Source organism: Serratia sp. LSHTC3, from assembly GCF_057197125.1.
On the sequence record NZ_JBXUNP010000007.1, the window covers coordinates 112,600 to 169,620 of the forward strand.

A 57,021-nucleotide genomic window follows, 5' to 3' on the forward strand; every position below is an offset into this window, starting at 1 on the left:
TGACCGCCACCACGCGGGCGCCCTGCAACACTTTGCTGCAGCGACGGATATGATCGCGGCCGATGGCGCCGGTGCCGATAACCCCAATGTTCAATGTCATTTTCGCTACCCTCGAGATTAATGTATGAAAACGAATCAGTAATCGCGCGCCTTATCGATGTTTTCCTGCAGCTTGCGCGCCACTGCGACGATTTTTTCGCTGTCGGCCACCTGAGCGCCGCCCACGCGCCACCAGCTGAGATACTTGTGCACCATGGTCTTCGGCAGCACCTTGATGTCCAGCAGCGTGGACACGGTTTGCCTGCGGGCGTCGGCCAGCGCGTCGAGCAACTGCTGCTCGGTGGTGACGCGATAGGTTTTGCACCCGTAAGCCGCCGCCAGCATGGCGAAATCGACCGGCACCAGTTTGCCGTCGAGCTTGCCGCCCTGTGGATTGCGGAAGCGGAATTCGGTGGTGTAGCTGTCCATGCCGTGTTCCATCTGCAGGTTGTTGATGCAGCCGTTGGTCATGTTGTCGAACAGCACCACGTTGATCTTGCAGCCTTCCTGAATCGAGGTGACCAGTTCGGAATGCAGCATCATGAAGGCGCCGTCGCCCACCATCGCGTACACCTCGCGCTGGGGCTCGGCCAGCTTGACCCCCAGCGCGGCGTTCACCTCGTACCCCATGCAGGAGTAGCCGTATTCCACGTGGTAACCGTGCTCGCCGCGGTTGTGCCACACCCGCTGCAGATCGCCCGGCAGGCTGCCGGCGGCGGCGACGATCACGCTGTCCGGCGGCAGCTCGCGGTTCAGCACCCCCAGCACCCGGCTTTGCGTCATCGCCGAGCCGGTCTGGGCGATAAATTCGTCGAACACCTGCTCGCGGTCGAGGTGATCGTCTATCTCCGGCACAAAGTCTGCGCCGCTGTATTCCACCGAGTAAACACGCTCGGTCTCTTCACGCTGGGCACCGCGCGCCGCGGCGATGGCGTCGCCCCAGCCGGCGCGATAATCGGCCTGCGCCAGCAGCGCGCCCAGTGCGTTCAGGGCCTCGCGGGCGTCCGCCAGCACCTGCACGCCGTCGAGCTTGCCGGCGTCGAAGGCGCTGACGTTGATATTGAGGAAGCTGACGTCCGGGTGTTGGAACAGCCATTTGGACGAGGTGGTGAAATCGGTGTAACGGGTGCCGACGCCAATCACCAGATCGGCCTGCCGGGCCAGCGTGTTGGCCGCCAGGCAGCCGGTTTCGCCGATGCCGCCGAGGTTGAATTCATGGTCACTCGATACCGTGCCTTTACCGGCCTGGGTCTCGGCGAACGGAATGCCGAAGCGCTCGGCGAATTCGCGCAGCGCTCGCCCGGCCTGCGAGTACTTCACGCCGCCGCCGCACACCAGCAGCGGTTTGCGTTTGGCCGTCAGCAGCGCTAAGGCGTCCGCCAACATGCCGTCGGTCGCCGGGCGGCGATCGAGCCGATGCACGCGCTTTTGGAAGAAATAGTCGGGGTAGTCGTAGGCTTCACCCTGCACGTCCTGCGGCAGACACAGCGTCACCGCGCCGGTTTCCGCCGGATCGGTCAACACGCGCATCGCATTGATGCAGGCGCTCATCAGCTGTTCCGGGCGCATGATGCGATCCCAGTATTTGCTCACCGCACGGAACGCGTCGTTGGTGCTGATGCTGAGATCGTAAGACTGTTCGATTTGCTGCAACACCGGGTCCGGCTGGCGGGAAGCGTAAACGTCGCCCGGCAGCAGCAATAAAGGAATGCGGTTAGCGGTGGCGGTGGCCGCGGCGGTGATCATATTGGCGGCGCCGGGGCCGACCGATGAGGTGCAGGCGTAAATTTGCCGGCGCAGCTTCTGTTTGGCGAAGCCGATCGCCGCATGGGCCATCCCCTGCTCGTTGCGGCCCTGGTGCACCCGCAGATCGCCGCTATCCTGTTCCAGCGCCTGCCCCAGCCCCAGCACATTGCCGTGGCCGAAAATCGCGAAAATGCCCGCGACGAATTTGGTTTCCACGCCGTCGGCCAGCAGATACTGGTTATCGAGAAATCTGACGAGCGCCTGCGCCATGGTTAACCTGATCTTGCCCATTTACCCACCCTTTAGATTAAGGGCCGCCCCGGAAAGCGCTCATGCCGAGCCGACAATCCCGTGTTTGTGTTACGCGGCGGCAGCTATTATCTTGAGCAGGCGATGCCCGCGCTGCTCACGAAGTCGACAACCTGAAACGTGAAGCGATTATAAACAAATATATTTTTCATAAAATCACATTACAGAAGAAACATTTCATTTTGCGATAAAGATCGCATATTGCATGAAAAGCCCGTTTCATCTCGTGGTTCAGCCTTCATGGGCTTCGTGCCGCGCACCGGCCGATAAAAGTCGTTGGCACATGGGCTGACAGCCTTTTCCTCTGCCCTCACCTCCCTTTTATGTTCCGCCCCGGCGGCCCTTGCGCAGCCGATTCATCGCCTTTTCCCACGCCTCTGTCGATGTTTTAAACGCATCACATTTTTGGGGTGTAAATTTCATTTCATATTGAAATTGAAATTTTCATTCCCCATACTGTCCCCATGCTTCCTGCAGGGCGCCACGCTCGGGCCGCCGCCGGAGTTTTGCTTAACAGAAGGAAACGGGTATGGCTACACAACAAAAACAGCTTGATGTCATTTGTCTCGGGCGCATCGCCGTCGATTTCTATGCTCAGCAGATCGGCGCGCGTCTGGAAGACGCCGGCACATTCGCCAAATACCTCGGCGGCTCTTCCGGCAACGTGGCCTACGGCACCGCCATTCAGGGGTTGAAATCCGGCATGCTGGCCCGCGTCGGCGATGAACACATGGGCCGCTTTCTGCGTGAAGAGCTGCAGCGCGTCGGAGCCGATACCCGCTGTCTGATCACCGACAAGCAACGATTAACCGGCCTGGTGATCCTCGGCATCAAGGATCAGGAAACCTTCCCGCTGATCTTCTACCGCGAAAACTGCGCGGACATGGCGCTGACGCCGGACGACATCGACGAGGCCTACATCGCCTCCTCCCGCGCGCTGGCCATCACCGGCACGCACCTGTCGCACCCGAACACCCGCGCCGCGGTGCTGAAGGCGCTGGAGTATGCGCGCCGCCACGGCCTGCGCACCGCGCTCGACATCGATTACCGCCCGGTACTGTGGGGGCTGACGTCGCTGGGCGACGGCGAAACCCGCTTTGTGGAATCAGACCAGGTGACCCGCGAACTGCAGGAGGTGCTGCACCATTTCGATCTGATCGTCGGCACCGAAGAGGAATTTCATATCGCCGGCGGCAGCACCGACACGCTGACGGCGCTGAAAAACGTGCGCCGGACTACCGCGGCCACGCTGGTGTGCAAGCGCGGCGCGCAGGGCTGCTCGGTGTTCGAAGGTGAAATCGCCGACGACTGGGCGCAGGTGAAGCTGCACGCCGGTGTGCGGGTTGAAGTGCTGAACGTGCTGGGGGCCGGCGACGCCTTTATGTCCGGGCTGCTGCGCGGCTACCTGAACGATGAGGGCTGGGAGCAGGCCTGCCGCTACGCCAACGCCTGCGGCGCATTGGTGGTTTCGCGCCACGGCTGCGCGCCGGCGATGCCGACCAAACGGGAACTGGACGACTACCTGCAGCGTGAACAGCAGGTCACGCGCCCGGACCGCGACGCACGCCTGAACCACCTGCACCGGGTCACCACCCGCAAGCAACAGTGGCCGGAACTGTGCGTGTTCGCCTTCGATCACCGCAAGCAGCTGGCGGACATGGCGCGCGAAGCCGGCGTCGGCGAGGAACGCATTCCGCGCCTGAAGACCCTGCTGCTCACCGCGGCGCAACAGGCTGCCGCGCAGGCCGGCCTCAACGGCAACAGCGGCATTCTGGCCGACACCACCTATGGGCAGGCGGCGCTGAACGAGATCACTGGCCAGGGATGGTGGATCGGCCGGCCGGTGGAGCTGCCCAGCTCGCGCCCGCTGCGCCTGGAGCACGGCAATATCGGTTCGCAATTGATCGACTGGCCGCAGGAGCACGTGGTGAAGTGCCTGGTGTTTTATCACCCGCACGATGCGGAGGAACTGCGCCGCGAACAGGATGAGCTGATCGCCGACGTCTACCGCGGCTGCTGTAAATCCGGCCACGAGCTGCTGCTGGAGGTGATCCTGCCGGACAGCAACGCCGACAAAGACGAACGTTATTACCTGGAGATGATTGAGCATTTCTACCAGTTGGGCATTCAGCCCGACTGGTGGAAACTGCCACCGCTGAGCGCAGAAAACTGGCGGCAGGTCGGTGCCCTGATCGACACCTACGATCCCTTCTGCCGCGGCGTGCTGATCCTGGGGCTCGACTCCCCGGAGGCGGTGCTGAAGGCGGGCTTCGCCGCCGCCGCGGATGCGCGCTGGGTGAAAGGTTTCGCCGTCGGCCGCACCATTTTCGGCCAACCTTCGCGCCGCTGGCTGCAGGGGGAAATCGACGACGCGGCCCTGATCGAGCAGGTGAAACAAAAATACCTGACGCTGATCGGTTTCTGGCGCCAGTACCGTCCGCAGGCGGGCGGCACGCACTGACAGCAACAGCAGGTTCACGTCCCCTTAAGGCCATTTCGCCGCTTTAAGGGGATTTTTTTGCCCCTTTTCTGTGAAGTCGCGCAATGTGCGATCGAATAAATCGCTTTTTGAGGAAATGAAATTTCCGCTCCGTCTGTTAAAATACCCTGTCAATATTTCAGGCATCAGGCCAATACGCCTTCACCCCACTGCGAGCCGAATGGATGAACAACCCAACTCAACTTTCGCTGTTACAGGACGAGATCCGCCACCGTTATGAAACGCTGAGCAAGCGTTTGAAGCAGGTGGCGCGCTATATTTTGGATAACAGTAACAGCATCGCTTTCGATACCGTTGCCTCCATCGCCGCACAGGCCAGCGTGCCGCCTTCCACCCTGATCCGTTTCGCCAACGCCTTCGGCTTCAGCGGCTTCAACGAAATGAAGCAGGTGTTCCGTCAGCATCTGATGGAAGAAACGGTGAACTATACCGAGCGCGCGCGCCTGTTCCGCCAAACCTCTACCGACGACAACGTCGCGCCGGAGAAGCCGGCGGAGATTCTCAACGTATTCACCATGGTCAATGCGCAGGCGCTGCAGCAGCTGGCGATGCAGATTGCCCCCGAGCAATTGGATCGCGCCGTCGAACTGCTCAACAACGCCGAAAACATCTACGTGATCGGCCTGCGCCGCTCGTTCAGCGTCGCCTCCTACCTCACCTATGCGCTGCGCCATCTGGAGCGCCGCGCATTTCTGATCGACGGCCTGGGCGGCATGTTCACCGAACAGCTGAGCATGGTGAAACCGAAAGACGTGGTGATCGCCATAAGCTATTCGCCGTACGCCCGCGAGGCGGTGGAACTGGTGGAATTGGGCGCCAAGCGCGGCGCGCAGCAGATCGCCATCACCGACAGCCAGGTCAGCCCGCTGGCCGCGTTCAGCGACGTCTGTTTCGTGGTGCGTGAAGCGCAGGTGGACGGGTTCCGTTCGCAGGTGGCCTCGATGTGCCTGGCGCAGACGCTGGCGGTCTCGCTGGCGCTGAATAACGCCCGGGACGAGTAAGGCTGGTGTGAACGCGCCCGACAGGCTCGGGCGCGGCGGGATTATTGCAGCAACAAATAGCGGTAGAGCGCGCTTTCCAGATCCTGCATCATGCTGATGAAAAGCAGAATCTCCACCGTTTGGCCGTCGTAGTCATAGATGACGCGGTATTCGCTGTCGGGATCCAATCGTTCGTGCAACCGCACTCCCATGCCCGCCAGCACGGCGTTGAAGCGATAGCGGACGGGATCGTCGGCGATTGCCGCGAGGGACGATAACAACAGATTGTCCACGAACATCCCGGCTGCGACGGCCCCTATCGTTCCGCTCTTATAAGACTCGATGTCTTTCAGGCTCCATTCCGCCGCCGGCGCGACGGTAAAACGTATTTCCTGGGGCATCCTGCACCTCGGGTCTATTTCCGCGCGTCACGCAGCCGCTGCAAGGTTTCTTCGGGCGACAGACCGCGCTGATTTTTAATCTCTTGCTTCGCCATCATAGTCAGTTTCAACAACGCGTTGGACTGGCGCTCGAGATTGCGTTCCCGTATTTCGGCCTCTCTCTCAGCCGCCGTTTGTACAAACAGCTCGGCAACACCATTTTTTGTGACGTAAACCCCGCCTTCAAACAGATCGGGCGAACCTAATCCTTCGCGCGCCGCTTTTTGAGACATGGTGGTTGTCATAGTTTTTCCTCCTGTGTACCGGCATTCTCACTGCATAACAGCGGTTCGTTAGATTCACTCAACCAGGGAGCAATCGCGTGCGGACAGGTTATCATTTGAGCAAGAGAGAGGGCAAATTTAGGTCAAATTTATACCCTGATAAAGAGAAAGCCCGGCAAGCCGGGCCTCAAGCGCCTATTGCGCGGCGGGGTAACCTTCGCCGTTAATCCAGGCGTGGTCTTTTTCCCAGGTGAACTTCCACTGCCGTACCGGCCCGGCCATCACGTTGAGATAATAGTTGTCATAACCCGCCAGGGTCGCCACCGGGTGATAACCGCGCGGCACTTTCACCACGTCGCGATTGTAGACCGGCATGCACTCGTCGAGCGTGCGATCGTCGGTATAGACGCGCTGCATGCAGAATCCCTGCTCCGGCTGAATGCGGTGATAGTACGTCTCTTCGAGATAGGTCTCGTCCGGCGAATCTTCTTGATCGTGCTTGTGGCTCGGGTAGGAGCTGGTATTGCCCTCGTCGGTGTAAACCTCCACCACCAGCAGACTGTCGGCCGGCTCGCTGTCCGGCAGAATGTTATGCACCAACCGCTGGTTGCGCCCCTTGCCGCGCCGCTCCACGCCGATTTCCGCCGGCGTGATCAGGCGTGAAGGCAGGTGGCCGCTGCCGGGCGCGCTGCACACCGCCAACTCCAGATCGGTTTCTGCCCGCACGTCGATGCGATCGTGGTGCGGCACGTACACCGCGTAAGGCGGCGTGCGCTCGAACGGGCTCATGCGTTTGCCGATATGCGGGTATTCGGCGCGCAGCGTGGCGACGGAGGCGATACCGGCCACCAGTACCAGACACAGTTCCTTGTCACCGCACTCCAGCTGCAGCGACTGCCCGGCGGCCAGGCGGTAAACGTCAAAGCCGACATAGCCCCAACCGGCATTTTCCGGCGTCACGTGCTGGATACGCCCCTCGGCGTTCGGCGCCTGACATTTGGCAAGCAGTGAAGACATTTCGATTCTCCTGTTAACTCCCCGTGCAAAGGCCGCTGCCCCCATGGAGCAACGGCCCGCTCATACTCTGCGATCGCTTAACCCAGCGTCGGCATGCTGAATTCAGACACCGTCTGCTGCCCGGCCGGCCAGCGCGCGGTGGCGGTCTTCATGCGCGTGTAGAAACGCACGCCGTCGGTGCCGTGCACGTTCAGCGCGCCGAACACCGAGCGCTTCCAGCCGCCGAAGCTGTGGAACGCCATCGGCACCGGCACCGGCACGTTGACGCCGACCATCCCGGCCTGCACTTCCTGCACGAACTGGCGCGCGTAGTGGCCGCTGCCGGTAAAGATGGCGCTGCCGTTGCCAAACTCGTGGCCGTTAACCGTGTCGATGGCGGTGCGATAGTCCGGCACCCGCACGATGCCCAGCACCGGCCCGAAGATCTCTTCGCGGTAGATGCGCATGTTCGGCTTCACATGGTCGAACAGCGTGCCGCCGACGTAGTAGCCTTCAGGGTAGCCCGGCACCTGATAATTGCGGCCGTCGGCCACCAGGGTGGCGCCTTCTTCCACGCCCAGATCGATGTAGCCCAGCACCTTTTTCTGGTGAGCGGACGATACCAGCGGCCCCATTTCATTCTCTTCGCCGCCCTGCTGCAAGCCCGGCCCGACGCGCAGCTGCGCGATCAGCGGCTTCAGTTTGGCGATCAGTTTATCGGCGGTGTCGTCACCAACCACCACGGCGATCGGCAACGCCATGCAGCGCTCGCCGGCAGAGCCGAACGCGCCGCCCATCAGCGCATTGACCGTGGCGTCCAGATCGGCGTCCGGCATGACGATCGCCTGGTTTTTCGCCGCGCCGAAGGCCTGTACCCGCTTGCCGTGCGCGCTGGCGGTGGTATAGATATGTTCCGCCACGGTGGAGGAGCCGACGAAGCTCACCGCCTGAATGCGCGGATCGGTGCACAGCTGCGCCGCATCTTCATTGGCGCAGTGCACCACGTTGAACACGCCGTCCGGCAGGCCGGCTTCTTTCAGCAGCTCCGCCAGGCGCACCGAGGCCGAAGGCACCAGCGCCGGCGGCTTGAGGATAAAGGTATTGCCGCAGGCCAACGCGATAGGGAACATCCACATCGGCACCATCGCCGGGAAGTTGAACGGGGTAATGCCCGCCACCACGCCCAGCGGCTGCATCAGCGAGAAGCTGTCGACGCCGCCGCCGACGTCCGGCGAGTATTCGCCCTTGATCAGATGCGGGATGCCGCAGGCAAATTCGACCACTTCCATGCCGCGCGTCAGTTCGCCCAGCGCATCCGAATACACTTTGCCGTGTTCGCTGACGATAAGCTCGGCCAGCTCGTCGCGGTGCTGTTCCAGCAGCGCCTTGAAATTGAACATGATGCGCGCGCGGCGCAGCGGCGTGGTGCGCGACCAGTCGGCAAACGCCCGGTGGGCCACGTCGATGGCCTGCTTGACTTCGGCGGCGGTGCTCTGCGTGACGCGCCGCTCAACCTGCCCGCTGGCCGGGTTGTGCACGTCGACGGTTTGATTGCTGCTGCTCAGGCACACCTGCCCGTCAATAAAGTTACCCACGGTTTTCATGTCACGCCCTCTTTTCAAGTCCGCTGTCGCCTGGCCACACCCAGGCGGCGCGGCGTTAATCGTCCCGCTCGCCAAACCCCGTCGGCAAGCCGGCTAAATCCTGACCGGATGCAGCAAACTCTATTTCATTGAAAAAAAAGTTTCAAATAAATTGTTTTGAAAAATTTGTTTTTAGTGCGTGAGGTCGCAATTTTGCGGTGTCGATCGGGTTGGCGCTTGCATTGCCGTGCCAGGGAAAGCGCAACTGCGGCGGAGAAAGTTGGGGTAATACACACTGACTTTGCTACAGAAAACCCGCACTGCGCCTGCCCTGCCGCCGTTACCGCACGCCCTCGAGCGCCCAAGGTGCCCGAATCGCTCGCGACGGTTTTTTTTGAACTGGATCTAAAAATCAATATTCCATTATTCACTAATTATGAAATAAATGTTCTTGTTTGTTCCAGCATTTATCGACGACATCGCCTTGATGACAGGCACGGTTCACACCCTTCCGCTCGCCCTCTTCCCGACAACCCAACCGTGCGGACGGAAGCCAGGATAAAAATCGGAGCAACACATGTCATATCAGCGTAAGCATAATACCGGCTACATATTGCGAATTTGCGGCATCGCCGCCCTGGGCGGCATTCTATTCGGCTACGATACCGCCGTGATCTCCGGCGCGATCGAAGCGTTGAAAGCCTATTTCGATCTCAGCCCGGCCGAAACCGGCTGGGCAGTCTCCAACGTGGTGATCGGCTGCGTGGTCGGCGCCTTCGCCGCCGGGCCGCTGGCGGCGCGCTGGGGCCGTAAAAAGGCGCTGATGCTGGCAGCGCTGCTGTTCACCGTGTCCGCCGTCGGCGCCGCATTGGCTCCGACCTTCACCTGGTTCGTCATCTACCGCATCATCGGCGGGCTGGCGGTCGGCATTGCCGCCACCGTGTCGCCGATGTACATGTCGGAGGTGTCGCCGAAAGACATGCGCGGGCGGGCGCTCAGCATGCAGCAATTCGCCATCGTCTTCGGCCAGATCGTGATTTTCTACGTCAACTTCAAAATCGCCAGCCTCGCCAGCGAAGCTTGGCTGGTGGAAATGGGCTGGCGCTGGATGTTCGCCTCGGGCGTGATCCCCTGCATTCTGTTCTGCATCCTGGTGTTCGTCATTCCTGAATCGCCGCGCTGGAACGTGATGATGGGCCGCGACGATCAGGCGCTGGCGATGTTGACCAAAGTCTCCAACGCCGCCCATGCGCAGAATCTGCTGAAAGAAATCAAAGACTCGCTGCAGCAGGATCAACAGCAGCAGCACCGGAAGCTGAACTACGGCGATGTACGGGTGCGGTTCATCCTGTTCGTCGGCTGTATGATCGCCATGCTGCAGCAGGTCACCGGCGTCAACGTGATGATGTATTACGCGCCGGTGGTGCTGAAAACCGTCACCGAAAACGCGCAGGAAGCGCTGTTCCAAACCATCTGGATCGGCGTGCTGCAGTTGGTCGGTTCGGTCATCGGCGCCATGCTGATGGATCGCATGGGCCGCATTCCGCTGATGCGTTACGGCACGCTGGGCGCCATCGCCGGCCTGCTGCTCACCTCGTACGCGCTCTACACGCAGGCCACCGGCTATTTCGCGCTGTTCGGCATGCTGTTCTTCATGGTGTTTTATGCGCTGTCCTGGGGCGTCGGCGCCTGGGTGCTGGTGTCGGAAATCTTCCCGAACCGCATGCGCGCGCAGGGGATGAGCATCGCCGTCGGCTGCATGTGGGTCGCCAACTTTGCGGTGTCGCAGTCGTTCCCGATGATCAACGACCACCCTTACCTGTTCTCGCATTTCCACGGCGCCTTCCCGATGTGGATCTTTGCCGCCTGCTGCCTGTTCAGCTACTGGTTTATCGGCCGCTATATTCCTGAAACCAAAGGCGTCTCGCTGGAAAAAATGGAACAGGTGGTGCTGGCCAAACGCCTCCGCCAATCCCTGCCCGACGGCAAGCCGCTGCCGCTGGAAAACGGCAAATCCTGATCTCTCAACCCTGACCGCTGGAGTCATGCCCCATGAACATTGCGCTGGACCGCTTCTGCATTAACCGCAAGATCGCGCCGAATCTCGATCTGGACAATTTTTTCCGCCTGGTGAAACGCTGCGGGCTCAGCAAAGTTGAGCTGCGCAACGACATGCCCAGCGGCAAGGTGACCGACGATCTGAGCGACGCGCAGCTCAACGCGCTCGCCGCGCAATACGGCATTGAAATCGTCACGATCAACGCCCTCGGCATGTTCAATCGGGTGGATGACCCGGCGGCGCTGCAGCAGCGCGCCGAAGCGTTGCTGGCGCAGGCGCAGGCCATCCACAGCCGGGCGCTGGTGCTGTGCCCGCACTGCAGCGCCGACGACACGCGCAGCGAGCAGCAAAAACGGGACGATACCCTCGCCGCGTTGCGTCTGCTGGCGCCGCTGTTTGTCCGCTATGGCGTACAGGGATACGTCGAGCCGCTGGGCTTCGGCATCAGCTCGCTGCGATCGTCGCTGTTGACCCAGGCGATCATCCGCGACTCGGGCGCGCCGTATCGCATCGTGCTCGATACGTTCCACCACTATTTGAGCGGTGTGGCGCAAGCCGACTTCGACGCGCAGATCCAGGTGGCGCAGATCGGCCTGGTGCATCTGTCCGGCGTGGAGGATGGGCGGGATAAAGGCGCGCTGAGCGATGAAGAGCGCATCATGCTGAGCACGGGCGATCGGCTGGAAAGCCGCCGCCAGGTACAGAACCTGGAACGCCTGGGCTACACCGGCGTCTATGCCTTCGAGCCCTTCTCTTCGCAGTTGGACGGCTGGAGCGAGGCGGATATCGAACGGGAAATCCGCCAGAGCATCGCCCTGCTGCAAGGGTAAAAAAAACGGCCTCCGCGGAGGCCGTTTTTCATGGCGTTACTTCAGGTTGCCGACCACCAACTGGTGGCGCGCATTGTAAAACTTACGGTAAGCCAGATAGCAGGCGATGATGGTCGACAGGCTGGCGGTGGAAAGCAGCATAAAGGTCACCATAATCTGGTATTTGATCGCTTTCACCGGGTCGATGCCGGCAAAGATCAGCCCGGACATCATGCCCGGCAGGCTGACCAGCCCAACGGTTTTCGCCGAGTCCACGGTCGGGATCAGCGAAGCGCGGATGCTGTCGCGGATCAGCGCCGCCGAGGCGAACTTGGGCGTCGCCCCCAGGCTGAGCATCTCCTGAATCTTCTGCTGCTCGCCTTTGAAACGCTGGCCGAGGTTGGTGTAGCACAGCCCCACCGCCACCATGGCGTTGCCGGCGATCATCCCGGAGATGGGGATCACCTGCATCGGCGTAAATTCGATGGAGCCGGTCAATACCAGCACCGCCAACGTCAGCACCGCGCCGGTGGTGATGGCGATAAACGACGTCACGAACGCGTGTTCGACGTACTTGCTGCGTTTCTTGGCGTTGTAAGCCGCGTTAAAGCAGATGAACAGCACCATCAACACGGTGAGAACGGCGTTATCCAGGTCGAAAATATACTTCAGCACGTAGCCGACGATGATCAACTGCACCACCGCGCGGCAGATGCTCCAGATAATGTCCTTTTCCAGCGCCAGCTTTTCCCGGTGGCTGATCAGGATGGCGACCACCACCAGCACCATCGACAAGCCCAAGGATTCGTTGGTGATGTTATGCTGATTCATGCTGTTGCTCCTGTTGCTCGGCGCCGTGCGCGCGCAGGGTGATCACTTCGTCCGCATGCGCTATCTCTTCGGTATCGTGCGTCACCCACAGCACCGCCAGCCGGTGTTCCGCCACCAGCTGATGCACTATCTCATTGACGTTGCGTTTGTTTTCCTCGTCCAGCGCGCTGGTGATCTCATCGAGCAACAGCACCCGGGGCATAAACTGCAGGTTGCGGATCAGGGACACCCGCTGCTTCTCCCCGCCGGACAGTTCATTGATGCTTTTGGTCAGCATCGCCTCCGGCAGCCCGAAACGCGCCAGATCGGCCTTCATTTTTCGCTCGGCCGGCGGTTCCTGGCGAATCTGGTAGGGCAGCGCCAGATTGTCGTAAACCGTACTGCCGAACAGTGACGGCGTCTGGAAGCAGTAAGAGACCTGCTTGCGATACGCCTCCGGCGACATCTCATCGATCGCCTGGCCGTCGAAATAGAGCTTTCCGCTGGTCGGATCCATTAAGGAAGAGATGATTTTCAGCAGGGTGCTTTTCCCGCAGCCGGAAGGTCCGGTGATCAGTTTGAACTCGCCTTCACCCAGCGTGAAAGAGACGGAATCCAGGATCACCTGGCTGTCTATTTGATAATGAATATCATCCAATCTCAGTATGTCTTTCTTTTCCTTCATTACGATGCCGGCTCCCTATACCTGTTCCCGTCTGAGCGATAAGTATATGGCCGCCAAAAACATCTTAGCAATGGCTGTGCGGATGGCAGCGAACGAAGGGGAAGGATTGACGGAGCGAAACGCCCCGCCAAATGATAAATTTAATTAATGATTAGCTGTAGGAATAGTCAAAAGCGACCGCCAGGGTCGAATCACTCTTTTTTTATCGCTGCCTGTTCGTCGCAGCTGTACCAGCGGAGAGAATTGTTGATGCTGCGGTGGGTGCAGTGAACCTTACCCTCCTTTTCCAGCGCCAGCAGCAGGGTGCGGGTGGTATAAATATTTTCGCCGCATTTATCCGCCAGCTCGCGCGTCTTCGGCCACTGCTCCGGCGGGGGATGATGGCCCCCAGATCCTTCCACACGCTCCCTGCACAATCCTTGCAACACATTCAGCATCAGCGATTTTCTGCTTTCAAACGTTTTCGGCGCCTTGGCCATAGCATTCCTCCTGAGTGGTTACTGCTGAGCACCCCGCTCACGGCTGCACGTCAGCGATGCGCAGGGTGTAAATCATGGTGGCATTCGGGGGGATCGCCGGCGGGTTACCCTGTTTGCCGTACGCCAGCGCCGGCGGCACCACCAGCGTGATCGCACCGTGTTGCTGCAGCTTCTCGATAGCCGCGCGAAACAGCGGCGGGTAGCGCGTCAACGGCTGCGAGATCACCGTCCCCGCCAGCTCCATGTCTTTGACTACCCGGCCGTCGGTCAGGCTTTCGCGCACCACGATATCCACCCGATCGTCGGCGCCGATCGCCCCGCTGCCGACATAGTCCACCCGGTAATAGAAACCGAGAGCATCCTGCTTGACCCCCTCCTGACGAACGAAATTGGCCAGGTAGGCGTTGTCATCCCGAGGCGGCGCCTGCGTCTGTTGCGCCTGCTGCAACCGCTGCTGCGCCGTGTGCAGCGCGCCGTCGATGGCGGCTTCATCGAGCCGCAACCGCCCGGCCAGGGTATCGGCGATGCCCGCCAGCAACAGCTGGGTATCCGCTTCCAGCCCCGCGCGCCGGTTCTCCTGCTGCAGATGCAGAATGTCGCGTCCGAGCGATACGCCGGCGGCATACGCCTGCTTGTCCGCCTCGCTGGCCAGCGCAGGCGGCTCGGCCGCCTGCTGCCGTTCGGCCAGCAAGGTCTCCACCCGCCGCTGCTGCTGCGCCAGCTGCGCCGCCAAACTTGCGCTGCGCTGTTCGGCCCGCGTTAACGAAGCGGCCAGCACGCTCACTTCAGGCACCGGCGCAACGGCCTGCCGCAATCCCTTCAGGGCATCGGCCAGCGGCCGAATATCGACGACGGCCGGTTCCCGTTTCGGCGCCGCCGCGGCCTGAGCCGCCGCCAACTGCCGCTCCAGCTGACGGATTTTCTCCGCCTGCTGTTGCAAAGAGTGCTGCAACGACGTTAAACGAGCGCTGTCTGCGGCTGGTTTGGCGGCTGGTGCTGACGCCGATTTACGCGCGGTGTCTTCCCTGGGCGCGGCCGGTGGCGCCTGCCGCTGTTCGGCAAACTTCAACAGCGCGGGAATGCCGTCATCGGCGGCGCAAGCGGCCCCGCTCGCCGCCAACAGCAAAAGCCCCATCGCCCATCCTTGCGCGCATCGCTTCATGGCTACAGATTCTCAACCCGGCTGGACAGATCGGACATCAGCTCATGCTCGACGTCAGCGCAGAATTTCTCGGTTTTATATTGATAAAGAGCATCAATCGCTTTACGGGTACTCTCATCCACGTTGCCGCGCACCCCGGCATATCCCGAAGCGTTGGAAAGCAGGCCATTAAAATAGGCGATGCGTTTTTGGTAACTTTGCGGATTAATATTCTTTAATGAATTAACCCGCTGCTGACAAAGCGCGATGCGTTGCTCATCGGATTTATCATTAGGATTATTCTGTGAGATTTTTTTCACGGAATTCAGTTTTGTCTTGCTCCCGCCCGCACAGCCAGAAAGCGCCATAAGAGACAGCAGAAATAGGGTCAACCCCACCCAACGGCGCCCGCCGCAAGCATTAATCATCGTTATCATTCCGTTTATAATCCTTTAATTGTCACTTAGGTCATCATTATGTGGCGAACGGCAGCAGCACATGCCTTAATTTGATTAATCAAAATGGGTTAGGTAGCAAAAAATCCCTATCACGCAATGCGATAGAATAATTCACTACCGGTGCAATTGTTATTTAATTGTTAACCAATTAGGTCTAAACGCTGGCTAAACGCGAATAAGAAACCCCATTCCCTCATGAACAAACAACCATGAAATAACAATAAAAACAATAAATTATGTTTTATATTTTGTTTCTAAAGGGAAATGCATCATCTGCTGCCTCAGAGCGATATTAGCAAAACAATATTGTGAATTGTAGGTGCCACCCTATTTCCCCCGATCTAATATCTCGCATATCGTTATTTATATAGTGATTTATACTGGATAATATTTGTATACGATCTATTGATTTTAAAGCAAATATATTTCTTTTTCCTTTTGGTTTTATATTCTGAATTTGACTTAATTTAATAAAATCTATTTCCAAGCAATACTATTATTTGCAAGAATATTCCCAGCAACACGCCACACGTAAAAAACGTATTTTATTTACCAGAAAATCCATTATCGATTTTCCAAATCTCGTTATTTCTCATAAATAACGGATGTCGGCGTATTGCCCAGAGCAAAAGGATCTGGCTCCAACCGCACGGGCGGCGACATGGCGTTGCCACCGCCGCGGGGGATTTAGATGTGCTGTTCTTTTTATTTAAAAACTCTCTACAGGAACCTGAGAAATGAAACTGAATAAATTAATGCTGGCAACCGTGATTGCTTTCGCTTCCGCATCTGTTGCTCATGCCGCATCTAATCAGGGCAGCGGTAAAGTCACCTTTACCGGCGAAATTATCGATGCGCCATGCAGCGTCGCGCCGGAATCCGTTGACCAAACCGTGCCGATGGGCCAGATCAGCAGCCGCATCCTGGCCAACCAGGGTAAATCCAGCATGCAGCCTTTCAACATCGAACTGAAAGATTGCTCCATCTCCACCATGAAAAACGTCAAAGTGACCTTTACCGGCACGCCTGATCCGGTTAACAACAAACTGCTGGCCCTGAGCGGCACGGCAACCGGCGCCGGCATCGTGATCTACGACAACCTGCACTCCAAAGAGGTGGAACTGGGCACCGCGACCGACGGTCAGGGCCTGAACGACGGCGACAACTCGCTGAAATTCGCCGCTTATCTGCAGGGCAGCAGCGCCTCAAGCGCCGTGGTGCCGGGCGACTTCACCAGCGTGGCGAACTTCACCCTGGCTTACCTGTAATACCCCACAGGGGATGTCTCAGGGCATCCCCCGCTTTATTGCATGCCGAGGATACCGGCAAGGGAACAGGGAAAGACAGGGAGACGCCAGCATGACTATCCGCCTTTGCGGCCTGTTGCTCATCGCGCTCAGCGTCGGCAGCGCGGCGGCGGCAGCGAAAAATCAGGGCCACGGCAAAGTCAGCCTGGGCGGCACCATCGTTGAAACGCCTTGCGGCATCGCCAGCGACAGCCTGGATCAAACCGTCGATTTTGGTCTGATTTCCATGACCGACGCCTCGCAGGATGGGCAGTCGGTGCTGATCGGCAGCCGCCGCCATTTCACGATCAAACTGGTGAACTGCGAGCTGGCCAGCCAGGTGAAGCCTGACTTCATCTATCGCGCGGCCAACGTCACGTTCGACGGCACCGCCGACAGCGGGGATCCTTCCCTGCTCGGCGTTTACGGCGAGGCGCAGGGCGTGGCTATCGAGCTGTTGAACGATGCCGGCACGCCGATCCCGCTCGGCAGCACGACAGCGGATTACCAGATCGTCGCCGGCGACAACACGCTGCGCTTTGGCGCGCAGTTGCGCCTGCATCCCGACAAGGCGCGGGCGGGCGGCTTCAGCTCTCTGGCCAAATTCACCCTGTCTTATCTCTAGCGCCGGCGGGCGCTGCACAGCATTACGTATTCAGGTCGTACGGATGACCTGCTATTGGGCGCGGACTTGCCATGAGTGATTATGCTATGACGTCATTACTGACACGGAAACACCTACCTCTCCTCGTCATTCTGTCTTTCCTCTGGGTGCGTCCGGCATTTTCCGCCACGGAATTCAATACCGACGTTCTGGATATCGGCGAGCGCAGCAAAGTGGATCTTTCGCGCTTCTCCGACGCCGACTACGTCATGCCCGGCGCTTATTTGCTGGACATCAAGATCAACCAGAAAACGCTGCCCCAGCGCAGCATTCAGTATTTCCCGTCGCCGGATAACAAGAGCGGCAGCCAGGTGTGCCTGCCGCCTGACCTGGTGGAAAAAATGGCGTTAAAAGAAGAAGCGGCCAAAAAAATCACCCTGTGGCACGACAACCAGTGCGCCGACATTCGCGGCATCAAAGGCGCGACCATCTCCGATCGCATCGGCGGCGGCGTGCTGGCGATCACCATCCCGCAGGCGTGGATGAAATACTCCGATCCCGACTGGACGCCGCCCGAGCAGTGGGACGACGGCATTCCCGGCCTGCTGCTGGACTACAACCTGAGCGGCCAGTTAGGCAAACAGAGCCACAACAACAACACCGCCCAGAACCTGAGCAGCTACGGCACGCTGGGCGCCAACCTGGGCCCCTGGCGCCTGCGCGCGGACTACCAGGCCAATTACAATCAGCAGGCCGGCGATCGCAGCACCGGCTTCGACTGGAATCAGATCTACGCCTACCGCGCGCTGCCGATGCAGGCCGCCAAGCTGACGCTGGGCGAGATCTATCTCGACTCCGGGGTGTTCGACGCCTATCGCTTCACCGGCCTCAACCTGGCCAGCGACGAGCGCATGCTGCCGCCGAACCTGCAGGGCTACGCGCCGGAAGTGCGCGGCATCGCCAAGAGCAACGCCAAGATCACCGTCTCGCAGGAAGGCCGCACGCTGTACGAAACCACCGTGCCCGCCGGGCCGTTCGCCATCCAGGATCTCAACAGCTCGGTGCGCGGCAAGCTGGACGTCAAGGTGGAAGAGCAGGACGGCACCGTTTCGACCTTCCAGGTGGATACCGCCACCATTCCGTACCTGACCCGCCCGGGCTACGTGCGCTACAACGTGGCGCTCGGCAAAACCTCGGCCTACGACCACCGCACCCAGGGGCCGCTGTTTTCCGCCAGCGACTTCTCCTGGGGGCTGAGCAACGCCTGGTCGCTGTATGGTGGCGCGCTGCTCGGCGGCGACTATAACGCCTGGGCGCTCGGCCTCGGCCGCGATCTGAACGTGTTCGGCGCCATGTCGCTGGACGTCACCCAGTCGATCGCTCGCCTGCCCGGCGAGCCGACCGCCAGCGGCATGTCGTTCAAGCTCAACTACGCCAAACGCTTCGACGAGCTGAACAGCCAGATCACTTTCGCCGGCTACCGCTTCTCGCAACGCAAATTCATGAACATGTCGCAGTATCTGCAGGAGCGCTACGGCGATTACGACAAGAATTACAACGGCCGTCAGAAAGAGCTGTATACCATCACCGCCAGTAAAACCTTTATGGCGGAAGACAGCGCCAGGGCGATCACCACCTATCTGACTTACTCGCACCAGACCTATTGGGACGCGCGAACCCAGGATCGTTACGGGCTGTCGACCAGCAAGTTGTTCAGCATCGGCGATATCAGCAACATCACCGCCTCGCTGTCGGCTTACCGCACCTATTACCAGGGCCGCACCGACGACAGCGTGATGCTCAACTTCACCGTACCGATCGGCGATCGTCGGCGCGTCGGCTATGCGCTGCAAACCAACAACGGCGACGTCACGCAGACCGCGTCGTACAACGACTACAGCGATCCGGACAATACCTGGCAGGTCAGCGGCGGCTTTAACCAGTCCGGCAAATCGCTGGCGCGCGGGTACTACACCCACAACGCCTCGTTCGGCTCGCTGAACGCCAGCGCCTCTTACCAGCAGGACAGCTACTCGTCGATCGGCGGCTCGTTCCGCGGCGGTCTCACCGCGACCCGGCACGGTATCGCGGCGCATCAGAACTCGAGCAACGGCGGCAGCCGCATGATGCTCGACACCGACGGCATCGCCGGCGTGCCGATCAATAACGGCCGCGCCTACAGCAACCGTTTCGGGCTGGCGGTGATTTCCGACATCACCAGCTACTACAACACCGACACCCGTATCGACGTCAACAAGCTGGCGGACGACGTCGAGGCCACTCGCGCCGTGGTGCAAGGCACGCTGACCGAAGGCGCCATCGGCTACCGCCACTTCGAGGTGGTGAAAGGCAGCAAGCTGCTGGCCACCATTCGCCTCGCGGACGGCAGCGAACCGCCGTTCGGCGCCGCGGTGCTGAGCGAGAAAGGCCGCGAGGTCGCGGTGGTCAACGACGGCGGCTCGGTCTATCTGACTGGCGTACAGCCGGAGGAAAAACTGGATGTCGCCTGGGAAGGCCAACGCCGCTGCCGCATCGTGATCCCGGGCGCCGCCAAGCCGCTGGACCAGCTGCTGCTGCCGTGCGCCACCCTGTAATCCGTAACGCTGAGAAATAATGACATGAACAAACACCCGATAACGCTACTGACCGCCGCCGGCCTGGCCCTGAGCGCCGTACTGCCCACCGCCGACGCGGCGATATCGCTGGATCGCACGCGCGCCGTTTATGTGAGCGACGCCAAATCGATCAGCCTGAATATCGTCAACGAAAACAAAGAGCTGCCTTTCCTGGCGCAGTCCTGGCTGGAGAACGAGCAGCATCAGAAAATCACCTCGCCGCTGGTGGTGCTGCCGCCGTTGCAGCGCGTGGAGCCGAGCGAGCGCAGCGTGGTGCGCATCACCAAGACGCCGGAAGCGGATCGCCTGCCGCAGGATCGCGAGTCGGTGTTCTACTTCAACCTGCGCGAGATCCCGCCAAAAAGCACCAAAACCAACGTGATGCAGCTGGCGCTGCAGACGCAGATCAAGCTGTTCTACCGGCCGAAGGCGATTGTCGCGCCCAAGGGTGAAGTGTGGCAGGAAAAGCTGGTGTTCCGTAAAAGCGGCAGCGCCATCACCGTCGACAACCCGACGCCGTTTTACATCACCCTGACCGGCATGACGCGGCAGACGCAAAAACAGGGCGGCGGCGCGATCGGCGGTTTTCAGCCGCTGATGCTGAAGCCGAAATCCAGCGAAAGCCTCAAGCTGCACGACACCGGCATGAACAGCTTCGTCATCACCTACATCAACGACTACGGCGGCCATCCGGAGCTGCGCTTCGTCTGCAATGGCGGCGTTTGCACCGCCGTGCCCGAGAAAAAATAAGGAGGTCCAGCATGGCTGAATTCACCGATCGACTGCGCCCTCTGCTGCTCGGCGCACTGCTGTGCGGCGGCGGCGCGCTGGCGGCAACGCCGCTGGGCGTGATCGAAGGCACCACCGGCACCGTCAGCTTTCACGGCGGTCTGCTCAGCTCTCCCTGCAGCCTGACGCCGGACAGCCGGGATCAGTCCGTCGATCTGGGCGACGTCAGCGCACGCGACTTCCGCAACGCCGGCGATCGCAGCGCGCCGGTGCGTTTTCGTCTCTCGTTCCGCAATTGCCTGCTGGGCGCGCGCGCGCTGGCGGATAACCCGGCCGGCCCGCGCAACGGCGATGCCGGCCGCCTCTACCTGCAGGGTGAGCAGGCCGCCACGCTGGTGTTTCTCGGCGAAAGCGACGTCGACAACCCGTCGCTGCTGAAGCTGAACGGCGGCGTACAGGGCATCGGCCTGCGGCTGCAAGACCAGCAGGGCCAGGCGCTGGAGCTGAATCAACGCAGCCACCCCTACATTCTGCAGCCCGGCAGCAACACCCTGTGGTTCAGCGCCAGCGTGGAATCCACCCAGCGGGCGGTGATGGCGGCCGGGTTCGCCGCCGTGGCGCACATTCAGGTGATTTACCTGTGAGGCTCGAGAACGCAATGAAAACTCAACTGACCAAACTCTGCCTGCCGCTGGCGATCGCGCTGGCGGCCCCCGCCGCCTGGGCCAACGGCTATGTCACGCCGGACGGCGGGCCGAAACAGTTCTATATCGATCTGAATGAAAGCAACATCACCAACCAGGTGGGGTTCACCAAACTGTTTCCCTATGATCTGGGCGGCACCTATACCGGCAAGGTGTATTGCGATACCCCTATCCCCACCAGCCCGCACTTTTACAAGTCGGATTCGGCGTTGCCCCCCTCCGACTACGGCAACGGCTATTTAAAGCTGAATGACTTTTTGGATTTAAAAGCCGAGGTGTGGATTGCCGGCAACAAGAACGCGTACGTCACCGTGCCTTTTTACAACGAATCGAATTTGCTGAGCCAACACCGCTGCCAGCCGCCGTACTTGCAGGTCAACAACTACGGCAGCGGCTCCAAAGGCAAGATCACCTTCCGGGTGCGCAAAAAAATCATTAACGGCGTTGAGATTAACGATCGGCAGATCATCGAGATGTACGGCCGCCTCGGCTCGACCGACGGCGGTTTCGGCCCCAACCCGATGGCGCAGGTGTTTATCCAGTCCGCAATCCTCTACGTGCCCGATAAATGCGTGGTGAACGAAGGCCAGTTGATCAACGTGGAGTTCGGCGAGATCGGCGGCAGCGATCTCAACGGCTCGAACTACCCGCAAAGCATTCCGGTGCGCTTCCAGTGCGAGGGCGGCAGCTTCGAGGACGGCACGCTGAATATCAAGCTGGCGGTGTCGGGCACGGCGGCCTCCTTCAGCAACGAGGTATTCAAAACCGACAAGAACGATCTCGGCATCCGGCTGACGCATAACGGCCAGCTGGTTATCCCGAATGAGTTTTACCCGGTGCCGAACATCGGCAACGGCGGCTCCTGGAACCTGGTGGCGGCGCCGTTCGCCAACGGCGGCGCAGAGATCGGCGAAGGGGAATTCAACGCATCGGCCACCATCGTGGCGGCATTCCAGTAACCGAGGGAGGAACGGAAAATGCGTCTACGCGCTTTAGCGCTGCTGAGCTGCGCGCCCTGGTGGTTTGCCGCCATGCCGGCGGCGGCGAACACCGAGCTTATCGGCGCGCCGGTGCAGTTCCACGGCACCGTGGTGAGCCGGCCGTGCAATATCGAACCGCAGTCCGCCGATCAGCTGGTGGAGATGGGCACGGTGATCGTCAAAACCTTGTATCGCTACGGCCACACCACGCCGGTGCCGTTCAGCATCAAGCTGACCGACTGCAAGACCACGGTGTTCAAATCCGTCAGCGTGACCTTCAGCGGCGCCGAAGACGGAGAGCTGCCGGGCAAGCTGGCGATCAACAACGGCGCGAACGGCGCCGCCATCGCCCTGTTTGATCATCAGGGTGCGGACATCTCTCTGAATAAGGCCACCAGCGCCGTCGCGCTGCAAAACGGCCCCAACAACCTGAACTTCACCGCCTACGTACAAGGGCGGCCGAGCGCGATTCAAAACCAAAGCATTACCGAAGGCGAATTCACGTCCGTCGCCAATTTTGTGCTGGCGTACCAATAAGCCCCGCACCGCCCCAGGGAAATCAGGAAAACGCCCGGCGCGCAATCGCCGGCAATGGGCCGTCACCGTTCGCTCCGGCGCGGCCTTTTAAGGAGGCACCCATGCCAGATATTCGCTTCACGCTGTTCGACAGCGATAACTTCTACCAGCAGGGGCTGCGTCTGCTGCTGCAGGATTATCTGCACTCCCTGAACGAATGCCAGCGCCGGTACCCGCAGTTCTCGCCGCTGGCACTGCAGGCGTTGGATAACATCGAAATCGTGCTCCGCACGCCGGAAGAGCGCTGGGGCTGCGCCTGCTGTTACCAGAGCCCCTACGGCATCCCGCGCCAGCGGCAGCTGACTCTGCTGATCCTCGACGACACGACCCAGCAACAGGTGAAAAACCTGCCGCCGCTGTTCAGCATCCATCGGCGCGATTCGGCCTACGCCATCCGCCTCAAGTTGCAGATGGCGCTGGAGAAATTTATCCAGCATCCGTGGATGGCGCTGCACGCCGCCGGCATGTGGAAATGCCAGGCCTGCCGCATCGCCGCGCTCAGCCACTGCGAAAAAAAAGTGTTGGGGTTGATGAGCAGCGGCATGTCCGCCTGCAGCATCGCCGGCCTGCTGCAGCGCAGCCAGAAAACCATCAGCGCCCATAAACGCTCGGCGATGCGCAAGCTGAACGTGCGAAAAAACAGCGAGCTGAATAAGGTGCTGTTGAATCAGCGCGGGCTGAGTTGACTGACAACGGACTCGCGAGTGCCGAAAGAGTGGTTTACTCTGAATACTCATTTTCGCACTGCAAAGCGAGCCGGAATCCATGCCCAGAACAGCCAAAGTCGTTGACGTTCCCGCCCTCGGCGAGCTCGATCGCCAGGCGGGTCAGCTTAGCCACCAGCTGGCGCAGGCTCTGCGCCGGGCCATTCACCGGGGCGATCTGAAAGCGGGCGATCTGCTGCCCTCGACGCGCCGGCTGTCGGCGGCGCTGGATCTGGCGCGCGGCACGGTGTTGGAAGCCTTTGCTCAGCTGACGGCGGAAGGCTTTCTCGAACCGCAGCCCGGCTCCGGCACCCGGGTCGCCCACTATCAGGCGCCGCGCCGCACGCCGCACGCCACGGCACAGGCGAGTTCGGCGGTAGCGGTTCCGCTTTCTTCACAGGCGCAGCATCTGGCGCGCTTTGCCACGCAGGCGCGGGCGCTGCCGCCGGTGCCGTTCACTGTGTCAGTGCCAATCGGCGATACCGCGCCCGACGATATCTGGCGGCGGCTCGGCAACCGCATCCGCGCCCGCGGCCCCGGCGCGCCGTCGGGCTACGGCGATCCGCTGGGCGCACTGCCGCTGCGCGAAGCCATCTGCGACTATGTGCGCCGTTCCCGCTCGGTAAACTGTACGCCGCAGCAAATCCTCATTACCTCCGGCACCCAACAGGGGCTGTATCTGGCCGCGCAGATCCTGTTGGACGCCGGCGACAGCGCCTGGGTCGAAGATCCTGCCTACGCCGGCATTACCGCCATTTTCGATAGCCTGTTCCGCGATCGGCGCATGATTAGGGTGCCCGTCGCCGACGACGGCATCGACGTCGCCGCCGGCGTGCGCCTGGCCGCCAATGCCCGCGCCGCCTTTGTCACGCCGTCGCATCAGTATCCGCTGGGCATGCCGATGAGCATGGCGAAAAGAAGCGCCCTGCTGGCCTGGGCCAGAGAGCGGCAAGCCTGGATCGTGGAAGACGATTACGACAGCGAGATGCGCTACGCCGGCCACCCGTTCCCTTCGCTGCAGGGGCTGGCGCCCGAGCGGACGCTCTATCTCGGCACCTTCAGCAAGGTGCTGTTCCCTTCGCTGCGGCTGGGTTACGCCATCGTGCCGCCGCCGCTGGTCGACGCCTTTTGCGGCGCCAGGATCCTGATGGATCGCCATCCACCCAGCGCGGATCAATACGTGCTGGCCGCCTTTATCGCCGAAGGGTATCTCGACCGGCATATCCGCAAAATGCGCGGCGTCTACGCCGAGAAGCGTCGGGTGCTGATCGAGGCGATCAACGCGTACATCCCGGCCGAGCTGGCGGTGGTGCAGCCCTGCGATCAGGGCATGCACATGGTGCTGTGGTTGAGAAAAGATCTCGACGACCTGCGGGTCGCCCTGCAGGCCAACGAAGCCGGGTTGGCGCTGCGGGCGGTGTCGCCGATGTATGCGCCCGACCACGGTGAGCCGGGCCTGGTGCTGGGGTTGGGCGGTTACGCCGACCGCCAGGTGCAACAGGCGGTGGAACGGCTCGGACGGGTGATCCTGGCCTGCGCCGGCAGCGGCGCCTAGCGGGAAAAACGTTTGGCGCCGAACACGCAAACCACCACGCCGGCCATCACGGCGATCATCATCGGCTGGACGGTCTCATGCAGCAGCCAGCCCGCCAGCGCCAGGCCGAAGAACGGCTGCAGCAGCTGCAACTGCCCGACGGCGGCGATGCCGCCCTGCGCCAGGCCGCGATACCAGAAAATAAACCCAATCCACATGCTGAACACCGAGACGTAAACCAGCGACAGCCAGGCAGCGCCGCTGACCACGGGCCAGGCGGCCGGTGCCGCCAGCCAGGTGGCCGCCAGCGTCAACGGCAAGGCGACCACCAGCGCCCAGGAGATCGCCTGCCAGCCGCCGATCCGGCGCGACAGCACCGCCCCTTCGGCATAACCCAGGCCGCACAGCAACACCGCCCCGACCATCAGCGCATCCCCTTGCCAGGCGCCGCCGCTCCCCTGGCTCAACGCGAAAGCGCCCACCAACACGGCGCCGACGCCTGAAAAAGCCCAAAAAGCGGGCTTGGGCCGCTCTCCGCCGCGCAAAACGCCAAAACCGGCGGTCGCCAGCGGCAGCAGGCCGATATACACCAGCGAATGCGCCGACGTGGTGTGCTGCAGCGCCAGCGCCGTCAGCAGCGGAAAACCGATGACTACGCCAAGCGCCACAAACAGCAGCGGCGGCAAATCGGCCCGCGTCGGCCGCGCCTGCCGGGTGATCAACAGCGCACACAGGGCCAGCAAAGCGGCGATCGCCGCCCTGACCGCCGTCAGAAACAGCGGATCGAGCTCCAGCACCGCCACCCGGGTGGCGGGCAACGAGCCGCTGAAGATCATCATGCCAAGAAAACCGTTCATCCAGCCCTGGGCCGAATGCCCGGCGGCGGGATGTGCAGGGGTAACAACGAGAGTTTTTGCAGACTGACTGTCCGTCATGTGAACGCTCCGCACGCCTGAGGCATACCGAAATCGGCAACCCGCGAGGCGATGTCATAGTGAAAGAGAACATCGTTGCCCGGCGTCGTTTGCCGGGGCTGCGTTCTATTTTTCAGATAAAGCGGTTCACAGACAGGTCCAGATAGTGAAATTTTCACTGTGCCGGTTAGCAAAGCGCGCCGCTAACGCCAAAGAAGGGCGTTTTTCGGGCTGTCCTTGGCCGTTTGGCGGCCCTGCCTGCGGGGTATCATGGACTTTTATGCGTTTTTGTAGAACAGGACAAGGTGCGGCGCCGTGGTGAAACCCTTCTTACGCAGTGGCAGTTTGGATGACGTGCTGGCTTTAGGCGAGAACGGGCAACCGGTCTACGCCTGCGCGCAGCAGTTGCGGGAAACCCTGCGCCTTCGCCGGCAGCAGCAGGCCGCCGACTGTCTGGCGATCCCCCAGCCGAACGAAAGCGGCACCCGCATCGACTGGTATGCGCCCTTCCCCGGCAAAGTCACCTCCTGGCTGGCGGCGAGCGATGCCCAGCGCGCGCAGGCGGTACGGCACCTGGAACACTGCCTGGCGACCTTCCGCAGCCTGACGGAACAGGCCCTGGCGACCGATCACCCCAGCCATCGCCTGTTCGGCGCGCTGCTGGCCAAAGCGATGCACATACCCGACCCCAACCACGTTTACCTGGTGGACGATCGGCCGGTGCTGACCTTCTGGGGCTTTATCAAGCCGCAGGCGCAGAGCCCGGACGATCCGTTGGCCTGCCTGCGTCCGATCGAATCGGAAGTGGAAAAACCGGCGCCGATCGCTGCCGCTCCGCGCAAACCGGCCGTTGTCGAACCGGTAAAGCCGGCCCCGGCCGCCGAGCCTGAACCGGTGCCCGCTCCGACGGCGCCCGTCGAATCCCCCACCGTTGTTCGCCCACATCGGCGCCACGCGCTGTGGCTGTTGCCGGTACTGCTGCTAGGCAGCGCGGCGCTGGCCGCCTGGCTGCACCGCTCACCGTCGCCGCAACCGGCGATGCCGGCTGAGGTGCGCCATCCGGCGCCGCCGGAAAAAACCGCCGCGCCGTTGCCTAAGCTGCGCTTGCCGCTGGCGCACGCCACGCTGATGCCGCCGCCCCCAGCCCCGGTCATCCCGCAGCCGGCGGACAAAAATGCGCTGGTGCTGCCGCCCGAGGCGGTGAAGGCCGGCTCCACCCGTTTCCTTAACGGCAAATGGCGCGCCACGGTGGCGCTGAAAGATCCGATTACCGGCAAGCGCCCCGGTCTGCAATACCGCCTGAACGCAGGCAAAGGCAGCGCTGTCATCGCCTACGGCGACGGCGTCAGCTGCCGGGTGGCGGTCGAGGCCGGGCTGATGCAGTCCGGCAATCTGGTGATCAACAGCCGCACCAAGGCGCGCTGCAGCGACGGCAGCCGCTACCAGATCCCGGAAATCGTCTGCCGCCAGGGCGAGACCGGGGCCGCGGAATGCACCGGCCGCTACGATGCGGACACCACCTATCCCATGACGTTCAAGCGCGAGAGTAAATGATGCTGGCACCCCTTACGGACTACAAACACGGCATTACGCTGATTCAGGACAGCGGCATTCAGTTTATGGACTTTGCCCTGACGCCGCGGCTGGACGCCGAGTTTCCCGGCAAATTCGTGCGCAAGACCGCCAGCGGCCCGCTGCTGCGCCTGCAATGGGAGGCCGAGAGCGGCAAATATCAGCTGCCGGCCGAGGGTGGGCAAGCCGCCGAAGTGGTGCGGCCGGAGTTCAGCTACCCGCTGCAGCAGTCGCTGCGCCTGCTGGATAAGCTCTGGCTGCCGCTGCCCTTCTTGCGCCACACCCCGGCGGGCCTGTTTTTGTCGGGCCCGGACAACTGGGCGCGCCTGCAGGTGGTGCAGCTGGATGAACCGGATCAGGACGGCAACCTGCTGCGCGTGGTGCTGGCCTTCGACACTCGCACCGCCGCGCCCGGCCAGGAGGCGCTGGCGCCGGGCGAAAGCGATCTCGGCGCCGATCTGAGCTTCGCGCTGGCGCACCGCAACCACGAGCTGGGCGAATTTCTCGATCTGACCTGGGTGGACGGCTGGCTGCGCGAGGCGTTCAGCCAGCGCGCCGCCGAGCGGGAGCAGCGCGCCGAAGTGGAGATCAACGCCGGGCTGAAAACCTTCGAGTATCAGGCGCACTACCTCAACCTGCTGCACATGCTCGGCCACCAGCTGGCGGTGCCGCAGATAAAAATGGCGGCGGCGACGCTGCAGCAACCGGCGATCGACGTCGATCTGGTGCTGGACGTCGGTAACTCGCACACCTGTGGCGTGCTGGTCGAAGACCACCCGGAAGAGAGCAACGGCCTGAAGCAAACCTACGAGCTGCAGCTGCGTTCGCTGTCCGAACCGCACCGCGTCTACAACGAACTGTTCGAGAGCCGGGTGGAGTTTTCTCAGGCCAGCTTCGGCAAGCCGCATCTGTCGTTCCAGAGCGGGCGCGACGACGCCTTCCAGTGGCCGTCCATCACCCGCGTCGGCCGTGAAGCCGCGCAATTGGCGCAGCGACGCGAAGGGCATGAAGGCACCACCGGCATCTCCAGCCCGCGCCGCTATCTGTGGGACGAAGAGCGCTATGCGCCCGGCTGGCGCTTCAACGAGCGGCACGAGCCGATGGCCGCCGCCGCGCCGTTGACCACCCTGATCAACGACGAAGGCGTGCCGCTGTCCACCCTGCCGACGGCCGAACGGCTGCCGGTGTTCGCCGCCCATTACAGCCGCAGCGCGGTGATGAGCCTGATGCTGAGCGAGCTGTTGGCGCAGGCGCTGATGCAGATCAACAGCATCGCCCAGCGCAGCCGCATGCCGAACGCCGCCGCCCCGCGCCGTTTACGCGCCATCATCCTGACGCTGCCTTCGGCGATGCCGAAGCCGGAGCGCGAGATCTTCCGCCGCCGCATGCAGGAAGCGATCGGGCTGGTGTGGAAAGCCCTCGGCTGGCACCCGCAGGATGCGCCGTTCGACGGCGCGCACACTCGCTTCCCGGCGCCGCAGGTGCAGATGGAGTGGGACGAAGCCACCTGCGGCCAGATGGTCTATCTGTACAACGAAACCCAGGTGAACTTCGCCGGCCGCACCGACGCCTTTTTCGCCGCCATGGCCCGGCTCGACCGGCCGTTGGCGCCAGGTGAGCAGGCGGGAAAAACGCTGCGTATCGCCTCCATCGACATCGGCGGGGGCACCACGGATCTGGCGATCACGCACTATTCGCTCGACGACGGCGTGGGCAACAACATCAAAATCAACCCGCGCCTGCTGTTCCGCGAGGGCTTTAAAGTCGCCGGCGACGATATCCTGCTGGACATCATCCAGCAGTTTGTCCTGCCCGCCGTGCAGCAGGCATTCGAAACCGCCGGCGTGAGCGCCGCCCCGGCGCTGATGGACAGGCTGTTCGGCAACGAAGGGCGCATGGACGGGCTTTCCACCCTGCGTCAGCAGGCCGCGCTGCAGATCTTCATGCCCGCCGGACGCGCGCTGCTCGGCGCCTATGAAGAATACGACCCGCTGGACAACCGGGCGGAAATCGCCGCCAGCCTGGGCGATCTGCTGCCGCAGCCGCCGACGCCGCAGGTGCTGGCGTTTATCAACGGCGAAGTGCAGCGCGAAGCCGACAGCAACGCCTTCGATATCCTGCACACCCCGCTGGTGATCCGCCTGGCCGATCTGCACGCCGCTTTCTTGTCCGATCGCATCGGCATCGGCCGCTGTCTGCGCCTGCTGGCCGAAGTGGTGGCGCTGTATACCTGCGACGTACTGCTGCTGACCGGCCGCCCGGCGCGCTTCCCCGGCGTGCAGGCGCTGCTGCGCCATCTGCAGCCGCTGCCCGCCAGCCGCATTCTGCCGCTCGAGGGGTATCACACCCGCAGCTGGTACCCGTTCAACAAACGCGGCCGCATCGACAACCCGAAATCCACCGCAGCGGTGGGCGCCATGCTGTGCCTGCTGGCGATCGATCTGCGGCTGGAGAGCTTTTACTTCAACGTCGGCGATTTCCAGCCCTACTCCACCATTCGCTATCTGGGCATGCTGGACGGTAACAACATGCTGGCGGACGATAACGTCTATTACCGCGACATCGATCTGGATCGCGCCGATTTCGCGCTCGATCCCGCCGGCAGCTTCCAGCTGCGCGGCCCGCTGCGTCTGGGGTTCCGCCAATTGGACAACGAACGCTGGCCGGCCTCGCCACTCTATACGCTGACCATCAATGATGCCCAGCTGGCGCGCAAACTGGCCGGCGATGCGGTGATCAGCCTGCGGCTGGCCATCACCGCCAGCGCCGAGCAGGGCGCCGAGAGCGTCAAGATCGCGCAGGCGCTGCTGGCCGACGGCAGCCCCGTCCCGGCGCACCACCTGCAACTGAAACTCAATACCCTGGCTGCCAGCGCCTCCGGTGCGACCCACTACTGGATAGACAGCGGGAGCATTTACCCACGATGAACACACAAACCTTCGCCCCAGCGGCCCCGAATAACGCGCTCAGCGCCGGCATATTGCAGGCGATCGACTGGGTGGACGCCGCGCGCCGCCAATCCCCTCGCCTGGAGCGGGAGGCCGATCGCCTGATACAGCGTCTGCGCCGTTGCCATAACCGCGCCGCACGGTTGGAAAACACATGCCCTGCGCAGGTCGCCATCGGTTTGTATGGCCACAACGCCGCCGCCAAGGCCCATTTGCTGGCGGCGCTGGCGCCTGGCGCAAAGCGCTTCAACGCGGACCTTTCGCTCGCGGTGCGCTACTGCACGGCGGCCGAGGCGGGGCCCGCCGAGTATCCGATCGCCCTCGCCCTGCTCAATGAAGCGCAGTGGCTGGCCATCACGCTCGATGCCGCCGCGATGGGCGGCTTCCGGCTGGACTGGGACGCCCGCGCGATCGCCGGCCATCTGCAAACGTTGGCGCGCCACCGCCAAGCCATCGCCCCCGACGCCCTCAGCGACGGCGATGTGCTGGCGCTGTGGGATAGCCAACGCCGCCACGGCGACAAGGGACAACAGACGCTGGACAGGCATTTCTGGCCGCAGGCCGTGGCGCTGGCGCCGCAGCTGAGCATCGACGATCGCGCGCGCCTGTTTGCGCCGCTGTGGGGAGAGGAACCGACGCTGACGACGCATTATCGCCAGCTGGCACACACGCTGCATGCCCTCGGTGACAGCCGGCAGGTTCATGCCCCGCGCCGCGCCTTGACGCTGCTGACCGCGAGCGCCGCACCGGAAAACACGGCAATCGTCGTGATGGCCGAACACGGCGGTGAACGGGAGATCGCGCTGAGCGATCTGGTCTGGTTGACCGCCGAAGTCACCACCGTTCTGCCGCAAACCGCGCAGGCGGGCCTGCCCGCCGACGTGGCGCTGATCGACCTGCCCGGCAGCTGCGCCCGCCCGCAGGCGGAACCGACGCAGCGGCTGCAACAGGCGAAACGCGCCCATTTGCTGGCCCGCTGCGCGGACGGCCTGCACGCCAACCTGCTGCTGGTAGCCGATGCCGCCGCCACGCCGCAGGACGCCGCGCGCATCGGCCAGGCGCTCGCCGGTTGGGTCGACCACACCCAGGGGGAAACCCCGGCGCTGCGCCAGCGCCGCAAACCCGGTTTAATCTGGGCGATCACGCCGTTCGACCCACGCCAGGAAGGCAAACCGCGCCCTGACGACGCCGTTCAGCGCCAGGTCGGCGAACCCGGTGACAGCTGGGCCACACTGCTGGCGCTGGATGAGCAGGATTGCCGCCGCATGGTGAACTACCTGGCCGCACAGGCGCGCCCGGCCCACAAGCAAGCGCGCCTGCTCGAGCTGCGCGAAGAGTTGCAGCGCGAGCTGACGGAAAGCCTGCTCGGCAACTGGCTCACCGCCGCCGATCCATACGCGCCCCAGCAACGCGCCCAACAGCTGCTGCGCGCGCTGCAGGCGCAGGCCGGCCGCCACGGCGAACTGCTGGAACGATTGTTGCCCCAGCGCGATACGCTGCGCCAACTTTACCAGCAACAGCAGCACGCCGCGCCGACCCCGGCGACGCCTGCGCCGTTCGGGCTCGACATCGATCTGTTCGGCGCACCGGAAACCCCGGCGCCCGGCGAGCCCCCCACGTCACCCTTTGCCACGCGGATATTCGCGGATTGGATCAACCATCTGCGCAGCCTGCCGGACAGCCGCCGGTTGCTGGATCTGCTCGGCGTCGACAAACCGCATCTCGAACTGCTGGTTGATGCGTTGATCGGCGCCGCCTGCCGCCAGCGGCTCGATGATGAGCTGGAGCGCGCGCTGTGCGCCGGCGGCCTGCCGGAACAGGGGGAAGATCGGCAGATCAGCCAGGCGTTAGCGCTGTTGGGCGACTTCGTCGCCTGGCTCGGCTTCCAGCGGCGCGATGCGGCAACGCGCCCCGAGAGCCGCGTCAATCCCGGCCAACCGATCTTTACCCCGCCGCCGCAGCCGGCGGTGGACTGGAGCGGCCAGCAGCGGCTCACTCGGCTGGCGCCGACGCCAACCAAAAATACCGCATTTTATATCTATGACTGGCTGATCGGCCTGCAGACCCTGCTGGCGGAAAATGCCGCGCAGGCGCAGCCGGCGCTGGCAGACGAGCAACGCGCCGCACTGGCGGCGATCGTCGCCGCCCTGCGCGCTGCGCCGTAGCGGGCGCCATCCGGGCCGGACGCCGCCGCGCAGTCAGTGGCAGGCCGGCCCGGCCGACATCACTTCGCGGAAATGGGTGACCAGCGGGCGCAGGTTGGCCTTGTGCCACACGGCCCACAGCTGCGTGGTGTATTGCATCCAGGGCAGCTCGCGCAGCACCACGCCTTGCGGCGCGTTATGCCGCAGGCTGTGCTGGATCAACGTCATCCCCAACCCGGCGGCGACCAGCCCCAACGCAGTCAGCGGCTCGCCCGCCTCCAGCCGAATATCCGGATCGAACCCGGCCTTCACGCAGGCCGCCACGAAGTCGTCGCGCGAATGGGCATCCTCTTTGTGGATCACCGAGATCCAGGCCTGATCGGTGAGATCCGCCGGCTGCAGCGTTTCCCTGTCCGCCAGCGGATGCGTCTGCGGCAGGGCCAGCAACATGCGATCGTCCAACACCTGCGTATAGTCCAAATCCTGATCGTCGCGATCCGGCGCCGTATTGACCAGCGCCACGTCCAGGCTACGCTGCCGCAGCCCTTCCAGCTGCATGGAAGAAGGCTGGCTGTAAAGCACGATGTGCACATCCGGCCGGGACACCCGCAGCGACCGCAAGGCGTTCGACAAGACGCCGGAGTGCATCGCATTTTCGATATAGCCAATGCACAGCCCGCCGTCTTCCCCGCGCCCCAGACGGCGCCCAAGCGACTCGAGCCGGGTGGCGTGCGTCAACAGCGCGCGGGTTTCTGCCAGAAACGTCTGGCCGTCGGCGGTCAGGCGGATGCGCTGCTGATTGCGTTCGAACAGCATCAATCCGAGGCGCTCCTCAAGCTGGGAAATCTGCCGGCTCAGCGGTGACTGGGAAATGTGCAGCCGTTCGGCGGCGCGGCCGACGTGCTCTTCTTCCGCCACCGCCACAAAGTATTTCAACTGACGTAAATCGATCATGTGAGACCTCAAAGGACTTAACTTAGACAAATTATGTCCTATCAAGTCACAACTTGCCAAGTTATCTTTAGCCTCGTGACGGGGCAGACGCTGTATGAGCCCCACTAGTTTCCCTGAAAAGATAACGAATTGAGGATTCACCATGAGCATCAAAAATATTTTACCCGGCAAGATCGGTTTGGGCGGCGCGCCGCTCGGCAATATGTTCCGCGCCATTCCAGAAGAAGAAGCGCTGGCTACCGTAACCAGCGCCTGGGACTTGGGCATCCGCTACTTCGACACCGCACCGCTTTACGGTTCCGGCCTGTCGGAAATTCGCATGGGCGAAGCGCTCTCTCAGTATCCACGCGATGAGTTCGTGCTGAGCACCAAAGTGGGCCGCATCATGCTGGACGAAATGGAAGATCCCGCCGCCCGCGATCTGGGTGAGAAAGGCGGCCTGTTCGAACACGGTTTGAAAAACAAGATCCTGAACGACTACTCGGAAGACGGCACGCTTCGCTCCATTGAACACAGCCTGAAGCGTCTTAAAACCGACCGTCTGGATATCGTCTGGATCCACGACGTCGCTCAGGATTTCTACGGCGACAGCTGGCTGGAACAGTTCAATATCGCCCGTACCGGCGCCTTCCGCGCACTGTCCCGCCTGCGTGACGAAGGCGTGATCAAAGCCTGGGGCCTCGGGGTCAACCGCGTCGAGCCTTGCGAACTGACGCTGGCGCTTGATGAGCCGAAACCGGATGCCTTCCTGCTGGCCGGCCGCTACAGCCTGCTGGATCACGAACGCGCCCTGCAACGCCTGATGCCGGAAGCGCTGGAACAGAATGTCGATATCGTCGTCGGCGGCCCATACAGCTCCGGTGTGCTGGCCGGCGGCGAACATTTCGAATATCAGAAAGCGTCCCCGGCTATTCGCCAGCAAGTCGCGAAAATCAAAGAGATCGCCGCTCGCTTCCAGGTAGACGTCAAAGCCGCTGCGCTGCAATTCGCGCTGGCTAACCCGGCCGTCGCCGCCGTGATCCCCGGTTCGAGCCGTCCTGGCCGCATGGCCGAAGATCTGGCTGCGCTGGATGCAGTGATCCCGGCTGAGTTCTGGGCGGAGATGCGCCGTCAGAAACTGGTGGCCGACAACGCGCCGCTGCCGATTCGTTAAGTTTTATGGGGCCGCACCCCGGCCCCATTACCCACATGACAGAGTGATATACATGATGAAACTGGATCTTTCAGGCAAAGTCGCCGTCGTCAGCGGCTCCACCTCCGGCATCGGTCTCGGCATCGCGCGCGGGCTTGCCAAAACGGGCGCCACCGTGGTGATCGTCGGCCGTCAGAAAGCCGGGGTCGATAACGCCATCGCCGACATCAGCGCCAACGTGCCCGGCGCGCAGGTACGCGGCGTGGTCGCCGATCTCGGCACCGAACAAGGGGCTGCAACCCTGTTCGCCGCGGAGCCTAAAGCCGACGTGCTGGTCAACAACCTCGGTATTTTCAACGATAAAGACTTCTTTACCGTGCCCGACAGCGAGTGGATGCACTTCTATAACGTCAACGTCCTCTCGGGCGTGCGTCTGGCGCGCCACTACGCGCAGAGCATGACCGAACAGGGCTGGGGACGCATTATTTTCGTGTCGTCCGAATCCGGCGTCGCCATCCCGGCGGATATGATCAACTACGGCGTGACCAAAAGCGCCAACCTGGCGGTATCTCACGGCCTGGCGAAACGCCTCGCCGGCACCGGCGTGACGGTCAACGCCATCCTGCCAGGGCCAACCTTTACCGAAGGCCTGCAGGAGATGCTGGCGGAAGCGGCGGCCAAATCCGGGCGCAGCGCGCGCGATCAGGCCGACGAGTTCGTTAAAACCGAACGCCCAAGCTCCATCATTCAACGCGCGGCGGACGTCGATGAAGTGGCCAACCTGGCCGTTTACCTTGCGTCTCCGCTGTCTTCGGCCACTACCGGCGCGGCGCTGCGCGTCGACGGCGGCGTCGTCGACACCCTGGCAATGTAATTCCGTACCCTAAACCGATATCAAGAGAGAAAGAAAATGGCTACTACATCCGTATCTATGAACATCCCGGCATCCGCCGACACCGTATGGCAACTGATCGGCGGCTTCGACGCCCTGCCTGACTGGCTGCCGTTCATTCCGAAAAGCGTCGTTTCTGAAGGCGGCCGCGTGCGCACTTTGACGACCTCTGACGGCGGTACCGTTATCGAGCGGCTGGAAGCGTTCGACAACCGTCAACGCAGCTACAGCTACTCCATCATGCAGGCGCCGTTCCCGGTGGTGAATTACCTGTCCACCCTGTCGGTACACGCCACCGACGACGCCAACGTGGCGCGCGTGGAATGGTCGGGCAGCTTCACGCCGGTCAATATCAGCGACGACGAAGCCGTCGCCCTGTTCCATGGCATCTACCAGGATGGCCTGGATGCGCTGAGCGGCAACTTCCCGCGTTAATGCGTGAACACTCCTCACGCTTACGGCCGATGGTGAAAACCATCGGCCATTTTTTTGCTTTAGCTCTGGAGCAGGATAAATCCGCCAGCGCCGTTTATGCTGTAAAGGAGACTTCCGTTTGAGGAGATGGCCGTGCGCCCTTTCAGCCTGAAGACTATCGACCATGTGGTGCTGCGCGTGCGCGATATGCAGAAAAGCCTGCATTTTTATACCCGGATCGTCGGCTGTGATATCGCCAAACAGCGGCCGGATTTGGGGCTGATGCACCTGCGCGCCGGAGCGGCCATGATCGATCTGGTGGATATTAACGGCGTGTTGGGGAAAAAAGGCGGCACGGCGCCCGATCCTCACCGGCAAAATGTCGATCACATCTGCCTGCGCATCGATCCTTTCAACGAGGACGAGCTGTTGGCCTATCTGCGATCGCAGGGGATCTGCGTTGATCCCGCCGAATCGCGCTATGGCGCTGAAGGCGACGGCCCGTCCATTTATTTCAGCGATCCGGACGGCAATCGCGTGGAATTGAAGGGGCCGGCGATCGGCTAGATCCTGGCGCTCCCGTTGATGTCGGACAGCCGTTGGCGATCCGTCACCCGCAGTGATTTGTTTTTAAATTGAATGATGCCGTCCGCCGCGAGCTGCGCCAGCGCGCGGCTCAGCTGTCTGACGGAGATGCCCAATCTCGCCGCCAGCGCCTCCCGGTTTTCCAGCTCAATCAATTCCCCTTCGTTCTTTATCTTGAATAATAAAAATTTTCGCAGTTTATACTCCGCCGTAAAAACGCCGTTCGCATGCAGCAAAGAGGCATTCAGCAGCTTATTGCTCAATTGCCGGCAGATAAAGGTGAGGAACGCCGGGTCGCTCAGGGCGTGATTGTTGATGGCCTCTATCGGTGCCGCGAGGAGCAGCGCGTCGGTCACCGCCTGCACGGTGCTGAACAGCGTGCGCTGCGCCTGGGAGAACAGCTCCAGATCGCCAATCACCGAGAAATCCGTTTCGAAGGAAAAGACAATGTGCGCGCCATTCACATCAAAATTCTCAACCTGCAATTTTCCCTGCACGAGAAAAAACAGGTGGGTCAAACGATCGCTTTGCGTCACCAGGTATTCGCCGGCTTCGACGCTGACCAGGCGCAGTGCGGCGAGCAGCGTGGGCGAAAGCGCCGTTCGCAGATCGTGAGCGTCGATAAAAGCTTCTTTTAGCTTGCTGTCACCGACCGTTTTCAAGGCGATTCACTCCCAGGGCTCATCCTTAAACGTCTTACATCCTCGCTTTCGACTGCGTTCAGCATAGCCGACGCGCTTCAGAACGAAAAAGGACATCTGACCTTTTTTGCCTTAGGTCGTCTGGGTACTTTCTCCGCATAGCCCACCCGAGGAGATGGCCATGCGACATATTTTGATAGATACCGATACTGCTTCCGACGATGCCGTCGCGCTGCTGATGGCGTTGCGCGCACCCGACGTAAAGGTGGAAGCGATCACCACCGTCGCGGGAAACTGCCCGCTTGAACAGTGCGTCAAAAATGCACTTATCTGCGTGGAAAAAGCGGGAACCTATGCGCCCCCGGTTTATGCCGGCATGGCGAAACCGCTTTTGCGAACGCGTTATCATTCGCACCATATTCACGGCGAAGACGGCATGGGCGACATGGCCTTGCCCGATCCGCGCCAGAGCGCCGAACCCGTTCATGCCGTGGACGCCATCATCGACTGCGCCGCACGGCTCAATGGCGAGCTGGAAATCGTCACCCTCGGGCCGTTGACCAATCTCGCGATGGCGGTGCTGAAAGCGCCCACGCTGGCCGAAAAAGTGAAGAGGGTTTATGTGATGGGCGGTTCCGGGCTGATGCCCGGCAATATCACCCCGCTGGCCGAATTTAATTTTTACGCCGATGCCGAGGCCGCGCATCTGGTGCTCACTGCCGGGCTGCCGCTCACCCTCGTTGGCTGGGAGATCGGCATGGGGGAAGCATTTATCAACGAACGCGATATAGAGCGATTGAATAATCTCGGCGAACTGGGGCGCTTTGCCGTGCGCTGCAATCGCACGCTGATGGCGTTCAACGCCATGCGCACCGAACGTAAAGGCTTTGATTTGCCCGATCCGACCACCATGGCGGTGGCGCTCTACCCGGACATCGTCGAAACCAGTCTGGAGGCGTATTCCTGGGTTGAATATAAAAGTGAAAGGTCTTACGGCCATTACGTCATCGATTCCACCCACCTGACCGGCGAACCGGCCAATGCGTGCGTGATCACCCGCATCAAACCCGGCCTGTTTAAAGAAAAACTGTTTTCGTTGTTATCTCAGCCGTTAATGAAATAAGTGGCCCGTATGAAATTCGATCCAAGAAAATTGAAGAAAGTGGAATTACACGTCCATTTGGATACCTGTTTAAGCTACCACTATGTCAAAAAGGTCGACCCGCAAATAACCAGAGCGGCATTTAATCGGCAATTTATCGCGCCGAAGCGATGCGCCGATCTGGGGAACTTTTTAAGCAAGATAGCGCCGCAAATAGATCTATTACAGACACGCCAGGCGATAACGCTGGCCGTCGGGGACTTATTCGCGCAGTTGGCGGCGGATAATGTCATCTATGCCGAGCTGCGCTTCGCGCCGCTGCTGCATACCCGGCTGGGATTAACCGGCGAAGCGGTGGTCGAGACGGTGCTGGCGGCCATGCATCACGCATCACGGGCTTACGGCATCGCCGCCGGGCTGATCCTGTGTACGCTGCGACATTTCGACGCGGCCGCCAGCCTGCAAACGGCGAAACTGGTTATCGATTATCAGGGAAGCGGCGTGGCGGCGCTGGATTTGGCCGCCGACGAAGCGCGTTACCCGCTGGCCAATCACGTAGCGGCCTTTCGGGCGGTGCGCGAAGCCGGCGGCAACGTCATCGCCCACGCCGGCGAGGCGAAGGGCGCCGACAGCGTACGGGAAACGCTGGAGCGGCTACAGGTGTCGCGCATCGGCCACGGCGTCAGGAGCATCGAGGATGCTGCCCTTATCGAGCGTCTGATAGCCACCGGCGTCCTGCTCGAGATCTGCCCCAGCTGCAATCTCGTCTGCAATCTGTTCGACAGCATCGACGATCATCCGATAGATCGGCTGAAAAGGATGGGAGTGCGGCTGAACGTGAATACCGATGCGCGCACCGTCGCCGACACCACGCTGAACAAGGAGTACCAGCTGTTGCATGACGCCTTCGGCTGGCAGGATGACGATTTTAACCGCAGCAACCGACAGGCGCTGGAGGCGAGTTTTCTCGACGGCAACACTAAAATGAAATTAATGAATCAGCTCAAGGCCGGGCCAATGTGACCCGGCACGTGTCAAGGCTGAGCGGGTTTTAACGCCCCTGCGCCGCCAGCGCCTGGGCGCAGGCCCAGGCCGAACTCCAGGCCCACTGGAAGTTGTAGCCACCCAGCCACCCGGTCACGTCCACCACTTCGCCGATGAAATAGAGCCCCGGCACCTTGTGGGCCTCCATCGTCTTGGAGGAAAGTTCGTTGGTGTCAACGCCGCCGAGCGTCACTTCCGCCGTGCGGTAGCCTTCGGTGCCGTTCGGCTGCACGCGCCAGTTCTGCAACAGATCCACCAGCGCCGCTTGTTGCGGCGCATTCAGCTGCTTCAGCGTCGCCTCCGGCAGTTGTCCCAGGGTCTGCAAGCACTCCACCAGCCGCTTCGGCAAATGCAGCGCCAGGGTGTTTTTCAGGCTTTGGTTCGGGTGCTCTTGGCGTTGGTTATCCAGGAAGCCCGCCAGATCCAGCTCAGGAAGTAAGTTAACGCTCACATACTCACCCGGCTGCCAGTAGCTGGACAGCTGCAATACCGCCGGGCCGGAGAGACCGCGATGGGTGAACAGGATGCTTTCACGGAAGCTGACGCCGTTCTCGGCGGTGATCACCGCCGGCACCGACACGCCGGACAGCGCCTGCACATGCTCCAGCAGCGGCTTATGCAGGGTAAAAGGCACCAGCCCGGCGCGCGTCGGCAGCACCCTGAGGCCGAACTGCTCCGCCAGTTTGTAACCGAACGGCGAGGCGCCCAACCCCGGCATGGATAATCCGCCGCTGGCCACCACAAGTGAGCGGGCACTTACTTTTTCGCCATTGAGCGCCAGCTGGTAGCCGTTCTCGGTTTTCTCCACGCCCAGCACTTCGCTGCGCAGGCGCATCGTCACCTGGCCCAGCTCGCACTCTTTGACCAGCAGATCCACCACCTGCTGCGCCGAATCGTCGCAGAACAGCTGCCCCAGCGTTTTTTCATGGTAGGCGATGCCGTAGCGGTTGATCAGATCGATGAAGTCCCACTGGGTGTAGCGCGCCAGCGCCGACTTGCAGAAGTGCGGGTTGTTCGACAGATAGGCCGCCGGTTCGGCGTACATGTTGGTAAAGTTGCAGCGCCCGCCGCCGGACATCAGGATCTTGCGGCCCGGTTTTTTGCCGTTGTCGAGCAGCAACACGCGGCAACCGAGTTGCCCCGCCTGCGCGGCGCAAAACATGCCGGCGGCACCCGCCCCAATCACTACGACATCAAACTGTTCCACCTGAGCCTCACTTATCAAAACCACAATCGCGACAAAAGAGCGCCATATTACGCCGTTTCGCCGCCGGTCACCGCCAAATTCACGGCGGCAGATTGTAAAGCCCCGGCGCCGCCAACGCCACAGTAAGAAAATATTACAGAGGTCAGAGGAGAATAACGCGTTGATATTCAATATTTTTGTTATAGGCGCGTCATCGTTTCGTCATGTCCAAATCAAAAAAACGTCATATTTTCCTTTTCCCCGGCCCCGGTTGTCACTGATAATGCGCGGCGTTCATGTCCACAAACTGGCGTAACGCTTATGCTGCATTTGTTCGCTGGCCTGGATTTCCATACCGGCCTGATGTTAATTCTCGCATTGTTGTTCGTGTTGTTTTATGAAGCCATCAACGGTTTTCATGATACGGCCAATGCGGTCGCTACAGTTATTTATACCCGCGCCATGCGCTCGCAACTTGCGGTCGTGATGGCAGGTTTGTTCAACTTTCTTGGCGTAATGCTCGGCGGTTTGAGTGTTGCTTACGCCATCGTCCACTTGCTGCCTACCGATCTGTTGTTGAACGTCAGTTCAGCACACGGATTAGCCATGGTCTTCTCCATGCTGTTGGCGGCAATCATCTGGAACCTCGGCACCTGGTATTTCGGTCTGCCGGCCTCCAGTTCCCATACGCTGATAGGCGCAATCATCGGTGTCGGTTTAACCAACGCCCTGATGACCCACACTTCGGTGGTGGATGCGCTTAACGTCCCGAAAATGATTGGCATTTTCCTTTCTCTGCTGTTCTCGCCGCTGGTCGGCATGATGGTGGCGGGAGTGATGGTGTTCGCCTTGCGCCGCTATTGGAGTGGCACCAAGAAACGCCAGCGTATCCACATGACCCCTGCGGAACGTGAAAAGGTCGACGGCAAACGCAAGCCGCCGTTCTGGACCCGTATCGCGCTGATCCTGTCGGCGATTGGCGTCAGCTTCTCGCACGGCGCCAACGACGGCCAGAAAGGCATCGGCCTTATCATGCTGGTGTTGATCGGCGTTGCGCCGGCCGGCTTCGTGGTCAATATGAATGCAACCGGTTATGACATCACCCGTACGCGTGACGCCGTGACCCACCTGCAGCAATATTACCAGCAGCACGGCGACGCGCTGTCGCATGCGGTGTCGCTGACGCCGCTGGTGCCAAGCCCGGATGACGAAGCTGCGTCTGGCAAACCGGCCGAGTTCCACTGTGACAGTTCGCGCGCCATGCCGGCGATCGAGCTGGCTCAGGGCATGCTGACCAACCTGCAAAGCTACGATCAGCTGACGGTTGACCAGCGCAGCCACCTGCGCCGCCTGCTGATGTGCGTGACCGACACGGCGGATAAAGTCGCCAAGCTGCCGGAAACCTCATCCGCCGACCAGCGCTTCCTGAAGAACCTGCGTCAGGATCTGCTGCAGACCGTCGAGTACGCGCCGATGTGGATCATCGTCGCCGTCGCGCTGGCGCTGTCGCTCGGTACCATGGTGGGCTGGAAACGCGTGGCCACCACCATCGGCGAGAAGATCGGCAAGAAAGGCATGACCTACGCCCAGGGCGTATCGGCCCAGATGACCGCGGCGCTGTCGATCGGCGTGGCGAGCTATACCGGCATGCCGGTCTCCACCACCCACGTCCTCTCTTCGGCGGTTGCCGGGACGATGATCGTGGACGGCGGCGGCGTGCAGAGCAAAACCGTGAAGAACATCCTGTTGGCCTGGGTACTGACCCTGCCAATCTCGATTCTGCTTTCCGGTGCGCTGTATTGGATTGCGTTGAAGCTGATCTAAGCGATAAGCATCATGAGGAAGGCGGCCGCAGGGCCGCCTTTTTTTTGCCTGCATCAAGGGAAACAGAAAGGCATTAATACCAAATCATCATCGCTATCAGGCAGATGACCACCAGGCCGCACAGGGCCGAGGTCAGCATAAACTGCCCGCGCACCCGCTCACAGCGGCGAATAAACTCCGGATCGTGGTGTTCGACATAGCGCTGCGCAAAGATATAGCGCACCAGCCTCAGCTGCTTGCTGGGTTGGCCGTGGGCGGTGAAGAAGCCGCCGCCGTCGACGTATTGGTACAGCAGCGGGTCACAGCCGCGCAATACCACCAGCAGCGCGCGCAGAGAAGAGTAATACCGCACCATGTTTACCACACACACCACACATAAGGCCCAAAACAGCGCGACGGTACTGATCATGATTGCCCCCTCAAGGCGTTGTTATCCGCGGCCATCCGCCGGGTCCAACCGCCCTACCTCATTACCCGATACTCTGCTGGAGCTTACCGCTCTCATCCCCTTTTTTTGCCTGCACGGGCCACGCCCATAACCCACCGCCTCCGAAGACGTTGCCGCACCGCACGATGAGATTTGCACGGCATGGTTCTACTCAGAGGAGAAATGATGAGGCCCATATCCATCATTGTAGGTTAATGGAACGCAAACTGGCCTGAGCAGTGGATAAAATTTACCGCCCTGTAGCGAAAAGTCACCTGCCGGGGCGTTATAAGCGATAACCGTCCGTTTCGATTATGTCGCTTTTCTGGATAGTCTATCCCGCGCCACGCCGCTGATCTTTCCCCCCACGCTGGCTAGACTCAGGTTTCCGTTACGCTCATCCAAGGAAACTGTTATGGCAAACCATTCAATCAAGGGAAAAACCGTCCTCATCGCCGGCGGCGCCAAAAACCTCGGCGGGCTGATCGCGCGCGATTTGGCTGAACAAGGCGCCAAAGCGGTGGTGATCCACTACAACAGCGCCGCTTCCAAAGCCGAAGCGGAAAAAACCGTCGCCGCCATTCAGGCCGCCGGGGCGCAAGGCGTCGCGCTGCAGGCCGATCTGACCACCGCGGGCGCGGTCGAGAAGCTGTTCGCCGATGCGGTCGCCGCCGTCGGCAAGCCGGATATCGCCATCAATACCGTCGGCAAGGTGCTGAAAAAGCCGCTGATCGACATCAGCGAAGCCGAGTACGACGAGATGACTGCGGTCAACGCCAAAACCGCGTTCTTCTTCCTGAAAGAAGCGGGTAAGCACCTTAACGACAACGGCAAAATCTGCACGCTGGTCACCTCGCTGCTCGGCGCCTTCACGCCGTTCTACGCCGCTTATGCCGGCACCAAGGCGCCGGTGGAGCACTTCACCCGCGCCGCCGCCAAGGAGTTCGGCGAGCGCGGTATCTCCGTGACGGCGGTCGGCCCCGGCCCGATGGATACCCCGTTCTTCTACCCGGCAGAGGGTGCGGACGCCGTGGCCTACCACAAAACGGCGGCGGCGCTGTCGCCGTTCAGCCAAACCGGCCTGACCGATATCGAAGACGTGGTGCCGTTCATCCGCCATCTGGTCAGCGACGGCTGGTGGATAACCGGCCAAACCATCCTGATCAACGGCGGCTACACCACCAAATAAACCCGGCGGGGGCACCTATCGCCCCCGCACCTGCTCGCGCGCAACCGCGCCATGCGGCTACACTCTACTGTCAGAAACGGCGCCAAGGAACAGCAGATCAGCGAGATGGACAGATTCAATCAATACCGCGTATTCGTACAGGTGGCGGAAATGGGCAGCTTTATCCGAGCGGCCCATGCGCTGGAGGTGCCGCGCGCCTCGGTCTCCGCCGCCGTGCAGCAATTGGAAACGCAGCTGGGCGTGCGACTGCTGCACCGCACCACGCGGCAGGTGCGGCTGACCGCCGACGGCGAACAGCTGCTCGAGCGGCTGCGCCCGCTGCTGGCCGAAGTGGAAGACATCGAACAGTCATTTCAGGCCAGCCAACGGCAGGCCTCCGGACGGCTCAGCGTCGACGTGCCGAGCCGCATCGCCCGCCGGCTGATCGCGCCGGCGCTGCCCGGCTTGCTGCGGCGCCATCCTCACCTGCAGCTGGTGCTCGGCTCCGCCGATCGCGCCATCGATCTGGTGCAGGAGGGGGTCGACTGCGCGGTGCGCGTCGGCGATCTGCACGACAGCAGCCTGGTGATGCGCCCGCTCGGCCATATCGCGCTGATCAACTGCGCCAGCCCCGCCTACCTGAGCGAATTCGGTCATCCGCTCCACCCCGGCGATCTTGCCGAGGGGCACTGGAGCATCGGCTACGCCTCACCCAGGACCGGCCGCGAATCCCCCTGGGAATACCTGACCGGCGACGGCCATACGCAACGGCTCGAACTACCCAGCCGGGTGGTGGTCAACAACGCCGAAAGCTATATCGCCTGCTGCCGCGCCGGGCTGGGGCTGATGCAAATCCCGCGCTACGACGTGCAACACCTGCTCGACGCCGGTGAACTGGTGGAAGTCCTGCCCGGTTACCGCGCCGCCTCCATGCCGATCGCCCTGATCTACCCCCATCGCCGCCAGCGTTCCCGCCGTTTGGCGGTGTTTCATGAGTGGTTTGAAAGCCTACTGCAGCCGCATCTGGAGCGCTGATTGCACATTTAGCGCTATACTTTGTTTAATAACGCTTATAATTCAAGCGGTCAGACCGTTAAAACCCGCATAACCCATAGGCTTTTACGCCGCGCGGGTGTACAACGAAAGGTATCGTGCGCAGAGATTTTCGATGCGGCGCAGTGTGATCGCCCCAACATATCATTGCGTTATCCGAATGATACTATGGAACCAACAGCGCCAGGCGGGTACACGGAACGCCTGCTAACCCTTTTTAATCGGCATGTTTATGGAAGGAGTATTCTTATGGCTTACAAACACATATTGATCGCGGTAGACCTATCCCCGGAAAGCAAGATCCTGGTAGAAAAAGCCGTCTCTATGGCGCGGCCGTATAACGCCAAAGTTTCTCTGATCCACGTCGATGTCAACTATTCCGACCTCTATACCGGCCTTATCGACGTCAATCTCGGCGACATGCAAAAACGCATCTCTGAAGAAACCCATCAGGCGCTGACCGAGCTGTCGCAAAACGCCGGCTACCCGATCACCGAGACCCTGAGCGGCAGCGGCGATCTGGCGCAGGTGCTGGTGGACGCCATCAAGAAATACGACATGGACCTGGTGCTGTGCGGCCACCATCAGGACTTCTGGAGCAAGCTGATGTCTTCCGCGCGCCAGCTGATCAATACCGTGCACATCGATATGCTGATCGTGCCGCTGCGCGATGAAGAAGACGAATAAAGTAAGCGCTTGCTAACTTAACTAACCAACGCCCGCGCCCTGCGGGCGTTTTTCATGCCGCCACGCCGATTAATCGCTTGATAATCAACCGCCCTCCGATGATATAGTCGCTAAAGACACAACATCCTCCCCCGAGCATCGCCTATACCCAAATCTATAAGAAATAGCGGGGGAAATTTAATGCGAAAAGGAGTTATCCATGGAATATGCCGTATCGGTAGAGTCTTTCCTGTCCTCGTTACAACGCCATAACCCCCACCAGCCGGAATATCTGCAGGCGGTGCGCGAAGTGTTCACCTCGCTGTGGCCATTTATCGAACGCAATCCGCGCTATCGCGAACAGGCGCTGCTGGAGCGCCTGGTGGAGCCCGAGCGTATCATTCAGTTCCGCGTCAGCTGGGTGGACGATCGCGGCCAGGTGCAGGTCAACCGCGCCTTCCGCGTGCAGTTCAACTCGGCCATCGGCCCCTACAAGGGCGGCATGCGCTTCCACCCGTCGGTAAACCTGTCGATCCTGAAGTTCCTCGGCTTTGAGCAGACCTTCAAGAATGCGCTGACCACCCTGCCGATGGGCGGCGGCAAAGGCGGCTCCGATTTCGATCCGAAGGGCAAAAGCCAGGGCGAGATCATGCGCTTCTGCCAGGCGCTGATGACCGAGCTGTATCGCCACTTGGGCCCGGACACCGACGTGCCGGCCGGGGACATCGGCGTCGGCGGCCGTGAAGTCGGCTTTATGGCCGGCATGATGAAAAAACTGTCCAACAACACCGCCTGCGTGTTTACCGGCAAAGGGCTCTCCTTCGGCGGCAGCCTGATCCGCCCCGAGGCGACCGGCTACGGCCTGGTGTACTTTACCGACGCCATGCTGCAGCGCCACGGCCTGGGCTTTGAGGGGATGCGGGTGGCGGTATCCGGCTCCGGCAACGTGGCGCAGTACACCATCGAGAAAGCGCTGGAGCTGGACGCACGCGTGATCACCGTATCGGATTCCGGCGGCACTCTGGTGGACGAAGACGGCTTCACCACCGAGAAGCTGGCGCACCTGGCGGAGATCAAAAACCAGCGCTACGGCCGGGTGGCGGACTACGCCCGCGAACGCGGCCTGACCTACCTGGCGGGCCAGCAGCCGTGGAACGTGCCGGTGGATATCGCCCTGCCGTGCGCCACCCAGAACGAGCTGGATCTCGAGGCGGCGCAGACGCTGATCCGCAACGGGGTGAAAGCGGTGGCGGAAGGCGCCAACATGCCGACCACCATCCAGGCCACCGACGCCTTCCTCGACGCCGGGGTGCTGTTCGCGCCCGGCAAGGCGGCCAACGCCGGCGGCGTGGCCACCTCGGGACTGGAGATGGCGCAAAACGCCGCGCGCATCGGCTGGCGGGCGGAAAAAGTGGATGTACGTTTACAACATATCATGGCGGATATTCACCATGCCTGCGTGGAATACGGCGGCGAGGGCAAGCAGACTCACTATGTGCACGGCGCGAATATCGCCGGTTTCGTCAAGGTTGCAGAGGCGATGCTGGCCCAGGGCGTGCTGTAATCGGGCGCAAAGGTGATCTTGTTCACACATCGATTAAATGCTTCAATGCCGGCCTCTGCGCCGGCATTTTTTTCCGCGTCCAAGCCATCAAAATGATGCGCAAACGTTAATTAAAAGTTAATAAAAAGTTATTTACAGCCGTTTGGTTGGTAGTAAATTTACCACCGCCAAATAATTAAACATTTATTTAACACTAAATACGCCAATATTTTACTTAAATGTGCGCAGATCACATTTCGTTAACTTCGGCTACGCCCCCTCTTCCATTCCTTTGTAATCTGCAGCGGTGGAAAAACCGCCACCCCTACAGATAAAAAAAGGTACAGCTAATGAAATTTAACCTCGCATTATTAAATGCATGTGTGGTTTCTGCGTGCATGTTATCGACAACACCTGTGTTCGCCGCTGATAAATATGAGATTGCCGTGGTCGCCAAAGTGACCGGCATTCCGTGGTTCAACCGCATGGAAGTGGGCGTCAACGAAGCGGCGAAAAAACTCGACGTCAACGCCTACCAGACCGGCCCTTCTACGCCGGATCCGGCCGCGCAGGTCAAGGTGATTGAGGATCTGATCGCCAAGAACGTCAACGCCATCATCGTGGTGCCGAACGACGCCAAGGTGCTGGAGCCGGTGCTGAAAAAAGCGCGCGACAAAGGCATCGTGGTGCTGACCCATGAATCCCCGGACCAGCAGATCGGCCAGTGGGACATCGAGACCATCGACAGCGAGAAATACGCGCAGGCCAACGTCGATGAGCTGGCGAAAAACATGGGCGGCAAAGGCGGCTACGCGATCTACGTCGGCTCGCTGACCGTGCCGCTGCACAACGCCTGGGCCGATTCCGCCATCAAGTACCAGAAAGAAAAATACCCGGACATGTTTGAAGTCACCTCGCGCTTGCCGGTGGCGGAAAGCATCGACAAATCCTATGCCACCACGCTGGATCTGATGAAAACCTATCCGCAGATGAAGGGCATCATCGGCTTTGGTTCGCTCGGCCCGATCGGCGCCGGCCAGGCGGTGGCCAAGAAGCGCGCCAAGGACAAAATCGCGGTGGTGGGCATCGCCATGCCGGCGCAGGCTGCCCCTTACCTGATGCGCGGCGACATCAAGAAAGCGCTGCTGTGGGATCCGAAAGACGCCGGTTATGCGCTGGTGACGGTGGCCGATCAGCTGCTGCAGGGCAAGGACGTGAACAAAGACCTGTCGATCGAGGGGTTGGGTAAGGCCGACGTCGATATGGAGCACAAAGTGATTCGGTTTAATAAGATTTTGGAAGTGACCAAAGACAACGCCCAATCGCTCGGATTCTGATTTTTCGCGTAATTTCGCCACACCGGGAAAGTAGTTAAACCCTCGTAGGGGCGCAGCGTTGCTGCGCCCAGGGCTTCGGCCGCTACGCAAGCACAGGTTAACGTTATGACAGCCTCCCCCGCATTTATCACCCTGGAGAATATCAGCAAGCGATTCCCAGGCGTGCTGGCATTAGACCAGATCAACCTGACGCTGAATAAAGGCGAAGTGCACTGCCTGGCCGGGCAAAACGGCTGCGGCAAAAGCACCATTATTAAAATCATCTCCGGCGTCTATCAGCCGGAAAAAGGCGCCAATATTTCGCTGGAAGGCAAACTCTTCCACGCCCTGACGCCGCAGCTGTCCGGTTATTACGGCATACAGGTGATCTACCAGGACCTGTCGCTGTTCCCTAACCTGACGGTGGCGGAAAACATCGCCATCCACCGTTACCTGCCCGGCGGCCACTTCTGGGTGCGCAAGCGGGTGATGCGCCAGACGGCGCTGGACGCCATGGCGCGGGTCGGCGTACACATCGATCCCGATAAAAAAGTAGAAAAACTGTCGATCGCCGATCGGCAGCTGGTGGCGATTTGCCGCGCCATCGCCGCCGAAGCGCGGTTGGTTATCATGGACGAACCGACCGCCTCGCTGACCCGCCAGGAGGTCGACGGCCTGCTGCGGGTGGTCAACGAATTGAAAGCAGCCGGCATCTGCGTGGTGTTCGTCAGCCACCGATTGGATGAAGTGATGGAAGTCGCCGATCGCATCAGCGTGATGCGCGACGGCAAGCTGGTGGGCACCTGGCCGGCCAGCGAACTGGACAGCCATGAACTGGCGTTCCTGATGACCGGCCAACGCTTCCATTACAGCCCGCTGCCCCCGCTGCCGCCGGCCGAACAGGCACCGCTGCTCGAGGTGCGCAACCTCAGCCGCGGCGAAAAATACCGCAACGTCAATCTGGCGCTGCGCGGCGGCGAGATCGTCTCGATCGTCGGCCTGCTCGGCGCCGGCCGCACCGAACTGTGCCTCAGCCTGTTCGGCATGACGCGGCCGGACAGCGGCGAGATCCGCATCGAGGGCCAAGCGGTGCAGCTGCACAACAACCGCGAAGCGGTGCGCCACGGCATCGGTTATGTGTCGGAGGATCGTCTGACGCAGGGATTGATCATGGAGCAATCGATCTACGACAACACCATCGTCACCGTCTTCGATCGGCTGCATACCTCGCTTGGATTGCTGGATCACGCCAAGGCGACCGAGCTGGTCAACCGGCTGATCCGCGATCTGAACATCAAGGTGTCCGACAGCGCATTGCCGGTGAAGACCCTGTCCGGCGGCAACGCCCAGCGCATCGCCATCGCCAAATGGGTCGCAACCCAGCCGAAGATCCTGATCCTCGACTCACCCACCGTCGGCGTCGACATCGCCAACAAAGAGGGGATCTATCAGATCGCCCGCGATCTGGCGCAGCTGGGCATGGCGGTGCTGATGATCTGCGACGAGATCCCGGAAGCCTATTACAACAGCCATCGGGTGATGGTGATGCGCAAGGGCGAGCTGATCGCCGAATTCGCGCCGCACCAGAGTACCGAACAACAGATCGCCGAGGTGGTGAATGGATAAGTCATTATTGGCCCGCCTGGCCGGGCGGCACGAGTTTTATCTCGGCCTGCTGGTGCTGCTGCTGGCGATCGGCCTGAGCGCCGGCACCGATGAGTTTCTGACGCTCGGCAACCTGACCGACGTCGCCACCAGCTACGCCATTCTCGGCATCCTGGCCTGCGGGCTGTTCGTGGTGCTGATCGCCGGCGGCATCGACATTTCGTTCCCGGCGGTCACCGCCATCGCGCAGTATGTGATGGCCAGCTGGGTGATCCAGCACGGCGGCAGCTTCCCGCTGGCGTTCGCCCTGGCGATTGGCGTCGGCCTGCTGCTCGGGTTGGTGAACGGTTTCCTGGTGTATTGGCTCAAGGTGCCGGCGATCATCATCACCATCGCTACCCTTAACCTGTTCTACGGCCTGCTGGTGTACGCCACCAACGGTACCTGGCTGTACGGCTTCCCGGACTGGTTCATGAACGGCATCAACTGGTTCTCGTTCCAGGGCGCCGACGGTTACGACTACGGCCTGACGCTGCCGCTGCTGTGCCTGCTGGCGACCATCGTCGTCACCGGCGTGCTGATGAACCGCACCCGGCTGGGGCGCCAGATCTACGCCATGGGCGGCAACCGCGACGCGGCGTCGCGCCTGGGGTTGAACCTGCTGCGGCTGCACTTCTGCGTCTACGGCTATATGGGCATTCTGGCCGGCGTCGCGGCGGTGGTGCAGGCGCAAATCACCCAGTCGGTGGCGCCCAACTCGCTGCTCGGCTTCGAGCTGACGGTATTGGCGGCGGTGGTGCTGGGCGGCACCAGCATGAGCGGCGGCCGCGGATCGTTGACCGGCACCCTGCTCGGCGTGGTGCTGCTGGCCTTCCTGCAAAACGGGCTGACGCTGCTCAGCGTCTCGGCCTATTGGCACCAGGTATTCAGCGGCGCGATCATTTTGATCAGCATCAGCACCACCGCCTGGAACGAAAAACGCAAGCTGCTCAAGGAGATCTGACATGACGCAGTTAACTCGGTTGATCCCAAACGATCGGATCATTCGCCTGCAGGGCGCGATCATCATCGCGGTGGCGCTGCTGTTCGCCGGGCTGCTCGGATCGCGCTTCTTCAGCCTCGGCAACTTCCAGTCGATCGCCTCGCAGCTGCCGATCCTCGGCCTGCTGGCGCTCGGCATGGGCATCACCATGCTGACCGGCGGCATCAACCTGTCGATCATCGCCGGCGCCAACGCCTGTTCGCTGGTGATGGCGGCGATCATCGTCAGCCATCCCGACCAGCCTCTGTTCCTGGCGCTGGCGCTGTTGGCCGGCCTGTTGGTGGCGGTGGCGATCGGCGCGCTGAACGGCGTGCTGGTAGCCTGGATCGGCGTTTCGCCGATCCTCGCCTCGCTCGGCACCATGACGCTGATCACCGGCCTGAATATTCTGCTGTCCAACGGCGCGGTGATCTCCGGCTTCCCGGCGGCGATTCAATTTCTCGGCAACGGCGCCGTGCTCGGCGTACCGGTGGCGCTGATCCTGTTCCTGCTGGTGGCGGTCGGTCTGTGGCTGCTGCTGGAGCACACCACGCTGGGCCGCAGCCTGTACCTGATCGGCTCCAACGAGCAGGCCACCCGCTTTAGCGGCGTGAACACCGCGCGGGTGCAGATCGCGGTGTACATCCTGTCGGCGCTGCTCGGCTGGGGCGCCGCGCTGCTGATGATGGCCAAGTTCAACTCGGCCAAGGCCGGCTACGGCGAATCTTATCTGCTGGTGACCATTCTGGCCTCGGTGCTGGGCGGCATCAACCCGGACGGCGGTTTCGGCCGCATTCTGGGGCTGGTGCTGGCGCTGATCGTGCTGCAAATGTTGGAAAGCGGCCTCAATTTGCTGGGGGTCAGCAGCTACCTGACCATGGCCCTGTGGGGCGGCGTGCTGATCCTGTTTATCGCGTTACAGAATCGAAAAGCTTAGGAGAAAACAGATAATGGCGAGCTATTTTATTGGCGTAGATGTGGGCACCGGAAGCGCGCGCGCAGGCGTATTCGATCTCAATGGGCGCATGGTCGGCCAGGCCAGCCGGGCCATCGATCTGTACCGGCCAAAGGCGGATTTCGTCGAGCAGTCGTCGGATAACATCTGGCAGGCGGTGTGCAATGCGGTGCGCGACGCGGTCAACCAGGCCGACATCAACCCGATCCAGGTCAAAGGGCTGGGCTTCGACGCCACCTGTTCGCTGGTGGTGCTGGATAAAGAGGGCAAACCGCTGACCGTCAGCCCCTCCGGCCGCACCGAGCAGAACATCATCGTGTGGATGGATCACCGGGCGATCGCCCAGGCCGAGCGCATCAACGCCACCAAACACCGGGTGCTGGACTTCGTCGGCGGCATCATTTCGCCGGAGATGCAGACGCCGAAACTGCTGTGGTTGAAACAGCACATGCCCACCACCTGGGCCAACGCCGGCTACCTGTTCGATCTGCCGGACTTCCTCACCTGGCGCGCCACCCAGGATGCCACCCGCTCGCTGTGCTCGACGGTGTGCAAGTGGACCTATCTCGGCCACGAGCAGCGTTGGGACAAGAGCTACTTCCAGCAGATCGGGCTGGAAGACGTGCTGGAACATGACGCGGCCAAGATCGGCAGCGACGTTAAAATGATGGGTGAGCCGCTGGGCCACGGCCTGACCCAGCGTGCCGCCAGCGAGATGGGGCTGATCGCCGGCACGGCGGTGAGCGTATCGATCATCGACGCGCACGCCGGCACCCTCGGCACGCTGGGCGCCACCGGCGTCTCCGGCGAGGTGGCCGACTTCAATCGCCGCGTCGCGCTGATCGGCGGCACCTCCACCGGCCATATGGCGATGTCGCGCACCGCGCGCTTTATCGGCGGCGTCTGGGGGCCGTATTACTCGGCGATCCTGCCGGAATACTGGCTGAACGAGGGCGGCCAGTCCGCTACCGGCGCGCTGATCGACCACGTCATCCAGTCGCACCCGTGCTATCAGGAGCTGCTGGCGCAGGCGAAAGCCCAGGGCCAGACCATCTATGAGGTGCTGAACGCCATTCTGCGCCGCATGGCCGGCGAGCCGGAGAACATCGCCTTCCTGACGCAGGACATTCACATGCTGCCGTACTTCCACGGCAACCGCTCGCCGCGCGCCAACCCGACGCTGACCGGTATCCTGACCGGGCTGAAGCTGTCGCGCACGCCGGAAGACATGGCGCTGCACTACCTGGCCACCATTCAGGCCATCGCGCTCGGCACCCGCCACATCATCGAAACCATGAACCACAGCGGCTACAGCATCGACACCATCATGGCCAGCGGCGGCGGCACCAAGAACCCGATCTTCGTGCAGGAGCACGCCAACGCCACCGGTTGCGCCATGCTGCTGCCGGAGGAGAGCGAAGCGATGCTGCTGGGCGGCGCGATGATGGGCACCGTGGCGGCCGGCGTGTTCGACACCTTGCCGGAGGCGATGAGCGCCATGAGCCGCATCGGCAAGACGGTGACGCCGCAGACCAACCAGATAAAAAGCTATTACGACCGTAAATACCGGGTGTTCCACGAGCTGTACAACGACCACATGAAATACCGCCGGTTGATGCAGGAGGAGGCGTGATGCAGCAGGAGTGGCGGCAGGCCGTACAGGGCTGGCAAACCTACAGCCAGGAGCTGGCGCAGCTGGGCGAACGCCTCGACGCGCACACCTGGCAGCGGCTGCTGGCGCTGCTGGCCGACTGCCGCGGTAAAATCGCCGTCACCGGCGTCGGCACCTCTGGGATTGCGGCGCGCAAGATAGCCCATATGCTGGCCTGCGTGGAGCGGCCGGCGGTCTATCTCGACGCCACCGGCGCGGCGCACGGCGATCTGGGCTTCCTGCGCGCAGACGATCTGCTGATCCTGATCTCGCGCGGCGGCAATTCCGACGAGCTGACCCGCCTGCTGCCGACGCTGCAGGCCAAGGGAGTGACGCTGATCGCGGTGACGGAAAACCCGCATTCCGCCATCGCGCAGGCGGCGCAGCTGACGATCGCTACCGGGGTGCAGAAGGAGATAGATCCGCTGAACATGCTGGCCACCACCTCAATTGTGCTGGTGTTGGCGATCTTCGACGCCGCCTGCGCCTGCCTGATGGCGCGCAGTGGTTACGACAAGAACGCCTTGCTGGCGGTGCATCCGGGCGGCGGCGTGGGGAAAAGTTTACGAGAGGAAAACTGAGGGCCCGACACAGCGGGCCCGGCAGACATTACAGCGGCATGTAGATATCGAAGCGGTGGCTTTTGGTCAGCGTGGCGGCGTGCGCCGGCACGTCGGCCAGCGGCGGCGCGTAGTCCGGGCGTTTCACCACCACGCGCTTGGTGGCCAAACGGCGCGCCGGTTCCAGCAGGCCGTCGGCGTCATCGTCACTGCCCACCAGCGATTGAAACACCCGCATCTCTTTCTTCACCAGCGCGCTTTTCTGCTTGTGCGGGAACATCGGATCGAGATACACCACCTCGGGACGCGGGCTGAGATCCGCCAGCGCCGTCAGGCTGGAGGCGTGCAGCAGCGTCAGGCGCTCGCGCAGCCACGGGCCGATTTCCGCATCCTGATAGCCGCGCTGCAGGCCGTCGTCCAGCAACGCCGCCACCACCGGATTGCGCTCCAGCATCCGCACCCGGCAGCCCAGCGCCGCCAGCACGAAGGCGTCGCGCCCCAGCCCGGCGGTGGCGTCCACCACGTCCGGCAGGTAGCTGCCCTTGATGCCGACCGCTTTGGCCACCGCCTCGCCGCGGCCGCCGCCGAAGCGGCGCCGGTGCGCCATGGCACCGGAGACGAAATCGACGTAGATCCCGCCGAGCTTCGGCTCGTCGCGCTTGCGCAGCTCCAGCCGTTCTGGGGTCAGTACCAGCGCCATCGGCGCGTCATCGTCGGACGTCAGCCGCCAGCGCTGCGCCAAAACAGACAAGGCGCCGGGATCGGCGCCTGCTTCACACAATAAACACACGCTCACGTGTCGGGTTATCCTTTAATGCCGTAATGGCGCAGCATAGCATCCAGCTGCGGCTCGCGGCCACGGAAGCGTTTGAACAGCGCCATCGGCTCTTCCGAACCGCCGCGCGACAGGATGTTGTCGAGGAAGGATTTGCCGGTCTCGGCGTTGAATATCCCCTCTTCTTCGAAGCGCGAGTAGGCGTCGGCCGACAGCACTTCCGCCCACAGGTAGCTGTAGTAACCCGCCGCGTAGCCGCCGGCAAAGATGTGGCTGAAGGCGTGCGGGAAGCGGCCCCAGCTCGGTGATGGCACCACCGCCACCATTTTCTTCACTTCCGCCAGCGTCGGCAGGATCTGCGCCCCTTTTTCCGGGCTGTATTCGAAGTGCATGCGGAAATCGAACAGGCCGAACTCCAGCTGGCGCAGGATAAACAGCGCCGCCTGGTAATTCTTGGCCGCCAGCAGCTTGTCGAGCATTTCCTTCGGCAGCGGCTCGCCGCTCTGGTAGTGGCCGGAGATAAACGCCAGCGCTTCCGGCTCCCAGCACCAGTTTTCCATAAACTGGCTCGGCAGCTCGACCGCATCCCACGGCACCCCGTTGATGCCGGAGACGCCGGCGGTATCGATCTGCGTCAGCATGTGATGCAGACCGTGGCCGAATTCGTGGAACAGCGTGGTCACTTCGTTATGGGTGAACAGCGCCGGCTGGTCGCCCAACGGGCGGTTGAAGTTGCAGGTCAGGTAAGCGACCGGTTTTTGCAACGTGCCGTCGGCCTTGCGCAGGCTGCCGACACAGTCGTCCATCCAGGCGCCGCCGCGTTTGTTTTCGCGGGCGTACAGATCGAGGTAGAAACTGCCGCGCAGCTCGCCGTCGGCGGCGAACAGATCGAAGAAGCGCACGTCCGGATGCCAGGTTTCCACGTCTTTACGTTCTTTGGCGGTGATGCCGTAGATGCGTTTCACCACTTCGAACAGCCCTTCCACCACCCGCTGCTCCGGGAAGTACGGGCGCAGCTGCTCGTCGCTGATGGAGAACAGGTGCTGTTTCTGTTTTTCGCCGTAATAGGTGATGTCCCAGGCTTCGAGCTCGTCCACGCCATAGTGCTGTTTGGCGAAGGCGCGCAGCTGCGCCAGCTCTTGCTCGGCCTGCGGGCGGGCGCGCTTGGCCAGATCGCTCAGGAAGCCGATCACCTGCTCCGGGCTCTCCGCCATTTTGGTCGCCAGCGACTTGTCGGCGTAGGTATCGAAGCCCAGCAGCTGAGCCAGCTCGTGGCGCAGCGCCAGCGTTTCCGCCATCACTTCGCTGTTGTCCCATTTGCCGGCGTTCGGCCCCTGATCGGAGGCGCGGGTAGCGAAGGCGCGGTACATCTCTTCGCGCAGCGCGCGGTTGTCGGCGTAGGTCAGCACCGGCAGGTAGCTCGGCATGTCCAGCGTCAGCAACCAGCCGTCTTGCTCTTTGGCCTGCGCCATCGCCTGCGCCTGCGCCAGAGCGCTTTCCGGCAGGCCGCTCAGCTCGGCTTCGTCGGTAATCAGTTTGCTCCAGCCCATGGTGGCGTCGAGCACGTTATTGCTGTAGGTGGAACCCAGTTCGGACAGGCGCGCGACGATCTCGCCGTAGCGCTGCTGTTTGTCCACCGACAGGCCGATGCCCGACAGTTCGAAATCGCGCAGCGCGTTATCCACCGCCTTGCGCTGCGGCACGCTCAGCGCCTCGAACGCCGCGCCCTCTTTCAGGCTGCGGTAAGCCTGGTACAGCCCTTCGTGCTGGCCGACCCAGGTGCCGTACTCGGACAGCAGCGGCAACGCCTGCTCATAGGCGGCGCGCAGCTCCGGGCTGTTTTTCACCGAGTTCAGGTGCCCGATCGGCGACCAGATGCGCGACAGGCGATCGTCCGACTCCGCCAACGGCTGACACAGATTGTCCCAGGTGAACGGGC

At 61.7% G+C, this 57,021-nt stretch carries 51 protein-coding genes (2 of these 51 cut by a window edge); 33 read left to right on the forward strand and 18 right to left on the reverse strand.

Annotation, left to right across the window (positions count from 1 at the left end; translation table 11 throughout):
* On the reverse strand, positions 1 to 100 hold the start of the coding sequence (iolG, locus tag AC2CGI_RS21850; protein WP_004930848.1) for a bifunctional inositol 2-dehydrogenase/D-chiro-inositol 1-dehydrogenase. Its footprint begins 914 nt before the window's first position; only the first 100 of its 1,014 coding nucleotides appear in the window; the start codon lies at positions 98 to 100; the stop codon falls past the left edge of the window.
* Between the two features lie 35 nt (positions 101 to 135).
* On the reverse strand, positions 136 to 2,076 hold the full coding sequence (gene iolD / locus AC2CGI_RS21855) for a 3D-(3,5/4)-trihydroxycyclohexane-1,2-dione acylhydrolase (decyclizing) (RefSeq protein ID WP_076741278.1): 1,941 nt from the start codon (positions 2,074 to 2,076) through the stop codon (positions 136 to 138).
* A gap of 547 nt (positions 2,077 to 2,623) precedes the next feature.
* On the opposite strand from iolD, the gene AC2CGI_RS21860 reads away from it, so the two are divergent.
* Both AC2CGI_RS21860 and AC2CGI_RS21865 read left to right on the forward strand, forming a co-directional pair.
* Complete coding sequence (locus AC2CGI_RS21860; protein ID WP_015379332.1) at positions 2,624 to 4,555, forward strand: bifunctional 5-dehydro-2-deoxygluconokinase/5-dehydro-2-deoxyphosphogluconate aldolase; 1,932 nt, start codon at positions 2,624 to 2,626, stop codon at positions 4,553 to 4,555.
* Positions 4,556 to 4,758: 203 nt separating this feature from the next.
* Positions 4,759 to 5,595 (forward strand): MurR/RpiR family transcriptional regulator, encoded by an 837-nt coding sequence (locus AC2CGI_RS21865; RefSeq protein WP_004930856.1) that lies wholly within the window; start codon positions 4,759 to 4,761, stop codon positions 5,593 to 5,595.
* A gap of 41 nt (positions 5,596 to 5,636) precedes the next feature.
* Here the strand turns inward: AC2CGI_RS21865 and AC2CGI_RS21870 are convergent, their stop codons facing one another.
* The 4 genes from AC2CGI_RS21870 to AC2CGI_RS21885 form a co-directional block, all read right to left on the reverse strand.
* The gene (locus AC2CGI_RS21870; protein ID WP_049240493.1) at positions 5,637 to 5,975 is read right to left on the reverse strand and encodes a hypothetical protein; all 339 of its coding nucleotides are present in this window, start codon (positions 5,973 to 5,975) and stop codon (positions 5,637 to 5,639) included.
* A gap of 14 nt (positions 5,976 to 5,989) precedes the next feature.
* Positions 5,990 to 6,259, reverse strand: coding sequence for a hypothetical protein (locus tag AC2CGI_RS21875; RefSeq protein WP_004930864.1), 270 nt, complete (start codon positions 6,257 to 6,259; stop codon positions 5,990 to 5,992).
* Positions 6,260 to 6,433: 174 nt separating this feature from the next.
* Positions 6,434 to 7,255, reverse strand: coding sequence for a 5-deoxy-glucuronate isomerase (iolB, locus tag AC2CGI_RS21880; RefSeq protein ID WP_044030037.1), 822 nt, complete (start codon positions 7,253 to 7,255; stop codon positions 6,434 to 6,436).
* 77 nt (positions 7,256 to 7,332) lie between these two features.
* Positions 7,333 to 8,838, reverse strand: coding sequence for a CoA-acylating methylmalonate-semialdehyde dehydrogenase (locus AC2CGI_RS21885; protein ID WP_021505174.1), 1,506 nt, complete (start codon positions 8,836 to 8,838; stop codon positions 7,333 to 7,335).
* Positions 8,839 to 9,394: 556 nt separating this feature from the next.
* Here AC2CGI_RS21885 and AC2CGI_RS21890 point away from each other — a divergent pair.
* Positions 9,395 to 10,837: a sugar porter family MFS transporter gene (locus AC2CGI_RS21890; protein WP_049240490.1), complete on the forward strand. Its 1,443-nt coding sequence runs from the start codon at positions 9,395 to 9,397 to the stop codon at positions 10,835 to 10,837.
* Between the two features lie 32 nt (positions 10,838 to 10,869).
* Positions 10,870 to 11,706, forward strand: coding sequence for a TIM barrel protein (locus AC2CGI_RS21895; protein ID WP_076741279.1), 837 nt, complete (start codon positions 10,870 to 10,872; stop codon positions 11,704 to 11,706).
* A 36-nt stretch (positions 11,707 to 11,742) separates the two neighbouring features.
* Here the strand turns inward: AC2CGI_RS21895 and fetB are convergent, their stop codons facing one another.
* From fetB to AC2CGI_RS21920, 5 genes are all read right to left on the reverse strand, one after another.
* On the reverse strand, positions 11,743 to 12,516 hold the full coding sequence (gene fetB, locus AC2CGI_RS21900) for an iron efflux ABC transporter permease subunit FetB (protein WP_033631883.1): 774 nt from the start codon (positions 12,514 to 12,516) through the stop codon (positions 11,743 to 11,745).
* Entirely contained in the window at positions 12,503 to 13,180 is a 678-nt protein-coding gene (fetA, locus tag AC2CGI_RS21905) for an iron efflux ABC transporter ATP-binding subunit FetA (protein ID WP_049240487.1), read from the reverse strand. The genes fetB and fetA overlap by 14 nt, the downstream gene beginning before the upstream one ends.
* 191 nt (positions 13,181 to 13,371) lie before the next feature.
* Entirely contained in the window at positions 13,372 to 13,659 is a 288-nt protein-coding gene (locus AC2CGI_RS21910) for a FaeA/PapI family transcriptional regulator (protein WP_004930885.1), read from the reverse strand.
* Positions 13,660 to 13,696: 37 nt separating this feature from the next.
* Positions 13,697 to 14,794, reverse strand: coding sequence for an FKBP-type peptidyl-prolyl cis-trans isomerase N-terminal domain-containing protein (locus AC2CGI_RS21915; protein WP_080497857.1), 1,098 nt, complete (start codon positions 14,792 to 14,794; stop codon positions 13,697 to 13,699).
* A gap of 29 nt (positions 14,795 to 14,823) precedes the next feature.
* Positions 14,824 to 15,237, reverse strand: a complete 414-nt coding sequence (locus AC2CGI_RS21920; protein ID WP_015379341.1) for a hypothetical protein — start codon at positions 15,235 to 15,237, stop codon at positions 14,824 to 14,826.
* Positions 15,238 to 15,995: 758 nt separating this feature from the next.
* Here AC2CGI_RS21920 and AC2CGI_RS21925 point away from each other — a divergent pair.
* From AC2CGI_RS21925 to pdxR, 9 genes are all read left to right on the forward strand, one after another.
* The gene (locus tag AC2CGI_RS21925; RefSeq protein WP_015379342.1) at positions 15,996 to 16,526 is read left to right on the forward strand and encodes a fimbrial protein; all 531 of its coding nucleotides are present in this window, start codon (positions 15,996 to 15,998) and stop codon (positions 16,524 to 16,526) included.
* A 91-nt stretch (positions 16,527 to 16,617) separates the two neighbouring features.
* Complete coding sequence (locus tag AC2CGI_RS21930) at positions 16,618 to 17,169, forward strand: fimbrial protein (RefSeq protein WP_015379343.1); 552 nt, start codon at positions 16,618 to 16,620, stop codon at positions 17,167 to 17,169.
* Positions 17,170 to 17,240: 71 nt separating this feature from the next.
* Positions 17,241 to 19,742, forward strand: coding sequence for a fimbria/pilus outer membrane usher protein (locus tag AC2CGI_RS21935; protein WP_160125942.1), 2,502 nt, complete (start codon positions 17,241 to 17,243; stop codon positions 19,740 to 19,742).
* Positions 19,743 to 19,766: 24 nt separating this feature from the next.
* Positions 19,767 to 20,513, forward strand: coding sequence for a fimbrial biogenesis chaperone (locus AC2CGI_RS21940; RefSeq protein ID WP_015379345.1), 747 nt, complete (start codon positions 19,767 to 19,769; stop codon positions 20,511 to 20,513).
* Between the two features lie 11 nt (positions 20,514 to 20,524).
* Positions 20,525 to 21,136, forward strand: a complete 612-nt coding sequence (locus AC2CGI_RS21945) for a fimbrial protein (protein ID WP_015379346.1) — start codon at positions 20,525 to 20,527, stop codon at positions 21,134 to 21,136.
* Positions 21,137 to 21,150: 14 nt separating this feature from the next.
* A complete protein-coding gene (locus AC2CGI_RS21950; RefSeq protein WP_004930911.1) occupies positions 21,151 to 22,155 on the forward strand; it encodes a fimbrial protein in 1,005 nt (334 codons plus the stop codon).
* An 18-nt stretch (positions 22,156 to 22,173) separates the two neighbouring features.
* Positions 22,174 to 22,713, forward strand: a complete 540-nt coding sequence (locus tag AC2CGI_RS21955) for a fimbrial protein (RefSeq protein ID WP_015379347.1) — start codon at positions 22,174 to 22,176, stop codon at positions 22,711 to 22,713.
* 101 nt (positions 22,714 to 22,814) lie between these two features.
* Positions 22,815 to 23,438: a helix-turn-helix transcriptional regulator gene (locus AC2CGI_RS21960; protein ID WP_015379348.1), complete on the forward strand. Its 624-nt coding sequence runs from the start codon at positions 22,815 to 22,817 to the stop codon at positions 23,436 to 23,438.
* Between the two features lie 79 nt (positions 23,439 to 23,517).
* Positions 23,518 to 25,011: a MocR-like pyridoxine biosynthesis transcription factor PdxR gene (gene pdxR, locus AC2CGI_RS21965; RefSeq protein ID WP_015379349.1), complete on the forward strand. Its 1,494-nt coding sequence runs from the start codon at positions 23,518 to 23,520 to the stop codon at positions 25,009 to 25,011.
* Here pdxR and AC2CGI_RS21970 read toward each other — a convergent pair.
* Positions 25,008 to 25,925: a DMT family transporter gene (locus AC2CGI_RS21970; RefSeq protein ID WP_015379350.1), complete on the reverse strand. Its 918-nt coding sequence runs from the start codon at positions 25,923 to 25,925 to the stop codon at positions 25,008 to 25,010. The genes pdxR and AC2CGI_RS21970 overlap by 4 nt on opposite strands.
* 294 nt (positions 25,926 to 26,219) lie before the next feature.
* On the opposite strand from AC2CGI_RS21970, the gene AC2CGI_RS21975 reads away from it, so the two are divergent.
* Genes AC2CGI_RS21975 through AC2CGI_RS21985 form a run of 3 tightly spaced genes read left to right on the forward strand, consistent with a single transcriptional unit; the run spans position 26,220 to position 32,589 of the window.
* Complete coding sequence (locus AC2CGI_RS21975; protein ID WP_141173984.1) at positions 26,220 to 27,458, forward strand: SrfA family protein; 1,239 nt, start codon at positions 26,220 to 26,222, stop codon at positions 27,456 to 27,458.
* Positions 27,458 to 30,403 carry a virulence factor SrfB gene (locus AC2CGI_RS21980; RefSeq protein ID WP_076741293.1) on the forward strand — a complete coding sequence of 982 codons (2,946 nt, stop codon included), beginning with the start codon at positions 27,458 to 27,460 and terminating at the stop codon, positions 30,401 to 30,403. The genes AC2CGI_RS21975 and AC2CGI_RS21980 overlap by 1 nt, the downstream gene beginning before the upstream one ends.
* A complete protein-coding gene (locus AC2CGI_RS21985) occupies positions 30,400 to 32,589 on the forward strand; it encodes a virulence factor SrfC family protein (protein WP_076741281.1) in 2,190 nt (729 codons plus the stop codon). The genes AC2CGI_RS21980 and AC2CGI_RS21985 overlap by 4 nt, the downstream gene beginning before the upstream one ends.
* A 33-nt stretch (positions 32,590 to 32,622) precedes the next feature.
* Here AC2CGI_RS21985 and AC2CGI_RS21990 read toward each other — a convergent pair whose 3' ends face one another.
* Positions 32,623 to 33,522: a LysR substrate-binding domain-containing protein gene (locus AC2CGI_RS21990; protein WP_015379354.1), complete on the reverse strand. Its 900-nt coding sequence runs from the start codon at positions 33,520 to 33,522 to the stop codon at positions 32,623 to 32,625.
* Between the two features lie 142 nt (positions 33,523 to 33,664).
* Between AC2CGI_RS21990 and AC2CGI_RS21995 the strand changes: the two genes are divergently transcribed.
* The 4 genes from AC2CGI_RS21995 to AC2CGI_RS22010 all read left to right on the forward strand — a co-directional run bounded on the left by AC2CGI_RS21995 (position 33,665) and on the right by AC2CGI_RS22010 (position 36,527).
* Complete coding sequence (locus AC2CGI_RS21995; protein WP_015379355.1) at positions 33,665 to 34,675, forward strand: aldo/keto reductase; 1,011 nt, start codon at positions 33,665 to 33,667, stop codon at positions 34,673 to 34,675.
* Positions 34,676 to 34,730: 55 nt separating this feature from the next.
* Positions 34,731 to 35,528 carry an SDR family NAD(P)-dependent oxidoreductase gene (locus AC2CGI_RS22000; RefSeq protein ID WP_004930955.1) on the forward strand — a complete coding sequence of 266 codons (798 nt, stop codon included), beginning with the start codon at positions 34,731 to 34,733 and terminating at the stop codon, positions 35,526 to 35,528.
* A 36-nt stretch (positions 35,529 to 35,564) separates the two neighbouring features.
* A complete protein-coding gene (locus AC2CGI_RS22005) occupies positions 35,565 to 35,981 on the forward strand; it encodes an SRPBCC family protein (RefSeq protein ID WP_031300306.1) in 417 nt (138 codons plus the stop codon).
* Positions 35,982 to 36,107: 126 nt separating this feature from the next.
* Entirely contained in the window at positions 36,108 to 36,527 is a 420-nt protein-coding gene (locus AC2CGI_RS22010) for a VOC family protein (protein WP_484593970.1), read from the forward strand.
* Here the strand turns inward: AC2CGI_RS22010 and AC2CGI_RS22015 are convergent.
* Positions 36,524 to 37,207 (reverse strand): Crp/Fnr family transcriptional regulator, encoded by a 684-nt coding sequence (locus AC2CGI_RS22015; RefSeq protein ID WP_021505201.1) that lies wholly within the window; start codon positions 37,205 to 37,207, stop codon positions 36,524 to 36,526. The genes AC2CGI_RS22010 and AC2CGI_RS22015 overlap by 4 nt on opposite strands.
* A gap of 160 nt (positions 37,208 to 37,367) precedes the next feature.
* Between AC2CGI_RS22015 and AC2CGI_RS22020 the strand changes: the two genes are divergently transcribed.
* A complete protein-coding gene (locus AC2CGI_RS22020) occupies positions 37,368 to 38,309 on the forward strand; it encodes a nucleoside hydrolase (protein ID WP_015379360.1) in 942 nt (313 codons plus the stop codon).
* 9 nt (positions 38,310 to 38,318) lie between these two features.
* Positions 38,319 to 39,311, forward strand: a complete 993-nt coding sequence (gene add / locus AC2CGI_RS22025; RefSeq protein WP_076741282.1) for an adenosine deaminase — start codon at positions 38,319 to 38,321, stop codon at positions 39,309 to 39,311.
* Between the two features lie 28 nt (positions 39,312 to 39,339).
* On the opposite strand, the gene AC2CGI_RS22030 is transcribed toward add, so the two are convergent.
* Positions 39,340 to 40,539 carry a BaiN/RdsA family NAD(P)/FAD-dependent oxidoreductase gene (locus AC2CGI_RS22030; RefSeq protein ID WP_004930974.1) on the reverse strand — a complete coding sequence of 400 codons (1,200 nt, stop codon included), beginning with the start codon at positions 40,537 to 40,539 and terminating at the stop codon, positions 39,340 to 39,342.
* A 300-nt stretch (positions 40,540 to 40,839) separates the two neighbouring features.
* Between AC2CGI_RS22030 and pitA the strand changes: the two genes are divergently transcribed.
* Positions 40,840 to 42,342 carry an inorganic phosphate transporter PitA gene (gene pitA, locus AC2CGI_RS22035; protein ID WP_015379362.1) on the forward strand — a complete coding sequence of 501 codons (1,503 nt, stop codon included), beginning with the start codon at positions 40,840 to 40,842 and terminating at the stop codon, positions 42,340 to 42,342.
* A gap of 73 nt (positions 42,343 to 42,415) precedes the next feature.
* Here the strand turns inward: pitA and uspB are convergent, their stop codons facing one another.
* On the reverse strand, positions 42,416 to 42,751 hold the full coding sequence (uspB, locus tag AC2CGI_RS22040) for a universal stress protein UspB (protein ID WP_004930978.1): 336 nt from the start codon (positions 42,749 to 42,751) through the stop codon (positions 42,416 to 42,418).
* A 433-nt stretch (positions 42,752 to 43,184) separates the two neighbouring features.
* Here uspB and AC2CGI_RS22045 point away from each other — a divergent pair, with 433 nt between their 5' ends.
* The 10 genes from AC2CGI_RS22045 (at position 43,185) to AC2CGI_RS22090 (ending at position 54,328) form a co-directional block, all read left to right on the forward strand.
* Positions 43,185 to 43,958 (forward strand): SDR family oxidoreductase, encoded by a 774-nt coding sequence (locus AC2CGI_RS22045; protein ID WP_044030056.1) that lies wholly within the window; start codon positions 43,185 to 43,187, stop codon positions 43,956 to 43,958.
* Between the two features lie 105 nt (positions 43,959 to 44,063).
* Positions 44,064 to 44,972, forward strand: a complete 909-nt coding sequence (locus AC2CGI_RS22050; protein WP_076741283.1) for a LysR family transcriptional regulator — start codon at positions 44,064 to 44,066, stop codon at positions 44,970 to 44,972.
* A gap of 267 nt (positions 44,973 to 45,239) precedes the next feature.
* On the forward strand, positions 45,240 to 45,677 hold the full coding sequence (gene uspA, locus AC2CGI_RS22055; protein ID WP_004930988.1) for a universal stress protein UspA: 438 nt from the start codon (positions 45,240 to 45,242) through the stop codon (positions 45,675 to 45,677).
* 199 nt (positions 45,678 to 45,876) lie between these two features.
* Positions 45,877 to 47,220, forward strand: coding sequence for an NADP-specific glutamate dehydrogenase (gdhA, locus tag AC2CGI_RS22060; RefSeq protein WP_021505207.1), 1,344 nt, complete (start codon positions 45,877 to 45,879; stop codon positions 47,218 to 47,220).
* A 329-nt stretch (positions 47,221 to 47,549) separates the two neighbouring features.
* Positions 47,550 to 48,536: an autoinducer 2 ABC transporter substrate-binding protein gene (locus AC2CGI_RS22065; RefSeq protein ID WP_031300309.1), complete on the forward strand. Its 987-nt coding sequence runs from the start codon at positions 47,550 to 47,552 to the stop codon at positions 48,534 to 48,536.
* A gap of 105 nt (positions 48,537 to 48,641) precedes the next feature.
* The gene (locus tag AC2CGI_RS22070) at positions 48,642 to 50,141 is read left to right on the forward strand and encodes a sugar ABC transporter ATP-binding protein (RefSeq protein ID WP_015379366.1); all 1,500 of its coding nucleotides are present in this window, start codon (positions 48,642 to 48,644) and stop codon (positions 50,139 to 50,141) included.
* Positions 50,134 to 51,123 (forward strand): ABC transporter permease, encoded by a 990-nt coding sequence (locus AC2CGI_RS22075; protein ID WP_015379367.1) that lies wholly within the window; start codon positions 50,134 to 50,136, stop codon positions 51,121 to 51,123. The genes AC2CGI_RS22070 and AC2CGI_RS22075 overlap by 8 nt, the downstream gene beginning before the upstream one ends.
* Before the next feature lies 1 nt (position 51,124).
* On the forward strand, positions 51,125 to 52,078 hold the full coding sequence (locus tag AC2CGI_RS22080) for an ABC transporter permease (RefSeq protein ID WP_015379368.1): 954 nt from the start codon (positions 51,125 to 51,127) through the stop codon (positions 52,076 to 52,078).
* Between the two features lie 13 nt (positions 52,079 to 52,091).
* Entirely contained in the window at positions 52,092 to 53,729 is a 1,638-nt protein-coding gene (locus AC2CGI_RS22085; protein WP_049240465.1) for an FGGY-family carbohydrate kinase, read from the forward strand.
* A complete protein-coding gene (locus AC2CGI_RS22090) occupies positions 53,729 to 54,328 on the forward strand; it encodes a KpsF/GutQ family sugar-phosphate isomerase (protein WP_076741284.1) in 600 nt (199 codons plus the stop codon). Before AC2CGI_RS22085 ends, AC2CGI_RS22090 begins: the two co-directional genes overlap by 1 nt.
* A gap of 28 nt (positions 54,329 to 54,356) precedes the next feature.
* Here AC2CGI_RS22090 and rsmJ read toward each other — a convergent pair whose 3' ends face one another.
* Positions 54,357 to 55,103, reverse strand: coding sequence for a 16S rRNA (guanine(1516)-N(2))-methyltransferase RsmJ (gene rsmJ, locus AC2CGI_RS22095; protein ID WP_015379370.1), 747 nt, complete (start codon positions 55,101 to 55,103; stop codon positions 54,357 to 54,359).
* Positions 55,104 to 55,111: 8 nt separating this feature from the next.
* A protein-coding gene (gene prlC / locus AC2CGI_RS22100; protein ID WP_076741285.1) for an oligopeptidase A crosses the window boundary here: on the reverse strand, positions 55,112 to 57,021 show its 3' portion. It continues 133 nt past the right edge of the window; 1,910 of the gene's 2,043 nt are visible here — the last part of the coding sequence; its start codon lies beyond the right edge, outside the window — the gene reads right to left on this strand; it ends in the stop codon at positions 55,112 to 55,114.

Bases quoted from the DNA above. Each gene is read 5' to 3' on its own strand.
- AC2CGI_RS21945 (WP_015379346.1), top strand. From the start codon at position 20,525: ATGGCTGAATTCACCGATCGACTGCGCCCTCTGCTGCTCGGCGCACTG.
- AC2CGI_RS21860 (WP_015379332.1), top strand. From the start codon at position 2,624: ATGGCTACACAACAAAAACAGCTTGATGTCATTTGTCTCGGGCGCATC.
- add (WP_076741282.1), top strand. From the start codon at position 38,319: ATGAAATTCGATCCAAGAAAATTGAAGAAAGTGGAATTACACGTCCAT.
- AC2CGI_RS21930 (WP_015379343.1), top strand. From the start codon at position 16,618: ATGACTATCCGCCTTTGCGGCCTGTTGCTCATCGCGCTCAGCGTCGGC.
- AC2CGI_RS21995 (WP_015379355.1), top strand. From the start codon at position 33,665: ATGAGCATCAAAAATATTTTACCCGGCAAGATCGGTTTGGGCGGCGCG.
- pdxR (WP_015379349.1), top strand. From the start codon at position 23,518: ATGCCCAGAACAGCCAAAGTCGTTGACGTTCCCGCCCTCGGCGAGCTC.
- fetB (WP_033631883.1), bottom strand. From the start codon at position 12,516: ATGAATCAGCATAACATCACCAACGAATCCTTGGGCTTGTCGATGGTG.
- AC2CGI_RS22000 (WP_004930955.1), top strand. From the start codon at position 34,731: ATGAAACTGGATCTTTCAGGCAAAGTCGCCGTCGTCAGCGGCTCCACC.
- AC2CGI_RS22080 (WP_015379368.1), top strand. From the start codon at position 51,125: ATGACGCAGTTAACTCGGTTGATCCCAAACGATCGGATCATTCGCCTG.
- AC2CGI_RS21970 (WP_015379350.1), bottom strand. From the start codon at position 25,925: ATGACGGACAGTCAGTCTGCAAAAACTCTCGTTGTTACCCCTGCACAT.
- AC2CGI_RS21960 (WP_015379348.1), top strand. From the start codon at position 22,815: ATGCCAGATATTCGCTTCACGCTGTTCGACAGCGATAACTTCTACCAG.
- AC2CGI_RS21920 (WP_015379341.1), bottom strand. From the start codon at position 15,237: ATGATAACGATGATTAATGCTTGCGGCGGGCGCCGTTGGGTGGGGTTG.
- AC2CGI_RS21940 (WP_015379345.1), top strand. From the start codon at position 19,767: ATGAACAAACACCCGATAACGCTACTGACCGCCGCCGGCCTGGCCCTG.
- AC2CGI_RS22005 (WP_031300306.1), top strand. From the start codon at position 35,565: ATGGCTACTACATCCGTATCTATGAACATCCCGGCATCCGCCGACACC.
- AC2CGI_RS21890 (WP_049240490.1), top strand. From the start codon at position 9,395: ATGTCATATCAGCGTAAGCATAATACCGGCTACATATTGCGAATTTGC.
- iolD (WP_076741278.1), bottom strand. From the start codon at position 2,076: ATGGGCAAGATCAGGTTAACCATGGCGCAGGCGCTCGTCAGATTTCTC.
- AC2CGI_RS21990 (WP_015379354.1), bottom strand. From the start codon at position 33,522: ATGATCGATTTACGTCAGTTGAAATACTTTGTGGCGGTGGCGGAAGAA.
- AC2CGI_RS22065 (WP_031300309.1), top strand. From the start codon at position 47,550: ATGAAATTTAACCTCGCATTATTAAATGCATGTGTGGTTTCTGCGTGC.
- AC2CGI_RS21915 (WP_080497857.1), bottom strand. From the start codon at position 14,794: ATGGGGCTTTTGCTGTTGGCGGCGAGCGGGGCCGCTTGCGCCGCCGAT.
- AC2CGI_RS22050 (WP_076741283.1), top strand. From the start codon at position 44,064: ATGGACAGATTCAATCAATACCGCGTATTCGTACAGGTGGCGGAAATG.
- AC2CGI_RS21895 (WP_076741279.1), top strand. From the start codon at position 10,870: ATGAACATTGCGCTGGACCGCTTCTGCATTAACCGCAAGATCGCGCCG.
- AC2CGI_RS21870 (WP_049240493.1), bottom strand. From the start codon at position 5,975: ATGCCCCAGGAAATACGTTTTACCGTCGCGCCGGCGGCGGAATGGAGC.
- AC2CGI_RS21950 (WP_004930911.1), top strand. From the start codon at position 21,151: ATGAAAACTCAACTGACCAAACTCTGCCTGCCGCTGGCGATCGCGCTG.
- AC2CGI_RS21875 (WP_004930864.1), bottom strand. From the start codon at position 6,259: ATGACAACCACCATGTCTCAAAAAGCGGCGCGCGAAGGATTAGGTTCG.
- pitA (WP_015379362.1), top strand. From the start codon at position 40,840: ATGCTGCATTTGTTCGCTGGCCTGGATTTCCATACCGGCCTGATGTTA.
- AC2CGI_RS21885 (WP_021505174.1), bottom strand. From the start codon at position 8,838: ATGAAAACCGTGGGTAACTTTATTGACGGGCAGGTGTGCCTGAGCAGC.
- AC2CGI_RS22020 (WP_015379360.1), top strand. From the start codon at position 37,368: ATGCGACATATTTTGATAGATACCGATACTGCTTCCGACGATGCCGTC.
- gdhA (WP_021505207.1), top strand. From the start codon at position 45,877: ATGGAATATGCCGTATCGGTAGAGTCTTTCCTGTCCTCGTTACAACGC.
- AC2CGI_RS21925 (WP_015379342.1), top strand. From the start codon at position 15,996: ATGAAACTGAATAAATTAATGCTGGCAACCGTGATTGCTTTCGCTTCC.
- AC2CGI_RS21985 (WP_076741281.1), top strand. From the start codon at position 30,400: ATGAACACACAAACCTTCGCCCCAGCGGCCCCGAATAACGCGCTCAGC.
- AC2CGI_RS21910 (WP_004930885.1), bottom strand. From the start codon at position 13,659: ATGGCCAAGGCGCCGAAAACGTTTGAAAGCAGAAAATCGCTGATGCTG.
- AC2CGI_RS21935 (WP_160125942.1), top strand. From the start codon at position 17,241: ATGAGTGATTATGCTATGACGTCATTACTGACACGGAAACACCTACCT.
- uspB (WP_004930978.1), bottom strand. From the start codon at position 42,751: ATGATCAGTACCGTCGCGCTGTTTTGGGCCTTATGTGTGGTGTGTGTG.
- AC2CGI_RS22070 (WP_015379366.1), top strand. From the start codon at position 48,642: ATGACAGCCTCCCCCGCATTTATCACCCTGGAGAATATCAGCAAGCGA.
- AC2CGI_RS22085 (WP_049240465.1), top strand. From the start codon at position 52,092: ATGGCGAGCTATTTTATTGGCGTAGATGTGGGCACCGGAAGCGCGCGC.
- AC2CGI_RS22010 (WP_484593970.1), top strand. From the start codon at position 36,108: ATGGCCGTGCGCCCTTTCAGCCTGAAGACTATCGACCATGTGGTGCTG.
- AC2CGI_RS21980 (WP_076741293.1), top strand. From the start codon at position 27,458: ATGCTGGCACCCCTTACGGACTACAAACACGGCATTACGCTGATTCAG.
- iolB (WP_044030037.1), bottom strand. From the start codon at position 7,255: ATGTCTTCACTGCTTGCCAAATGTCAGGCGCCGAACGCCGAGGGGCGT.
- AC2CGI_RS21865 (WP_004930856.1), top strand. From the start codon at position 4,759: ATGAACAACCCAACTCAACTTTCGCTGTTACAGGACGAGATCCGCCAC.
- AC2CGI_RS22075 (WP_015379367.1), top strand. From the start codon at position 50,134: ATGGATAAGTCATTATTGGCCCGCCTGGCCGGGCGGCACGAGTTTTAT.
- AC2CGI_RS22045 (WP_044030056.1), top strand. From the start codon at position 43,185: ATGGCAAACCATTCAATCAAGGGAAAAACCGTCCTCATCGCCGGCGGC.
- AC2CGI_RS22090 (WP_076741284.1), top strand. From the start codon at position 53,729: ATGCAGCAGGAGTGGCGGCAGGCCGTACAGGGCTGGCAAACCTACAGC.
- AC2CGI_RS21955 (WP_015379347.1), top strand. From the start codon at position 22,174: ATGCGTCTACGCGCTTTAGCGCTGCTGAGCTGCGCGCCCTGGTGGTTT.
- uspA (WP_004930988.1), top strand. From the start codon at position 45,240: ATGGCTTACAAACACATATTGATCGCGGTAGACCTATCCCCGGAAAGC.
- fetA (WP_049240487.1), bottom strand. From the start codon at position 13,180: ATGAAGGAAAAGAAAGACATACTGAGATTGGATGATATTCATTATCAA.